The organism is Faecalitalea cylindroides ATCC 27803, from assembly GCF_000469305.1.
GTDB classification, from domain to species: domain Bacteria; phylum Bacillota_I; class Bacilli_A; order Erysipelotrichales; family Erysipelotrichaceae; genus Faecalitalea; species Faecalitalea cylindroides.
This window is the reverse complement of sequence record NZ_KI270992.1, coordinates 57,672-112,904: the sequence shown is the minus strand read 5'-3', so window position 1 is coordinate 112,904 and position 55,233 is coordinate 57,672. Positions and strand designations below refer to the sequence as shown.

Annotated in this window: 58 protein-coding genes and 1 tRNA gene (1 of these 59 cut by a window edge); 13 read left to right on the top strand and 46 right to left on the bottom strand. The window is 35.1% G+C overall.

Annotated features, from left to right (window positions below; translation table 11 throughout):
* The 10 genes from HMPREF0367_RS04885 to HMPREF0367_RS04840 form a co-directional block, all read right to left on the bottom strand.
* The coding region (locus HMPREF0367_RS04885; RefSeq protein WP_035401685.1) for a dihydroorotase at positions 1-1,226 on the bottom strand (1,226 nt) is incomplete at its 3' end.
* 8 nt (positions 1,227-1,234) lie between these two features.
* Positions 1,235-2,125 (bottom strand): aspartate carbamoyltransferase catalytic subunit, encoded by an 891-nt coding sequence (locus HMPREF0367_RS04880; RefSeq protein ID WP_035401683.1) that lies wholly within the window; start codon positions 2,123-2,125, stop codon positions 1,235-1,237.
* 377 nt (positions 2,126-2,502) lie between these two features.
* Positions 2,503-2,982 carry a threonine/serine exporter family protein gene (locus HMPREF0367_RS04875; protein WP_015535170.1) on the bottom strand — a complete coding sequence of 160 codons (480 nt, stop codon included), beginning with the start codon at positions 2,980-2,982 and terminating at the stop codon, positions 2,503-2,505.
* Between the two features lie 10 nt (positions 2,983-2,992).
* Positions 2,993-3,742, bottom strand: coding sequence for a threonine/serine exporter family protein (locus HMPREF0367_RS04870; RefSeq protein WP_035401681.1), 750 nt, complete (start codon positions 3,740-3,742; stop codon positions 2,993-2,995).
* A gap of 76 nt (positions 3,743-3,818) precedes the next feature.
* Complete coding sequence (locus HMPREF0367_RS04865; protein ID WP_035401679.1) at positions 3,819-4,571, bottom strand: copper homeostasis protein CutC; 753 nt, start codon at positions 4,569-4,571, stop codon at positions 3,819-3,821.
* Position 4,572: 1 nt separating this feature from the next.
* Entirely contained in the window at positions 4,573-5,685 is a 1,113-nt protein-coding gene (locus tag HMPREF0367_RS04860) for a Sapep family Mn(2+)-dependent dipeptidase (RefSeq protein WP_015535167.1), read from the bottom strand.
* An 11-nt stretch (positions 5,686-5,696) separates the two neighbouring features.
* Positions 5,697-6,659, bottom strand: a complete 963-nt coding sequence (locus HMPREF0367_RS04855; protein ID WP_015535166.1) for a glycosylasparaginase — start codon at positions 6,657-6,659, stop codon at positions 5,697-5,699.
* Positions 6,660-6,731: 72 nt separating this feature from the next.
* Positions 6,732-7,055, bottom strand: coding sequence for a PTS sugar transporter subunit IIB (locus HMPREF0367_RS04850; protein ID WP_015535165.1), 324 nt, complete (start codon positions 7,053-7,055; stop codon positions 6,732-6,734).
* Between the two features lie 15 nt (positions 7,056-7,070).
* Positions 7,071-7,391, bottom strand: coding sequence for a PTS sugar transporter subunit IIA (locus HMPREF0367_RS04845; protein WP_015535164.1), 321 nt, complete (start codon positions 7,389-7,391; stop codon positions 7,071-7,073).
* Positions 7,392-7,464: 73 nt separating this feature from the next.
* Entirely contained in the window at positions 7,465-8,937 is a 1,473-nt protein-coding gene (locus HMPREF0367_RS04840) for a M81 family metallopeptidase (RefSeq protein ID WP_035401677.1), read from the bottom strand.
* A gap of 148 nt (positions 8,938-9,085) precedes the next feature.
* On the opposite strand from HMPREF0367_RS04840, the gene HMPREF0367_RS04835 reads away from it, so the two are divergent.
* Together HMPREF0367_RS04835 and HMPREF0367_RS04830 are read left to right on the top strand one after the other, a co-directional pair.
* Positions 9,086-10,849, top strand: a complete 1,764-nt coding sequence (locus HMPREF0367_RS04835; RefSeq protein WP_035401674.1) for a M3 family oligoendopeptidase — start codon at positions 9,086-9,088, stop codon at positions 10,847-10,849.
* A 2-nt stretch (positions 10,850-10,851) separates the two neighbouring features.
* Positions 10,852-11,754: a dipeptidase gene (locus tag HMPREF0367_RS04830; RefSeq protein WP_035401672.1), complete on the top strand. Its 903-nt coding sequence runs from the start codon at positions 10,852-10,854 to the stop codon at positions 11,752-11,754.
* Positions 11,755-11,782: 28 nt separating this feature from the next.
* Here HMPREF0367_RS04830 and HMPREF0367_RS04825 read toward each other — a convergent pair whose 3' ends face one another.
* The 9 genes from HMPREF0367_RS04825 to HMPREF0367_RS04785 form a co-directional block, all read right to left on the bottom strand.
* Positions 11,783-12,622 carry an NAD(P)-dependent oxidoreductase gene (locus tag HMPREF0367_RS04825; protein WP_035401670.1) on the bottom strand — a complete coding sequence of 280 codons (840 nt, stop codon included), beginning with the start codon at positions 12,620-12,622 and terminating at the stop codon, positions 11,783-11,785.
* Positions 12,623-12,637: 15 nt separating this feature from the next.
* Positions 12,638-13,804 carry an Mbeg1-like protein gene (locus HMPREF0367_RS04820; protein WP_035401669.1) on the bottom strand — a complete coding sequence of 389 codons (1,167 nt, stop codon included), beginning with the start codon at positions 13,802-13,804 and terminating at the stop codon, positions 12,638-12,640.
* A gap of 54 nt (positions 13,805-13,858) precedes the next feature.
* The gene (locus tag HMPREF0367_RS10820) at positions 13,859-14,827 is read right to left on the bottom strand and encodes a GNAT family N-acetyltransferase (RefSeq protein WP_022356643.1); all 969 of its coding nucleotides are present in this window, start codon (positions 14,825-14,827) and stop codon (positions 13,859-13,861) included.
* Positions 14,827-15,828 (bottom strand): tRNA (adenosine(37)-N6)-threonylcarbamoyltransferase complex transferase subunit TsaD, encoded by a 1,002-nt coding sequence (gene tsaD, locus HMPREF0367_RS04810; RefSeq protein ID WP_035401667.1) that lies wholly within the window; start codon positions 15,826-15,828, stop codon positions 14,827-14,829. The genes HMPREF0367_RS10820 and tsaD overlap by 1 nt, the downstream gene beginning before the upstream one ends.
* An 11-nt stretch (positions 15,829-15,839) precedes the next feature.
* On the bottom strand, positions 15,840-16,271 hold the full coding sequence (rimI, locus tag HMPREF0367_RS04805) for a ribosomal protein S18-alanine N-acetyltransferase (RefSeq protein ID WP_035401665.1): 432 nt from the start codon (positions 16,269-16,271) through the stop codon (positions 15,840-15,842).
* Positions 16,268-16,867 (bottom strand): tRNA (adenosine(37)-N6)-threonylcarbamoyltransferase complex dimerization subunit type 1 TsaB, encoded by a 600-nt coding sequence (gene tsaB / locus HMPREF0367_RS04800; protein ID WP_015535141.1) that lies wholly within the window; start codon positions 16,865-16,867, stop codon positions 16,268-16,270. The genes rimI and tsaB overlap by 4 nt, the downstream gene beginning before the upstream one ends.
* The gene (gene tsaE, locus HMPREF0367_RS04795; RefSeq protein WP_015535140.1) at positions 16,860-17,312 is read right to left on the bottom strand and encodes a tRNA (adenosine(37)-N6)-threonylcarbamoyltransferase complex ATPase subunit type 1 TsaE; all 453 of its coding nucleotides are present in this window, start codon (positions 17,310-17,312) and stop codon (positions 16,860-16,862) included. The genes tsaB and tsaE overlap by 8 nt, the downstream gene beginning before the upstream one ends.
* A complete protein-coding gene (locus HMPREF0367_RS04790) occupies positions 17,309-18,646 on the bottom strand; it encodes a replication-associated recombination protein A (protein WP_035401663.1) in 1,338 nt (445 codons plus the stop codon). Before HMPREF0367_RS04790 ends, tsaE begins: the two co-directional genes overlap by 4 nt.
* An 85-nt stretch (positions 18,647-18,731) precedes the next feature.
* On the bottom strand, positions 18,732-19,829 hold the full coding sequence (locus HMPREF0367_RS04785) for a glycerol dehydrogenase (protein WP_035401661.1): 1,098 nt from the start codon (positions 19,827-19,829) through the stop codon (positions 18,732-18,734).
* A gap of 116 nt (positions 19,830-19,945) precedes the next feature.
* Between HMPREF0367_RS04785 and HMPREF0367_RS04780 the strand changes: the two genes are divergently transcribed.
* Positions 19,946-20,719, top strand: coding sequence for a DeoR/GlpR family DNA-binding transcription regulator (locus HMPREF0367_RS04780; protein WP_035401659.1), 774 nt, complete (start codon positions 19,946-19,948; stop codon positions 20,717-20,719).
* 53 nt (positions 20,720-20,772) lie between these two features.
* Here HMPREF0367_RS04780 and HMPREF0367_RS04775 read toward each other — a convergent pair whose 3' ends face one another.
* The 5 genes from HMPREF0367_RS04775 to HMPREF0367_RS04755 form a co-directional block, all read right to left on the bottom strand.
* Complete coding sequence (locus tag HMPREF0367_RS04775) at positions 20,773-21,276, bottom strand: GNAT family N-acetyltransferase (RefSeq protein ID WP_035401656.1); 504 nt, start codon at positions 21,274-21,276, stop codon at positions 20,773-20,775.
* Entirely contained in the window at positions 21,269-21,763 is a 495-nt protein-coding gene (locus tag HMPREF0367_RS04770) for a nitroreductase family protein (protein ID WP_022356637.1), read from the bottom strand. Before HMPREF0367_RS04770 ends, HMPREF0367_RS04775 begins: the two co-directional genes overlap by 8 nt.
* Positions 21,764-21,833: 70 nt before the next feature.
* The gene (gene trxA, locus HMPREF0367_RS04765; RefSeq protein ID WP_015535134.1) at positions 21,834-22,142 is read right to left on the bottom strand and encodes a thioredoxin; all 309 of its coding nucleotides are present in this window, start codon (positions 22,140-22,142) and stop codon (positions 21,834-21,836) included.
* A 56-nt stretch (positions 22,143-22,198) separates the two neighbouring features.
* Complete coding sequence (locus HMPREF0367_RS04760) at positions 22,199-23,050, bottom strand: Cof-type HAD-IIB family hydrolase (protein WP_015535133.1); 852 nt, start codon at positions 23,048-23,050, stop codon at positions 22,199-22,201.
* A gap of 51 nt (positions 23,051-23,101) precedes the next feature.
* Complete coding sequence (locus HMPREF0367_RS04755) at positions 23,102-24,262, bottom strand: AI-2E family transporter (RefSeq protein WP_022356635.1); 1,161 nt, start codon at positions 24,260-24,262, stop codon at positions 23,102-23,104.
* Between the two features lie 112 nt (positions 24,263-24,374).
* On the opposite strand from HMPREF0367_RS04755, the gene HMPREF0367_RS04750 reads away from it, so the two are divergent.
* Entirely contained in the window at positions 24,375-25,004 is a 630-nt protein-coding gene (locus HMPREF0367_RS04750) for a pentapeptide repeat-containing protein (protein ID WP_035401653.1), read from the top strand.
* Between the two features lie 76 nt (positions 25,005-25,080).
* Here the strand turns inward: HMPREF0367_RS04750 and HMPREF0367_RS04745 are convergent.
* The 12 genes from HMPREF0367_RS04745 to HMPREF0367_RS04690 form a co-directional block, all read right to left on the bottom strand.
* Positions 25,081-25,166: transfer RNA gene (locus HMPREF0367_RS04745), tRNA-Leu, on the bottom strand.
* 45 nt (positions 25,167-25,211) lie between these two features.
* On the bottom strand, positions 25,212-26,882 hold the full coding sequence (locus tag HMPREF0367_RS04740; RefSeq protein ID WP_015535131.1) for a formate--tetrahydrofolate ligase: 1,671 nt from the start codon (positions 26,880-26,882) through the stop codon (positions 25,212-25,214).
* Positions 26,883-26,884: 2 nt separating this feature from the next.
* The gene (gene purD, locus HMPREF0367_RS04735) at positions 26,885-28,120 is read right to left on the bottom strand and encodes a phosphoribosylamine--glycine ligase (protein WP_035401649.1); all 1,236 of its coding nucleotides are present in this window, start codon (positions 28,118-28,120) and stop codon (positions 26,885-26,887) included.
* Positions 28,121-28,213: 93 nt separating this feature from the next.
* Complete coding sequence (gene dusB / locus HMPREF0367_RS04730; RefSeq protein WP_035401646.1) at positions 28,214-29,194, bottom strand: tRNA dihydrouridine synthase DusB; 981 nt, start codon at positions 29,192-29,194, stop codon at positions 28,214-28,216.
* On the bottom strand, positions 29,187-30,071 hold the full coding sequence (gene hslO / locus HMPREF0367_RS04725; RefSeq protein WP_035401644.1) for an Hsp33 family molecular chaperone HslO: 885 nt from the start codon (positions 30,069-30,071) through the stop codon (positions 29,187-29,189). The genes dusB and hslO overlap by 8 nt, the downstream gene beginning before the upstream one ends.
* A 33-nt stretch (positions 30,072-30,104) precedes the next feature.
* Positions 30,105-32,072 carry an ATP-dependent zinc metalloprotease FtsH gene (gene ftsH / locus HMPREF0367_RS04720; RefSeq protein ID WP_035401642.1) on the bottom strand — a complete coding sequence of 656 codons (1,968 nt, stop codon included), beginning with the start codon at positions 32,070-32,072 and terminating at the stop codon, positions 30,105-30,107.
* Between the two features lie 11 nt (positions 32,073-32,083).
* Entirely contained in the window at positions 32,084-32,626 is a 543-nt protein-coding gene (gene hpt, locus HMPREF0367_RS04715) for a hypoxanthine phosphoribosyltransferase (RefSeq protein ID WP_015535126.1), read from the bottom strand.
* A 16-nt stretch (positions 32,627-32,642) separates the two neighbouring features.
* Positions 32,643-33,830, bottom strand: a complete 1,188-nt coding sequence (tilS, locus tag HMPREF0367_RS04710) for a tRNA lysidine(34) synthetase TilS (protein WP_035401640.1) — start codon at positions 33,828-33,830, stop codon at positions 32,643-32,645.
* A gap of 67 nt (positions 33,831-33,897) precedes the next feature.
* On the bottom strand, positions 33,898-34,437 hold the full coding sequence (gene rbr, locus HMPREF0367_RS04705; protein ID WP_015535124.1) for a rubrerythrin: 540 nt from the start codon (positions 34,435-34,437) through the stop codon (positions 33,898-33,900).
* Between the two features lie 2 nt (positions 34,438-34,439).
* Positions 34,440-34,835: a Fur family transcriptional regulator gene (locus tag HMPREF0367_RS04700; protein ID WP_022356630.1), complete on the bottom strand. Its 396-nt coding sequence runs from the start codon at positions 34,833-34,835 to the stop codon at positions 34,440-34,442.
* Between the two features lie 65 nt (positions 34,836-34,900).
* Complete coding sequence (locus HMPREF0367_RS04695; protein WP_015535122.1) at positions 34,901-35,224, bottom strand: cyclic-di-AMP receptor; 324 nt, start codon at positions 35,222-35,224, stop codon at positions 34,901-34,903.
* A gap of 129 nt (positions 35,225-35,353) precedes the next feature.
* Positions 35,354-37,861 (bottom strand): translation factor GTPase family protein, encoded by a 2,508-nt coding sequence (locus tag HMPREF0367_RS04690; RefSeq protein ID WP_035401638.1) that lies wholly within the window; start codon positions 37,859-37,861, stop codon positions 35,354-35,356.
* 111 nt (positions 37,862-37,972) lie between these two features.
* Here HMPREF0367_RS04690 and ispD point away from each other — a divergent pair, with 111 nt between their 5' ends.
* Genes ispD through HMPREF0367_RS04675 form a run of 3 tightly spaced genes read left to right on the top strand, consistent with a single transcriptional unit; the run spans position 37,973 to position 41,430 of the window.
* Positions 37,973-38,620, top strand: coding sequence for a 2-C-methyl-D-erythritol 4-phosphate cytidylyltransferase (ispD, locus tag HMPREF0367_RS04685; protein WP_022356628.1), 648 nt, complete (start codon positions 37,973-37,975; stop codon positions 38,618-38,620).
* 14 nt (positions 38,621-38,634) lie between these two features.
* Entirely contained in the window at positions 38,635-39,108 is a 474-nt protein-coding gene (locus HMPREF0367_RS04680; RefSeq protein WP_022356627.1) for a hypothetical protein, read from the top strand.
* Between the two features lie 6 nt (positions 39,109-39,114).
* On the top strand, positions 39,115-41,430 hold the full coding sequence (locus tag HMPREF0367_RS04675) for an HAD-IC family P-type ATPase (protein ID WP_035401636.1): 2,316 nt from the start codon (positions 39,115-39,117) through the stop codon (positions 41,428-41,430).
* A gap of 194 nt (positions 41,431-41,624) precedes the next feature.
* On the opposite strand, the gene HMPREF0367_RS04670 is transcribed toward HMPREF0367_RS04675, so the two are convergent.
* Positions 41,625-42,107, bottom strand: coding sequence for a peptidylprolyl isomerase (locus HMPREF0367_RS04670; protein WP_035401633.1), 483 nt, complete (start codon positions 42,105-42,107; stop codon positions 41,625-41,627).
* A gap of 77 nt (positions 42,108-42,184) precedes the next feature.
* On the opposite strand from HMPREF0367_RS04670, the gene HMPREF0367_RS04665 reads away from it, so the two are divergent.
* From HMPREF0367_RS04665 to HMPREF0367_RS04645, 5 genes are read left to right on the top strand one after another with little or no spacing between them, the layout of a single operon-like run.
* Positions 42,185-42,952, top strand: coding sequence for an LD-carboxypeptidase (locus HMPREF0367_RS04665; protein ID WP_035401630.1), 768 nt, complete (start codon positions 42,185-42,187; stop codon positions 42,950-42,952).
* 2 nt (positions 42,953-42,954) lie between these two features.
* On the top strand, positions 42,955-44,943 hold the full coding sequence (gene recG, locus HMPREF0367_RS04660) for an ATP-dependent DNA helicase RecG (protein WP_035401628.1): 1,989 nt from the start codon (positions 42,955-42,957) through the stop codon (positions 44,941-44,943).
* A gap of 23 nt (positions 44,944-44,966) precedes the next feature.
* The gene (locus tag HMPREF0367_RS04655) at positions 44,967-45,791 is read left to right on the top strand and encodes a hypothetical protein (protein WP_035401626.1); all 825 of its coding nucleotides are present in this window, start codon (positions 44,967-44,969) and stop codon (positions 45,789-45,791) included.
* Positions 45,792-45,814: 23 nt separating this feature from the next.
* The gene (locus HMPREF0367_RS04650; protein WP_051335178.1) at positions 45,815-46,738 is read left to right on the top strand and encodes a calcium/sodium antiporter; all 924 of its coding nucleotides are present in this window, start codon (positions 45,815-45,817) and stop codon (positions 46,736-46,738) included.
* A gap of 12 nt (positions 46,739-46,750) precedes the next feature.
* Positions 46,751-47,662 carry an alpha/beta fold hydrolase gene (locus tag HMPREF0367_RS04645; RefSeq protein ID WP_035401624.1) on the top strand — a complete coding sequence of 304 codons (912 nt, stop codon included), beginning with the start codon at positions 46,751-46,753 and terminating at the stop codon, positions 47,660-47,662.
* A gap of 40 nt (positions 47,663-47,702) precedes the next feature.
* Here HMPREF0367_RS04645 and HMPREF0367_RS10020 read toward each other — a convergent pair whose 3' ends face one another.
* From HMPREF0367_RS10020 to HMPREF0367_RS04620, 6 genes are all read right to left on the bottom strand, one after another.
* Positions 47,703-48,230 carry a DnaJ domain-containing protein gene (locus HMPREF0367_RS10020; protein ID WP_051335177.1) on the bottom strand — a complete coding sequence of 176 codons (528 nt, stop codon included), beginning with the start codon at positions 48,228-48,230 and terminating at the stop codon, positions 47,703-47,705.
* A gap of 105 nt (positions 48,231-48,335) precedes the next feature.
* The gene (locus HMPREF0367_RS04635; protein WP_035401622.1) at positions 48,336-49,175 is read right to left on the bottom strand and encodes a radical SAM/SPASM domain-containing protein; all 840 of its coding nucleotides are present in this window, start codon (positions 49,173-49,175) and stop codon (positions 48,336-48,338) included.
* Between the two features lie 76 nt (positions 49,176-49,251).
* Positions 49,252-50,658 carry an amidophosphoribosyltransferase gene (locus HMPREF0367_RS04630; RefSeq protein WP_015535119.1) on the bottom strand — a complete coding sequence of 469 codons (1,407 nt, stop codon included), beginning with the start codon at positions 50,656-50,658 and terminating at the stop codon, positions 49,252-49,254.
* A gap of 78 nt (positions 50,659-50,736) precedes the next feature.
* The gene (locus HMPREF0367_RS10815) at positions 50,737-50,868 is read right to left on the bottom strand and encodes a hypothetical protein (protein ID WP_022356616.1); all 132 of its coding nucleotides are present in this window, start codon (positions 50,866-50,868) and stop codon (positions 50,737-50,739) included.
* Between the two features lie 118 nt (positions 50,869-50,986).
* Positions 50,987-51,892 carry an SPFH domain-containing protein gene (locus HMPREF0367_RS04625; RefSeq protein WP_022356615.1) on the bottom strand — a complete coding sequence of 302 codons (906 nt, stop codon included), beginning with the start codon at positions 51,890-51,892 and terminating at the stop codon, positions 50,987-50,989.
* A gap of 14 nt (positions 51,893-51,906) precedes the next feature.
* A complete protein-coding gene (locus tag HMPREF0367_RS04620; protein WP_035401620.1) occupies positions 51,907-52,143 on the bottom strand; it encodes a hypothetical protein in 237 nt (78 codons plus the stop codon).
* A 120-nt stretch (positions 52,144-52,263) separates the two neighbouring features.
* Between HMPREF0367_RS04620 and HMPREF0367_RS04615 the strand changes: the two genes are divergently transcribed.
* Positions 52,264-52,995 carry a class I SAM-dependent methyltransferase gene (locus HMPREF0367_RS04615; protein ID WP_035401618.1) on the top strand — a complete coding sequence of 244 codons (732 nt, stop codon included), beginning with the start codon at positions 52,264-52,266 and terminating at the stop codon, positions 52,993-52,995.
* Between the two features lie 35 nt (positions 52,996-53,030).
* Here HMPREF0367_RS04615 and HMPREF0367_RS10015 read toward each other — a convergent pair whose 3' ends face one another.
* The 3 genes from HMPREF0367_RS10015 to HMPREF0367_RS04600 form a co-directional block, all read right to left on the bottom strand.
* A complete protein-coding gene (locus HMPREF0367_RS10015) occupies positions 53,031-53,378 on the bottom strand; it encodes a DUF1622 domain-containing protein (RefSeq protein WP_051335176.1) in 348 nt (115 codons plus the stop codon).
* Between the two features lie 183 nt (positions 53,379-53,561).
* Positions 53,562-54,659 (bottom strand): CDP-glycerol glycerophosphotransferase family protein, encoded by a 1,098-nt coding sequence (locus HMPREF0367_RS04605; protein ID WP_035401615.1) that lies wholly within the window; start codon positions 54,657-54,659, stop codon positions 53,562-53,564.
* Between the two features lies 1 nt (position 54,660).
* On the bottom strand, positions 54,661-55,233 hold the final stretch of the coding sequence (locus HMPREF0367_RS04600) for a CDP-glycerol glycerophosphotransferase family protein (protein ID WP_035401612.1). Its footprint extends 627 nt past the window's final position; the window shows 573 of its 1,200 coding nt (coding positions 628-1,200); its start codon lies beyond the right edge, outside the window; the stop codon is at positions 54,661-54,663.

The following is a 55,233-nucleotide window of genomic DNA, read 5'->3' as shown; positions in this document are numbered from 1 at the left end:
AATAAATTAGAGGAATATTTCCAAACATCAAATGGTGTGTTTTTCCCCATAGATTCAAATTTAGAAGCATCAATTGTATATTCATGATTCATATCAACCAAGATGATATCGGCATCATTGCCTTCTTTGATTTCTCCAATGTCATCCAGTTTAAAACGTTTAGCTGGTGCTTTTGACATCCAGTTAACTAACTGTTGTAAGCTCCATCGTTTTTGATTTACTACAAATTCTGTATATAGAAGTGCAAAGCTTGTTTCCAATGAGACGATACCAAAAGGTGCCTTATCCATTGGCTGATTCTTTTCCTGAGCAGTATGAGGAGCATGATCATTGGCAATGATATCAAGACTTCCATTTTCCAATCCCTCAATCAAAGACATTCTATCTTCATGACTACGTAGAGGTGGATTCATCTTCCAATTAGGTCCTTGAACATCTTTATCTTCCAACAATAAATGATGTGCTGTAACTTCACCGCTGACATTTAATCCATCATTTTTAGCTTTCTTCAACGCCTCTACACTTTCCTTTGCGGAAATATGGCAGGCATGATAAGCATTTTTGCATTCTTTAACAATTTCAAGATCACGAATCAATTGAGCACTTTCGCAGGCACTTGGAATTCCCAACCAGCCTTTTGCCTTAGTGATTTCACTTTCATGAACACAGGCACCCGGTTTGCGATAGCTCATATCTTCTGTATGAGCGACGATCATAACATCTTCCTGATTTGCCTTTGTCATGGCTTCTTTCATGATTTCATCATTGGCTACACCTACGCCATCATCGCTAAACCAGTGAATCCCAAGCGCTTTTAAAGCATGCATATCCACTACTTCTTTACCCGCTTCTTTTTTAGTGATGCAGGCATAAGGATATGTATTTACAACAGATTGATCATGGATCAATTCTAAATAATTTTTTACATCTTCAACATTGTCTGGAAAAGGAATTACATTTGGCATACATAAAACCGTTGTAAATCCCCCGGCTGCAGCAGCCTTGGTTCCTGTTTTAATTGTTTCCTTTTGCGCATGACCAGGTTCTCTTAGATGCACATGTACATCCACTAAACCAGGAAGAACTGTAAGACCTGAAGCATCGATCGTTTCATGGTCTCCTTCAATATTCTCTGCAATCTTGACGATTTTTCCTTCATCAATCAAGATATCAACTTTTTTTAATGTATCTTCTACCAATACATTTCCATTCTTAATTACTAACATGTCTCCTCCTAAAATGGTTCATATCCAAAAGCACGTTTGATAACAGCTTTTCGAACCAATACACCATTAGACATTTGTTCAAAAATTCGACTTTTCTTAGCCTCAACAAGATGATCGGCAATCTCAACACCGCGATTTACTGGTGCTGGATGCATGATGATCGCATTTTCTTTCATCATCTGATAACGTCTGTCATTTAATCCGTATTTTTCTAGATATTCTTCATCACTCATATTTGCCAAAGAAGCTCCGCGCTCTCTTTGAATTCTTAACATCATAACAACATCCGCCCATTTACAAGCTTCATCAAAATCCATAGTAGGATATCCTTCTCTTTGCCACTCTTTAGGACCTGCAAAGAAAACATTTGCGCCTAATTTTTCTAAAGCCTGTTTATTTGATGCGGCAACTCTTGAATGCTGAATATCTCCTGCGATCACTACATTTAATCCTTTGAAATCTTTAAATTCATTATACATTGTCAACAAATCTAACAAGCACTGTGTTGGATGGTTTCCAGCTCCATCTCCAGCATTTAAAATTGGAATATTAATGTTTTCCAGTTCTTTAAAATATTCATCTTTTGGATGACGAATCACGACTGCATCATATCCAATTGCCTCAAAAGTTTTTACCGTATCATATAGAGATTCTCCCTTTGTTACACTTGAAGTTGATGCATTAAAATCCGCAACTTTACAGCCTAACTGATACTCTGCACTCTCAAATGAGAAGTGAGTTCTTGTCGATGCCTCAAAAAAAAGATTAGCAACTAAAGCATTATGCTTTGGCAATTGCCAATCTTTATGAGAACTATTAAAACTTTTAGCATCACCAAGAATACTAAGAATCTGTTCAGCTGATAAATCTTGCATGGATAATAACGAATTTTTATTCATAAAATATCCTCCTGCCTAAAAAAAAATGAATCTAAAATTCATTTTTTCTCGTTTTTCTTATCGCAAATATTGTAACATATATCATCCATTTTTCAACTGTTTTATTAGGAGCAAAGTGCTCATATAACGCATTAATAATTTTGACATTTTTACATAATAATTCCCTTTTTCACATGAATTCACACACTTCATACATCATCTTTTTATTTTTTATTTGTACTATATAGTCGAGCCAAGGATAGAGGCTCACTTCATAATCAAATTCCCTTTCTTAAAACTTTCTAGCAAGGCCCTTTAGGTAATTTCCCTTACTTAAAGGGCTTTTGCCTGTTCTAGGCTCTTATTAAAAAAGATCTCTGCCATTACCGCAGAGATCTTTATAAGTTATAAAAGTTATCGTCAAAGCGATAGGTTTCCATCGCTCTTTTTGTTCTTAAATAAAACTGTGTTCCCGTAGAAACAACCAAGATACCAAGAGCCAATACTCCTGCAATGCTTAATGTTTCCAAGCCCTTTACCAAAGCTTCCTGAACATTTCCTTGAATCACTTCTAACATCGTATAATACATTCCACCTCCAGGAACCAAAGGTATCAAAGCACATACAATAAAAGTTGTGACAGGCGTCTTACATAAGCGGGCAAAAATTTCACCAAATATCGCAAGTCCTAAAGCTCCCAGAAAGTTTGCGACTAATTCACTCATACCTAGATACAGTGAATATTTATATAAAATGCCTCCAATGGCGCCTGTTAATCCCGCAAGAATCAACTTCTTGCCTCTAATATTGAATAGAATTCCAAAACCGATGCTGGCTAAAAAAGCAGAGATACCAGCTTTAATAATCACTTCAATCATATTTCAGCTCCTACAACAATATACTCAACATAAAACCAGCACCAATCGCAATAGCTAATGCCGTTAAGAAAGCTTCTGTTCCTCTAGAAAGTCCAGATAAATAATCTCCGGCAACCGTATCTCGAATCGCATTGGTAATAGCTAATCCTGGTACCAATAACATGATACTGGAAATGATTACGATATTATAATCAATGCCTTGGTATAAATATGCGCTTGCGATCGAGCAGCAAACCGCTATCGCTGAGGCAATTGCATTTGTAAAGAAATTATTAACACGAAACTTTTCAAACAACGTAGTCACACAACGAATCAAGATTCCTATTAAGAAAGCAGCAATGCTATCGGCAATATTACCATCAAAGAAGATCGCAAATCCGGCTGCACCTACTCCGGCAAACAACAAGGTGATCCAAAAAGAATATCTTTCTTTTCTTTCGATTCGATCAATTTCTTTTTCTAATTCATCCACCGAAATCGGATCCTGGCTTACTCTACGTGACAATGAATTGATCATATCAATAAGATTTAAATCTACACTTTTAGAACGTACACGCCCAATACGTGTGCTTGTTTTGCCATCAACCGTTATGGATAACATGATTCCTGTTCCAGTCACGAAACTATCCGCAATTTGTACATCTGGATAGGATTGACACAAACGAATCATCGTTTCTTCGACACGATAAATTTCAGCTCCGCTCTCGATCAACATTTTGCCGGCTCTTACGACAACATTTAACAACTTTTCAACATTCATACTATTTAGTATATGCATAACACTCCATAAATCAAAACAAAAATAAAAAATTGTTCATGAAAAGAAAACAGAGAACTTATGCTCCCTGTTTTACTACTTCTACAAGCTTTGTAACTAGATCTTCATTGACTATATCATAGTCCATTTCATGCTCATCTGTTAAATATGCATAGCTAACACCATTATTTGCGGTAGTTGGATCACTTAAATATGACTTGCATGAAGAATGTACTTGATTAATCCCAGTATATTCCATCAATTCGATTGCATTTGTCGCATTTACTCCACTACCTGGCAACAATTCGATTTTGTCACCATATTTTTCTTGAAGATCTTTCAATAAATCTTTTCCTTCAAAAGCCTTTGCCTTTTGTCCACTTGTCAAGATACGATCTGCCCCAAGACGAATCAAAGTTTCAATAGCTTCGTATGCATCAGGACAAACATCAAATGCTCTGTGGAAAACTGCTTCTTTATGATAAGAATGGACAAGCTCGATCATCTGTGCTGCCTTATCTTCTTTGATCGTACCATCTTCATTCAAAAAGCCAAATGAAATTCCATCAGCTCCATTGTCCAACAAAAGTTGTGCATCTTCCATTATGATCATTTCGTCATTCTCATCATAACAAAAACCTGCCGCCCTAGGACGAACCATACAAATCACTTTCAGATTCGTCTCTTCTTTTACTTTTCTTAAAGAAGAAACACTTGGTGTTAAACCACCTACACTTAAGGCACTGTTCAATTCAACACGATCTGCTTTTCCTTTATATGCCGCAATGCAATCTTGATAGCTGCCCGCACAAACTTCTACAATTCTTTTCATATTATTCACCTGATCCTAAATACAATAAGCTTAATGCATAAATCTTAGCGTTTGTCATAAGATCTTTTCGATCCATCCATTCATCTGGATTATGCCCAATTCCTTTTTGCCCCGGAAAACTTGGTCCAAAAGGTACGATATTTGGCATTAATTTCGCATATGTTCCTCCCGTAGTTGTAACCGGAGTTCCATCAAAACCTGTGATTTTTTCATATGCTTTTTGTAATGAGCTGCATAAGAAACCTGTCTTTTCAAAACGTACTGGATCATAATTCTTAGCACATTCTGCTTTCAAGTTCTCAGAGAGTTTTGATTTTACTTTATCCATGATTTCTTCAATAGTTATAGAAGCTGGATAACTCAATACAAATTCAAAGCCTAGATCTTCATCACAATCAATCAAACTTTTCCCTCTAAGCTGCATCGCACCAAATTCTTCATCTACGATATTTAGACCAAGTTTATTAGCATGATCATCACTTGTCAATAAATACTCGTTGACAAAATGATTAAATTCCTTTTGATGTTTGATATCGGCATAAACACGTATTGCCGCACGACCTCTTTCGGCATAGACAACAGGATATTTACAATCCGGTGTCCATCCCATGATTGGAGGTTTTTTCTTTGTAAGATAATACTCAAGATCTTCAAAGCCTGATTCTTCATCTGTTCCAAATAAGATCCATACAGGATGTTTTAATTTGATATTTAATTCCTTAAGAACATATAAGGCAAATAGGCAAGATAAAACTGGTCCCTTATTGTCAAGAATACCGCGCCCAAAGATCCTTCCATTTACTTCTTCAGCGCCAAATGGTTCATGTTTCCAACCATCCCCAACAGGAACTACATCAAGATGTCCGATAATCCCAATATAGTCTTCACCTTGACCATATTTGGCAATACCCATTCTTCCATCTACATTCTCTGTTTCAAAGCCAAGTTCCTCGCATAGTTTTAAAGTCGCTTCCAAGGCATCATTTACCCCTTTACCAAAAGGCATTCCAGGTTGTGCTTCACTCTTCACGGAATCTATGCGAACAATTGACTTGATTGCATCGATCATTTGCTCTTCAATTTCATCAATTTTCTTTAAAATTTCTGTTTCCATAATCATTGCCTTTATTTACGAACCAGCGGAGCTGTTCGCGTTGCCATATAATTATCCATCCATTCTTTAGAAGCGACTTCAAAATACTGTTTATGATTTTCATCAAATTTTACAAGATATACAGTTGGTTCTTCATTTTCAGTCGCAACCGCAAAAGAGAATCCTTCAATATTTGTTGTTACGCCCCATTCTCCTTTATTGTTCATGGCAATTAACGACATATCTCCAGCTTTTCCTCTTCTTTTTTTAAGTTCTTTATCAAATGTATTGACCGCAATATCACATGCTTCCTGAGGTGTCTTTCCTTCTTTCATCAAACGAACGATTTCATATGAAACGCACCCTTTCATGACATCTTCTCCTAGTCCAGTAGCACTTGCTCCACCTACTTCGCTATCTACATAGAACCCAGAACCAGAAACAGGAGAATCACCAACTCGACCTGCATGTTTCATAAATAGTCCACTTGTACTTGTGGCAGCCGTCATATGACCTTTATCATCAAGACACACCATTCCAACTGTATCATGACCAGAATATGGTTTTAATTCTGTATTTTCAGTTGTTTCTTTAACACGGTTATGATAATGGATCTTAGCGCGTTCTGTTAACATGTTCTTTCTTTCAAAACCATGACGATGAGCATATTTTTCAGCTCCAGCCCCAACTAAGAAGTTGTTAACTGGTTCCTTAGATAACATACGTGCAATGCTGACAGGATTGGCATAGTCTTTAATAGCACCTACACAACCTACATCCAATGTATCTCCATCCATGAAAGCCGCATCCAATTCAACTTCCATTTCTTCATTAGGCAATCCCCCATACCCAACGCTTTTATAAAACTCAAAATCTTCGACAGCACGAATTGCTGTTTCGATAGAATCACCAGCATCAGCTGATTTTTTCAACATATCTGCCGCTTCACTGATTCCTTCTAAAGCCATTCTCCATGTTGCGATAATTCCGTACATATTATATATTCTCCTTTATTGACCTTTCTTTACTCTCTTTTAAAAAATCGCTGACTAATCAGCGACTCATGATTAATTATTTTTGAATTTCTTCATTGCGACGATTGCTTTTTTAAGCACTTTTTCTGCATCCATCATTCCATAGTCTGCAGCATCGATGACCATAACTGGAGTCTTGTCGCCATAACGTCTGTTGATATCATCATACAAGAACTTTGTCTGTGGACCGATCAAAATGCAGTCTAATTTGTTTTCTTCGATGATAGAAGAGATTTTTTTGTATGAGAAAGCTTTACATTCAAAAGGTAAATTATGTTTGTCTGCTACCTCTTGCATACGCTGTGCCATCATACTTGTTGACATACCATTGTCACAAAATAAATAAATACGTTTCATATCCGGGCCTCCTAACTATTTTTCTAAAGATTGAAACTTTTTAAAAATTATGATTTGTTGTTCTGCCATTTGTTTACACGTTTCACAAGCCATCAACTGGTCTTCTGCATGCATCAATAGCATTGTTGGATTTACTGGTTCGCCTCCAGCTTCTTTTTGAATCAAAGAAGCATGGGCTTCATGACCTTTTAGGAACATTTCTTCCGCATCTTCTATTAGTTTTTCAGCTTTTTCAAAATCGAATTCCTGAGCTGCTTTCATAGCTTCCATATACATGGATTTAGCAGCACCTACGCTAGCAATTATCTGAAAGCTTACTAGCTCCATCCCTTCCATAGTTGCTCCTCCTTCTCTTATCCTCGTTAATATTATAGTATAAAACTATCAAGTGTTTTATCAACCGTTTTTCCTAGTCATTAGGAAAAATTTCATCCAGTTCAAGATCATCATAAGGGAAGCATGGGCGCATGATTTGTCTAAAAATAAGACCTTCACTTTTTTGATATGTTGGCCCTTGTGTCAAGGACATAACACAATAATCACCATATTTATTATAGTCATCAGAGATATATCCTTCTTTGACCACAATCACATCATAATCTTTAACATCCAACCCTGAACATTCAAACTGATCTAGATCAACATATTGGATCGCGTCATATTCAACAACAACACATACAGGTGTATCATTAAATTTTACCGTAATAGCTGTTCCGATATCTTCTCGTTTGGCATAAGCTTTGTCTGCCAATCCTTTGGCAATGATCTTGCCCTTAACATGTACCTTTTTACACATTTCATCAAGATCAGCCCCTAAATCAAATTCTACTTCATCATTAACTTGTTTATTATAAAGATATTTATAGGCTGCTTTATCCACGATACCTGCCACTAAATAAGACTTATTATTAAAATCATCCAACGCTAGAATTTGTCTTAAAACATATGTATTAAACCCATCAGCACCTGAACCAACATTATCCCCAGAATCGGTTAAAAAACATGTTCCAGCAGGATATTTCACAACAGCTTTGATCGCATCTTCAGGTTCTTTTACATTGCCATGATAATGAAATTCATGACGTCTTTCATACGCAAAAGCACGAATCTTCTTAGCCCATACACGAGCAAACTTTTGATCTTTGGCTGTTTGAGGCACCACAACAACAGAACATCCAAGCTTATCACCATCATGACGAAGATATCCAATATGGAAAGAAGCACTGCGAATGCGTCCAGTCTTTTCAGCTTCATCACATAACGCATTGATTGACAACATTGGCTCATCTAAAGAAACGCTTTTCTCTCCGCCGATAATAATAGGAACCTTGCAGTATTCTGGATGAATATTCTGACGATTCTTTAATAAATCAATAAAACTTTTCGCAACAAAACGATAGGTTTCAGCCATATCCGTATGTGGAGAATGGCGATAACAACGCAAGATATTTACATTATCCACTAACTCTTGTGACAGATTTCCATGTGGGTCCATGACCAAAGCAATTGGCATATATGGACCTACGATCTTACGAATATCTCGAATAAACGCATGTTCGGCGCTGCCGCCTTCAAGTCCAATTACTTTACTGGCTCCATGAAGGAAAAGAAAAATCCCATCAATCGTACCTAAATTTTCTTTTACCGCCTGCATCAAGCGATCATGAATAAACTGATATGCATCATATGTTACCAATCCATGAGGATGTCCTCTAGCACTAATACTGGGAACCAATTCGATGCCCTCATCTTCAAAAATATCTCGGCAATAAATAGAGTCGAGCATTTCTTCTCCAAAACGGAAAAGAAATTTTTCGAACGTCATCAATGAACGAGAATGTTCATTCGATTCAGAACTAAATTGTCCAACTAAAACTCGCATATATATTCCTCTTTCTTTCTAGTTAAAAAGTACCACTGAAGACACCCCATATTCAACGATTTAGATTTTCCTATCTTTAGGAAATAGATTGGTACTTGAGAGAAAATTAATATGTCTATAATAAAATCAAAGAAAGAGGATGCAGATTATGAAAGATTATTTATGGAACTTAGATGCACTTTACACAGGATATGATGATCCTAACTTTATCAAAGATTTCGATTTGATGAAAAATTTATATGAAGAAATACCAACTCTATTACAAAACATGAAATCATTTGATAATAAAGATGTTATCATTGAAGGATTAAAAACACTGGAAATAATAAAAGATTATACATATCGTTTAAAGATGTATGCCCAGCTTCGTCTTGCAGTTGATTCCAATGAGGCAGATAATACCAAATGGGCCAATACTACATTAAATCTTGCCAGTTCACTAAAAACATACGAAAATGCTCTTTTAGATAAAATTCTTGAAGCACCTTGTCTAAAAGAAATGATCGAAACTGATGCATTTGTTCATCAGTATAAATTCATACTTTTAGAACAACTAAATAAAAAAGACCATAAACTCGATTCTAAACAAGAAGAAATCTTGTCTATGGTCTATCCTACCAGCCTAAAAGCCTTCTCCGATATGTACTATGCTTTAACAGGAAATGCAACAGCACTATATGATGGAAAAGAACTTCCATTAACACAAGTCAAAAACATGTGCCATGATAATTCTAGTGAAGTAAGAAAAAAAGCTTTCCTTGCCGAACAGGAAGCCTATAAATCTATTGCGACACCACTATCATTTGCTATTTCATCTATTAAACAACAACAGTTAAAAGAAGCTAGACTTCGCGGTTATAAAGACCCCCTGGAAAAAATGCTGATTGAATCACGCATGGATAAAGAAACTTTAGATGCCATGATGTCAAGCATTCAATCCTATCTGCCTAAATTTAGAAATTATTTACGCACTAAGGCAAATCTTTTAGGATATAAAAATGGACTTCCTTGGTATGAAATTTACGCTACACTTGGTGAATGTGATTTTAACTTTTCTATCGAAGAATGCGAAGAACTGATTTTAAAACACTTCAAAGATGTAAGTGGCAATCTTTACAACATGACCAAACAAGCCTTTGATGAAAAATGGATCGACTATCCAACACGCCCAGGAAAACAACCTGGTGCTTTCTGTGAAAATCTTGGTTGGATCAAACAAAGCCGTTTGATTACAAACTATAACAATACCTTAAGTGATATCATTACAGTTGCCCATGAATTAGGACACGCTTTCCATGGCATGATGATTGAAAATCAACCTGTCTTAAATCGCGATTATTGTATGCCACTAGCTGAAACCGCTAGTACATTTAATGAAAATATTATGTACAATGCTTTACAGAAAGACATGAATGACCACGATAAATTATTAGTTATTGATTCTCAACTATCCGCACTATGCCAGAATATCCTTGATATTTATGCGCGTTTCCAATTTGAAACGCTGGTATTTGAACATGTAGAAGAAGGTTTCTTGACAGCTGATCAACTATGCGAATTAATGAAAGAAGCACTATTAAGATCTTTTGGTGATGGTCTTGATCCTGAGTGGCTTCATCCATACCGCTGGATCACCAAAGTACATTACTATATTCCAGATATCGCCTATTACAATTTTCCTTATACATTCGGTGCTCTTTTCTCACGTGGACTTTATGCCCTTTACACAAAACAAGGAAAAGATTTTATTCCTAAATATGAGAAATTACTTGCCGCTACAACAACAAACACTTGTGAAGATGTAGCTAAAATTGCCGACATTGATTTAAGACAAGAAACATTCTGGAAAGAAAGTCTTCAATCAATTGTCGATCAAATGGACGAGTTTTTACAACTAGCTAAAGGAGAATAAACATGCGATTTGCGAATTTACATGATGATATAGGAAATGATATCTATGATCATAAAGATCAAAAAGATCGTCTAGATACTTTCCACTATCCTCGTTTCAAACAAGGAAACATGTGTTTTAGCGCTATCGTCTGCTGTTTTGATGGATGCCAGGACTGGAACACGATGTGTGATACGATTCGATATGTAGAAAACGCTATTCTTCACAGCAAACACTTTTCTTTTGATTACACTAAAGATATTCAAGTTTTTATAGCTGTTGAAGGCATGTGTGGCATCGATAAAGATCCTGAAGAAAGAATTGACTGGTTATATATGCATCATGTTCGTCTGGCAAGCCTATGTTGGAATGATGATAATGCGCTTGCCTGTGGAGCAAAAAAAGGAAACAAGCCTTTAACCGATTTAGGAAAAAGAGTCATCAAGGAAATGAATCAAGTCAATATGGCGATTGATACAAGTCATTGTTGCGAATGGAATTTTTATGATATTGCCCGTATCAGCACCAAACCAATCATTGCTTCTCATTCCAATGTAAAAGGATTATACAATCATTACCGCAATTTAAGCGATCCTCAACTTCAAGTCATTCAATCAAAAAATGGTTTGATCGGAGGAATTCCTGTTCGATGGTTTGTAGACAAAAAAGAAAACAATGCCACTTTAGAAGACTTCATTCAAGTTTTGATCTACATCAAAGAAAAAATCGGAACAAATCATATAGCTCTTGGCTTTGATTTTATGGATTATATTCCTGGCATGGAAGATAGCAATGTCATCGGAATGAAAGATATCACCCAAATCCAAAACATTGCCACAGCTCTACAAGAGCATGGTTTTGCTCAACAGGAAATTGAAGATATTTGTTTCAATAATGCATATAACTTTATGAAAAGCTACATTTAAAATAAAAGTCCACTTAAATGAGTGGGCTTTATTTAAAATATTCGATCAAACACTGCGTTCCTTTTTCACTATATCCTCTATCGACAAGATCTAGGTATTCATTGATAACAGTCTTTACACCCGTTAAAGGAACCTTTGATTCACTTGTCGCAATTTTTAGATCTTTAATAAAATGTTTTACATAAAATCCTGGAGCATAATCTCCATCAAACATCTTTTGACCATTTAGATCCAATTGTCTGCTTCCGGCAGCTCCATTTTTTAAACAGGAAATGATCATATTTTCATCAACAGACATATCTGAAAGATATTGATATGCTTCACAGATTCCTTGTAAGTTATTGGCAATCATGATTTGATTGGCAATCTTGACATATTGTCCATTTCCAGTTTTTCCACAATAGTAAATATCTTTTCCAAACGATTCAAAAATTGGTTTCATTTCTTCATAAACTTCTTCTTTTCCACCAACCAATACAGTAAGAGTTCCCTTTTTAGCACCTACATCACCACCAGTAACCGGTGCATCTAAAATATCTACCCGTTTCTGGATTCCTAGAGCATTCAATTCTTCAGCCAATTTAGGAGATGAAGTTGTAAAATCGATACACACTTTCCCTGCATCGACCCATTTAAATATTTCCTCATACACTTCTTTTACATCTGATGGAAATCCAACCATGGTACAGATTACATCACATTTCTGTACTAGATTTTTTATTTCTTTTTCTAAAATGGCACCTTTATCCAATACCGGTTTGATTTTTTCTGCATGCCTTGCATAAACATGCACTTCATATTGACGATCAATCAAATGCATTATCATTGGACTACCCATGATTCCCGCACCAATCCATCCTATTTTCATATTCTATCTTCTCCTTTATTTCTTTGCCTGTTTTAATAATGATGACGTTTGAGATCGTAAAAATGAAATCACTTCAAATAAGAATTTAATTTCTTCTCCAGATAATTGCCTTAATTCCAGAATTCTCGAAATGCCTTTCCGAATCCCAATGTCATTAAAATCAGACAATTGTTTTACATCAAATTTATCAATCACTGAAAAAATTAAATCTATATACGTTTTCTTATCTACATCTTCTTTGCTCATTAAGATCTTGTCTATGTAAGCTAGAGCTTCTTCACTTTGTTTAGTTAATGATTGAACATAATTAAAGTCCTTTGGACCAATGCTCCAACTAAACGCATCATGCTGTGTCAAACCAAAGTCTGTAGCATCAACGATCTTTGCGGTTTCCTGATGTTCCAGTAAACATCCTATGATTGAATCTTTTGGTTTATAATTCGTGACCTTCTCTAAAATTGATCGATCTTTAATAGAATTCCAAACATCTAGTCTAAATCCTGGAGCATCAAAGGCAAAAACAGAAGTAATATGTTCTTGAATACCATTGCCAAACAAAGCTGCATACATCGCAAGATTACCGCCCTTGGAATGTCCTGCCAAATAAATCTTTGGATATACTTTTTTATGCACAAACCCAAACCAGAAACTTTTTTCTTCAATACCATCAATAATTTCTTCAGCATACTCAGCAGCCATTTTCTGGCATGGTAAATGACTCATATAAGTCATCTGCATATTTTCTTTCCAACCTGTAATACTTCCATCTGTTCCACGATAAGAAATAAATAAAGTTTCATCTGGCAATACAAATGTAACAACAGAAAACTGAATGTTCTTTTCTTCATCAAAAACCTCCCTATATTTCATCAAGGAGATGTCTTTAAAACGATTTGAACGAGAAACTTCTTTAGCCAAGTTAGGAACATTATTTGAAAATACATATTTTCGCTGCATTTCTTCTGGAGTATGCATCTTAAAATATTGCCTACATGCTCGTTGAAGATCAACTTTTTCATCTTTTACGATATTATTCCAATCTACATAAGCTAGATCACTTAATATCAAAGCATCTATCACATTAAAAGGACTCATCTGAAAAGAAATATCCTGACGCAAACGAACATAGTTTAAAATATTTTCCATTTTATCACCTTCGCTTCCTTTGATAATTGTTCTCATTATACCCTTTTATTTTAATAGAATAAACTAAAAAGATCCTCACTTGAGAACCTTCTATACTTTATTTAATGATTGTTTCGCTAGTTCTATATAATGATCAGCATTTTCTTTGATCATCTGAATTTGATCCGAATTTGTTTGTTTTATGACTTTTGCAGGCATGCCTACTACAACACTACCCTCTGGAACAATCATGTTTTCTTTAACAAGAGCTCCAGCTCCAACTATGCTTCCTTTTTTAATCACAGCCCCATTCATGACCAAGGCTGACATGCCAATCAATACATCATCCTCAATTGTAGCTCCATGGACAATTGCCTTATGCCCTATCGTAACTCGTTTGCCAATTTTTACTGGATGATCTTTATCAACATGAATCAAAGCCATATCTTGAACATTGGTGCCTTCATCAATTTCAACAGAAGCAGAATCAGCTCGAATCACCGCTCCATGCCAAACACTTACATCTTTAGCTATTTTGACATCTCCATCAACGATCGCACTACTGGCTTTATAATACGATTCAATATTCATAGACATCAAATCTTTACATAACCAGTTCACACCATGCCATTGATTCCATTTATAACCACAATTTTGTAAACTTCCTGTTTTCACATAACCATGTTTTAAATGAAAATTAATACTTGTAGTATTGGTATCTGTGATACAGGCAATGATCCATTTATATCCTTTTTGAATACAAGCCTCTTCAACTTTCTTTACTAATGCGTCGGCCATGCCATAATGATTACCTTTTTTAAAATAAATAGAAAGTTCTACACAGAATCGATATGCTTCTTTTGCAAATGCCTTATGGACATAGGCATATCCTATTAATTCACCATCGTGTTCAGCCACATAAAAAGGATATTCTTCAGATGTATCCAACATCTTATTTTTAAATACTTCTTTATCCATGGGTGCTAGATCAAAAATAGCAGTGCTATTCTTCACATAATATGCATATATATCATAAATAGATTCAACATCCATAGAATCAAATAGACGAATTCGATTCATTACTGAATCTCCCATCCTGCATCTGCCGTAAGATCTGCACCGGCACGTCTTCCAGATTCATAGGCTATTGTTCCTGCCACTGCAATCATGCTGGCATTATCTGTGCAACAATACATTGGTGGAACCGTAAAAGTGATATTTGGATATTGTTCTTTTAACTCTTCAATTCTTTCTCTTAAACGAGAGTTTGCAGACACACCACCACCAACTACAAAATGACGAATATCTGGATGATCATCTAAGCATACTTTGATACGACTAAATATTTCATCTAATGCGCATTCCTGGAAAGAACAAGCTAAATCTGCCATATCAAATGTCTGATTGGTTCTTTCCATACGCTTAACAAACTGCAATACACTACTCTTTAAACCAGAAAAGCTAAAATCGTATTTACCTTGTGTCTTAGGTTTTGCCAATGTATATACATTTTTTCCTTCTCTTGCTAGTTTATCGATCTTTGGCCCGCCAGGATAACCCAATCCTAATACACGAGCTACTTTATCATAGGCTTCACCAATCGCATCGTCCTGCGTCTGTCCTAAGATTTCAAAGCTTGTTTCATTTTTCATATACACTAACTCTGTATTACCTCCAGAAACGACTAAAGCCAATACAGGATATTTCATATCTACCACCAATTCATTGGCATAAATATGAGCTGCTAGATGATGAACAGGTACCAAAGGTTTATGATAGGCAAACGCTAAAGTCTTTGCAGCCTGCACTCCTACATGAAGGCAACCGATCAATCCTGGCCCTTTCGTTACTGCTATGGCATCCACCATATCCATAGTCACATTGGCCTGCGCTAAAGTCTGCTCAATACAATAAGAAATATTTTCCACATGAATACGGCTGGCCACTTCTGGGACAACTCCACCAAATTCTTTATGCACATCAATCTGTGAAGCAACGATCGATGATAATACTTCTTTTTTATCTTTTACTATCGCAACTGCCGTTTCATCGCAACTGCTCTCTATTCCTAATATGATCATAAGACATCCTCCTATAATGCTCTTGTCATGACAATGGCATTTTCATTATCTGAATAATAGCCTTTTGAAACATTTACTGTTACAAAGCCTAATTTTTCATACAATTTTATAGCAGCTGTGTTTGACTCTCTTACTTCAAGACTCATATACTCACATCCACCTGATCTTGCCTTTTCAAATAATTCTTCCATCATTTTTTGTCCATAGTGTTTTTTTCTTTGATCTGGATCTACACCAATCCTGGCAATCTGTGCCATTTCAAATGTTTCCCACATAAATGCGTATGCAACGACTTTGTCATTTTCTTTGAGCATATAGCCATTGCTGAAAGGATTTACTTCCAGTTCATTTTCAATCTGTTCTAAATTCCATGCGTCATTAAAACACTTTTTTTCTAAGTCCACAATTTGTGCAAGATCTTCTTTTCGCATGATTTCGATCATACTTTATATGCATCACTTTCTTTTAGATATTGTGGAACCAAGGCATGTATATTATCAACTTTGCGATACATATCCTCCAATTCAATAAAATTCTTTAGATAATCGGGTTGTTTTGTTTCTTTTCCAATTAAATATCCGTCTCCAAATAAAGTTCCTGGACAACTGTTTAAAAAATCATCTAATTCTTCCACATTTAATATTGTTGTTTGTCCAATGATCTTTCCATTTTCACAATGAGCAACATAAGCTCGTTTACTACGAGCATCTAAGATCACATTGGCCATCGGCTCTTTTCCAGCGTATAGCTGCATCGTTGAAATACAATACAGCTCTTTATGCATCGTTGTACACAATACTTTGGCAATGGTCATCGCAATACGAATTCCAGTATAAGATCCTGGACCATCTGTGATCACAACACGGTCAATATCGGCATAATCCAGTTTAGCTTCTTCTAAAATTCGATTTAACTCAACAAAAATTGTTTCACTTTGTTTTTTAAACGCTTCAATAGATACGCCTGCCAACAATTCTTTATCTTTATACACACCCAGGATCAAATTCTTATAGGCGCTGTCCATACATAAACTAATCATGATATCCCTCCAATATAGATGATGATAATGGTCCTGTAGAAACCATTGTGATCATTCTTTCTTCATCAATTCCTTCTTCAATTGAAATAGAAATATGATCTTTTGGAAGTTGTTCCTTGATGAAATCTGCCCATTCTACTACGCTGATTCCTTCATCAAAACATTCTTCAAAGCCTAAATCCTGGCTCACACCCTCTAAACGATATGCATCAATATGATGCAAAGGTTTTCCATTTTCCATCGTATACGATTTAAGGATCGTAAACGTTGGAGAATTTATTACATCTTTAACACCTAAAGCCTTCCCAAAACTTTTTGTCCAGGTAGTCTTTCCTGCACCAAGATCTCCATCTAAAGTGATAACGATTTGTTTATCTTTACAAAGGTTTGCCATTTTTTGGGCAAATTCCTGCGTATCTTTTAATGAATGTATCGCAATTTTCATTTCTTTCTCCTGCTCTTTCTAAGTTGCGCCTTGATCGCATTGATATAGTCCATACGATTTTTTACTTTTACTTCAGAACCTTGATCGCTTGGTTTATAGTATTGACGATCGATCAATCCATCCGGCATACAAACCATATCTGTCATATGATGTTTATAATCATGAGAATACTCATAATCTTTTCCATAATTTAATTCTTTCATTAATTTTGTAGGTGCATTTCGTATTTGTAAAGGAACGGGTTCCTGCAAAGTTTTGATCGCATCTTCTTTTGCGCTTAAGTAGGCAACCTCCAAGGAATTTGATTTAGGTGCCAGTGCGCAATATGTAACGGCATGCGTCAAATGCACATTACATTCTGGCATCCCTAAATAATGACAGGCTTGATAAGCAGCCACGCATATTTCAAGAGCTCTTGAATCAGCCATGCCAATGTCTTCACTGGCAAATCGCACAATTCTTCTGGCAACATATAAAGGATCTTCCCCAGCTTCCAACATTCTTGCCAGCCAGTAAATTGAAGCCTGCACATCTGAATTGCGCATGCTCTTATGAAGAGCCGAAATAATATTGTAATGCTCTTCCCCTTTTTTATCGTATAATAGAGACCTTTTTTGAAGGCATTGTTTCAAGATCTCTTTGGATACATGGATCCCATTTACATCGGATGGAGAATTATAGACCACCATTTCCAATGTATTTAAACAAAAGCGGGCATCTCCGCCTGAAAAAGCTGCGATTGCCTCAATATCTTCCTGTGAAATATCGATCCTTAGATTCCCTAGACCTTTTGAACTAGATATAGCACGAACAATTAGATCCTCTAAATCTTTTTGTTCTAAAGCGTTTAACACAAATACACGACATCTAGATAAAAGGGCACTATTGATTTCAAAACTTGGATTTTCTGTTGTTGCGCCAATCAAGATAATGCTGCCTTTTTCGACATAAGGCAAAAATGCATCTTGCTGAGCCTTATTAAAGCGATGAATTTCATCGACAAACAAAATTGTCTTTTGTCCCAGAACTTTTCTTTGATCGGCTTGTTTCATGACTTCTTTGATTTCCTTGATTCCACTGGTGACAGCGGAAAAATCAACAAAATAACTTTCTGTCTGATGTGCGATAATTCTTGCCAAAGTTGTTTTACCCACTCCTGGAGGGCCCCAGAAAATCATAGAAGTAACTTGATCATTTTCGATCATCTGCCATAACAACTTACCTTTTTCAACCAGTTGATGTTGACCTACATATTCTTCCAGTGTTTCAGGACGCATACGATCAGCCAAGGGACGAATATCTTCTTTAATTTGAAATAATGAATCTTGTTCCATGATCTATGCCTCCTTTGACTGTACTATTATAGCACACAGACTGATTTTATACTTTTTAGAAGAAAAAAAGTTGCACTATGTGCAACTATTCACCTAGATAATAACGACCATAGGCATCGGCTGCCATAATAGCCGCATATGTGGATTCTGGTGTTACTTCAAAAGGCATATTATGAAGTGTATCCGAAGGATCGCAGGCAGCCTTTGCCACCGCCATGATCTTTTCTTTTGTCACTTCTTCGATTCCCAGCTGCTTTAAGGTAACTGGCAATCCAACCTCAATACAGAATTCTATGATTTCCTCAAGTTCTTCAGCCGGTACATTTTCTAAAACCAACTGTACGATCGTGCCGAAAGCAACTTTTTCTCCATGGTACATAGAATGACATTCTTCCAATACGGTAAATCCATTATGAATAGCATGTGCTCCAGCTAAACCACAGCTTTCAAATCCTATTCCAGATAATAAGGTATTTGCTTCAATGATTTTTTCGACCGCCGGGGTTAAAGCTTTTGCCTCTAGAGCAACCTTAGCTTTTACGCCTTCTTCCATCAAAGTTTCAAAACATAATTTAGCTAATGCATACGCTGCATTGGTTGCAGTCCCACCTGCACAAGTTGTAGCCTGGCTTTGCACGCAGGCACGTGCTTCAAAATAGGTAGCTAAAGCATCTCCAATTCCTGCAACAGTTAATCGAACCGGTGAATCGGCAATGACTTGCGTATCTACTAACACAACATCGGGATTTTTTGGTAAGAAAAAGTATTCTTCAAATACTCCTTCATCTGAATAAATAACAGATAATGCTGAGCATGGTGCATCTGTACTGGCAATCGTTGGACAAATGATTACAGGACTTTTTACATAATGAGCCACTGCCTTGGCAGTATCAAAGATCTTTCCACCGCCAATTCCAATGACCATATCACAATTATTATCATTAGCCAATTGAACTAGACGGTTGATTTCATTCTTTGAACACTCTCCATTAAAATAATCAAAGAGTATTTCGCAACTAGTTTCCTTAAAGCTATCTTCTACTATCTTTCCGATTCGTTTATAGCCTCCCTGACTAATCAGGATCAAAGCCTTCTTTCCCATTGCGCCTACATGTTCTCCAAGTTTCTTTAATTCTCCGGGTCCTTGGATGTACTTAGCCGGACTGATTAATTTTTTTGTCATGATATATCTCCTTTTTGTTACTTTCATTTTATCAAAATTCATAAAAAAAGCTCGGGTTATTTTGTAATTTATCATATTGTTAGGCTATACTAGTATTATACATTAGGAGAGGAATCATGATTACAGATGAGAGATATGCCAAGATCGTAGAAATCACTAACTCAAGAGGCTTCATTTCTACTAGAGAACTGGCACAGAAATTAAATGTTACCGAAACAACAATTCGCCGTGATTGTGATGAATTAAGCAAGAAAAACCTAATCATTCGTGTTCACGGAGGAGCCAAAAGCATTCAATACAGAAATATTCTTTCAGATCGTAATGAAAAAACCATGAAGGATCATATGCTGTTTAGTTCCAAAGAAAAAAATGCAGTAGCCAGAAGAGCCGCCTCTATTGTTGAAGATGGAAGCTGCATCTTTTTAGATGGAGGCACAAGCATTGTAGCAATGTTAAAATACCTGGAAGGCAAAAAAATCAAGATCGTCACCCATAGCAAGTTGATAGTTTCAAACTTTCAAGATTACAATGCCGAACTTTTCTGCATAGGAGGAAAACTCATCCCTGAATTTGCCATGTGTACTGGTCCTTTGACCCTAAGCGGACTTGAGCGTTTCAACTTTGATTATGCCTTTATAGGTTGTGCCGGAATCGATCTAAAAAGAAAACTTGTTTACACAGTTGAAATGGATACGATGGCCATTAAACAAAAAGCTATGTCTCTTGCCAAGAAAAGTTACTTATTGGCTGACTCATCTAAATTTAATGTAACTGGATTCTGCAGCTTCATTTCTACAGATGATTTTGAAGCCATATTCAGCGACAACCAGATCAACGCCGATGCCAAGGATATTCCTGATAATTTTATCTTGATCGACACCAACATTTAAAGCCATCTTTTGATGGCTTTTCTTTTATTAAAAAGGCCGCCTAAATTAGCAGCCTATAATGTGTATTCGTAGATGTAATCGTCCATAACATATCCATTTCCTATATCCGTTACATCTTCATCGATCTTTTTAAATCCTTTTTTTTCATATACCGCAAGACTATTGGCATTATGTTTATTGCATGTCAAATATACACTTTGATAACATTGTCTTTTGGCAATTTCAAAAATATATTCCAACATATCTGAAGCATAGTGTTTTCCTCTAGCTTCTTTTTTTAAATACAGTTTTGACAAAAACAAACGATCCGGTTCAAATTTTAGACCTATATATCCAATCATTTCACCATCTTTATGAACTTGATAGTATTTATAATGATCGTGTCGAGTCTGTTCGTCCATTGCCTTAAAGCTCTGAAATTTATCGACCATATAATCTATCTGATCTTTACTCAAAAGAAAAGGAAAATATTCATGCCATATTTCATTGGCACAATTCGCCACTTCCTTTAACATCTCTTGATTTTGACAAACGATGATTTCAAGTTGACTATTCATATCGTATCTTACTCTCCTTAAATTTATCTTTTGGTTCTTGTTTCTGGTCTGGATAACCAAACGCAACCATCCATAATGGTACAATATTTTGAGGTAATTTAAAATACATTTTTAGTGTCTGAACACGATCTTCATTGGGATATCCACCTAACCAACAAGATCCAATATTTAATTCTTTGGCTTCTATTAACATATTTTGAGTAGCTGCTGCACAGTCCTGCTGACAATAATCTAAACTTGGATTACAATCTGTATCAGCACAGACAACGATACCCAAAGCAGCATCTGCCAATAATTTTGCATAAGGAGAAAACTCACTCAATTCTTTAAGTTTTTCTTTATCTTCTGTCACTATAAAAAACCATGGCTGAGCATTTTTAGCACTTGGTGCACAAAAAGCTGCTCTCAAGATTTTATCGATTTCCGATTTTTTCAGAGATTCCTGTTTAAATTTTCTAATACTGCAACGATCATAAATACTATTCATGAAAACCCCTCCTCAATTTCTCATCAAAAAACAGCTCAGTGCAGTAAAACTACATCGAGCTGTTAATTTTTTATAAATTTCTTTCGATATTAGCCATTAAATTTGCTTCTGGCATGTATCCAGAGAAAGCATCTACCTGACGACCATTTTTAAACATAATCATTGTTGGTACACTCATGACACCAAATTTTGCAGCCAAATCTGGACTTCTGTCTACATCGACCTTAACGATCGTTACCTTGTCTTTCATTTTTTCGGCAACACCTTCTAATACTGGACTTAACATTTTACATGGTCCACACCAAGTGGCAAAGAAATCTACCAATACTGCTTTTTCGTTCATTAATTCATTAAATTCTTGAGTATTTACAATTTTCATAATTAGTTCCTCCATTTGTTAATCTAATCATAGAACATTATTCAGTATACGTCTATTTATTTGCCCAGTACCATTTTATCAATGATCTTACCGATCCCATTATTTAAATTTGTATCTGTAATGATATCAGCTATTTCTTTTACTTCATCCATGGCATTCCCCATAGCTACACCGACTCCGGCTCTTTTTAACATTTGAATATCGTTTTCCGCATCTCCAAATGCCATGACTTCATTCATCGTATATCCATTTTTAGCGGCAATTTTTTCTAAAGCACTTGCCTTAGATACACCCTTTGGCATGATTTCCATCCAAGCTGGACCGACCATCAAAACATCATAATCACTTAAAGCTTCTTTTAGTGCATCTAAATTTTGTTTAAAGAATTTTTCTGAATGAACCATGATAACTTTGTTGATATCCTGCGTCAAACGAACTTCTTCATAAGGAAGATTTATAAAGTTTCGATATTTTCCACCTGACTTCAATCCATAGTCCATTGGTTTTCCCGCAACAACTTCTTTTATTTTCTTTTTCAAACGATTCATTGTAGAAAGATAACTGTAGAAATCATAGCCGCAACAGAAGATACCCTCTACATCAAATTTCTTACAGATTTGTTGGATCTTGATTCCATCTTCTGGCATCAAAACATCATCTAAATCATATTCTTTATTTTTAAAATCATAAATGATCTGTCCGTTTACCAATGCCAAATAGTTGTTACCTTCTTCCAGTCCTAGAGGCTCATACACAAAACGACATCCATTTTTATCACGACCACTGGCAATAACGATCTGTATACCTTTAGCCATTGCCTGTTTGATGGATTCCACTGTTCTTGGATCCATCGTTTTATCATCCATTAATAAAGTTCCATCTAAATCAAACGCCAAACATTTAATCATATTCGTCTCCTCTTATACGGAAACATTATATCATTTACTATGATACACTGACTAATTTTTAACAGAAGTTTTACTTTCTAATTTCTTAGTTTCAAGTTCTTTTTCTTTATTCTGAATATGGATCTTAGCCAGCTTATAGATACTGGCAACTGTAGGAATTCCTAAGAACATTCCAGGTATACCTGCCAAAGAACCGAAAACAACCACTGTCATCATTACGTAAATCCCTGGTAAACCTACACTGCTGCCTACAACTCTAGGATATATTACGTTACTTTCAAACTGTTGAAGAATACATAAATATACAAGGAATCCTAAAGACATCATTGGATCTACAGTAAAAACCATAAACATACCAATTGCTCCACCAATATAGGCTCCAATCATCGGAATGATATTAATCAAGCCAACTAGCACACCAATCATCAATGGATATGGCATGTTCAATAAATACATTCCTGTTGCACATAGAGTTCCTAAGATCGTTGCTTCTATACATTGTCCACCAATAAATGATCCAAATGACTGATTTATAATTTTTAATGCAGAAGTCAACTTATCTTTTCTGTCTTTTCCCAAATATAAATCACCTAATCGATGATAAAGCCTTATAAAACGTTCTTTATCTAGTAAAACGTAAATCGCAAAAATGATTGAAAGAATTGTATTGAAAACCGAGTTAACTACAATATTGACCATATTGAATGTAGATCCTAATACATTTCCTAATCCATTCCCTAAAAAAGATAAAGTTTGATCAATCATTTCTTTCCAATTGATTTCTAATCCATTTATCATTTCTACAATATGTGGATTATTTTCAAAAAGATTCGACAAAAATTTAATAGTATCATTAAAATATTGAGGCAATACATCGATAAGTACCTGGCCAGCTTGTCCTAGAGTTGGTATCACAATAGCCAAGACAAAATAAATAATCAAAGCTACACAACATAGGGAAGCTAATAAACTAATTACTCTTTTTATTTTAAGAACAAACTTATTTTTAGATTTTTCTAAAAGTTTTTCTATTCGATTCATCACCAGATTCAAAACATACGCTATCATACCGCCAAATACAAGTACCTTGACAGCGTTCCAAATAACACCAATTGTTTGTCCTACTTTATCAAGATTTAATATACATACAACAAGAATGGCGATCCCTATGATGTAAGTCCATATCTTCTTATCAATATCAAAAAATTTCATAATTTCCTCCAAGTAATATCTTATTTGATTATAGCTTACTTCTATCATTTTGTCTTATTATTTATCGACCATGATCTTTCTTTATGATTTAATAATACCGGAGATGAATAAAATGAAGATTCAATTACCTAAAATATCAAATATTTTGGATCCTTATCAAAATGATCCTACTATTTTTTACGACCACTATATTCAAGATATCAAATTTGAACAAACCGTCATACAAAATATTGAAAATCAAAATATAACGATTGATGCCTGTCGATTTGATCATGTTTCATTTCAAAATATTCAGTTTGAACAGGCTGAATTGTTGGATATCGTATTTGATCACTGCGAATTTGAAAATACTCACTTTTTAAAATGCAGTCTATATCGTGTTCAATTCATCAACTGTCGTTGTATGGGAATTGAGATCAGCGATTCTTTGTTAGATAACACTCTATTTGATTCCTGTAATAACGCTTATTCAAACTATGGCATGTCCACTTTTAAAAAAGTTCGCTACGAAAATACAAACCTTGAAAATTCCGGCTTTATTCAATGCACTTTCAAAGATATTGAATTCAAAAATGTTCAACTCGATGATAGTGACTTCTTTAACACAAACTTAAATAAAGTCGATTTTTCAACATGCCAAATCAATAATATCGGTGTCAGTGAAAATATGTTAAAAGGTATCATTATCAACACCCAGCAAGCCATGACATTCTTAAAACTATTAGGAATCGTAGTTAAATGATTTATCTAACACTAAAACTTACACTTAATTAAGACATAAGAAAAAAACTCCTTTATATAAAGGAGTTTTGGGCATTTGGTGCAGGAGAAGGGATTTGAACCCTCACGCGATTGCTCGCACTGCCGCCTGAAGACAGCGTGTCTGCCGTTCCACCACTCCTGCAAAAAAAGGCTTTTTTCAAGCCTTTTAATTATATCATTTTTGAGTTTAAAATAAACCTTTAATTTTACCGTCTTGGTCAATATCCATATCCAATGCAGACGGATGTTTTGGAAGACCAGGCATTGTTAATACCTTACCCGTTAAGGCAACGATAAATCCTGCTCCTAAGCTAGGGCGAAGTTCACGAACGGTAATTCTAAAACCTGTAGGTCTACCCATTAATTTTCCATCATCTGATAAAGACATCTGTGTCTTTGCCATACAGATAGGAAGTTTATCCCAACCTAACTCATTAAATTTCTTGATTTGTTCTTTTGCTTCATCTGTGAAATCTACACCATCTGCTCCATAAACTTTCTTGGCAATTGTTTCAATTTTTTCTTCAATAGAGTCTTCTAATGGATATAATGGCGCAAAATTATTCTCTTGATCACATAATGAAACAACTTTCTGAGCTAAATCGATAGCTCCTTCACCACCTTTTGCCCATACTTGCGACAAAGACATTGGGTGTCCGTTTTCTTTACACCAGTTTTCTAATGCTTCAATTTCACTTGGTGTATCGGTTGCGAATTCATTGATCGCAACAATATAAGGAAGACCAAATTGTTTGATCGTATCAATATGTTTTGCCAAGTTTTCGCATCCTGCCAACATAGCTTCAACATTTTCTTCTTTTAGATTTTCAAGTTCAATTCCACCATGTTGCTTCAATGCACGAATTGTCGCAACGATTACAACAGCACTTGGATTCAATTTAGCTAAACGGCATTTGATATCAAGGAACTTTTCAGCACCAAGATCTGCACCAAATCCAGCTTCCGTTACTGTGTAATCAGCTAAACGTAGACAAGCCTTCGTTGCGATAACAGAGTTACATCCATGAGCAATATTTGCAAAAGGGCCGCCATGGATCAACACAGGATTATGCTCTAAGGTCTGTACAACATTTGGCAAAATAGCATCTTTCATGACCATTGCCAAAGCACCTTCAATACCTAGATCATGCACATACACAGGTTTATCATCATATGTATAAGCAACTAACATCTGGCCAAAACGTTTTTTTAGATCCATTAGATCATCTGCCAGACACAAAGCTGCCATAATTTCACTTGCTACAGTAATATTGAAACCATCGTTTCTTTCTACACCATTGGCTTTAGGACCCTGTCCAATATTGATGTTACGCAATGTACGATCATTCATATCCAAACAACGCTTGAAAGTAATTTTTTCCGGATCGATATTTAATTCATTTCCTTGATGTAAATGATTATCTAGAATTGCACTTACTAAATTGTTTGCGGTAGTAATCGCATGCATATCACCTGTAAAATGAAGGTTGATATCTTCCATTGGAACAACCTGTGCATAACCGCCGCCCGTAGCTCCACCTTTCAAACCAAAAACTGGACCTAGACTTGGTTCACGTAAGGCCATCATCGTTTTTTTGCCAAGGCGATTTAAGGCATCTCCTAATCCAACTGTTGTTGTACTCTTTCCTTCTCCGGCTTTTGTAGGATTGATTGCGGTTACCAGAATTAACTTACCTGGCTCATTGTTTTCAATCTGACGTAAGAAATCAAAAGATAATTTAGCTTTATACTTTCCGTAGTTTTCCAGCATATCTGGCTGGATCCCTACTTTTTTGGCAACCTCTTCAATAGGCTCCATCACACATTCTTGAGCGATTTCTAAATCTGTTTTAGCCATAATTAATCCATATCCTTTCTACCAATATCTGTTCTAAAGAATAATTTATCACAATGAATTTTCTTGATTTCGTTATATGTATGTTCAAATGCTTCTTCTAGAGTTGGTTCAAGTGTTACGACCATCAAAACACGGCCTCCAGCAGTTACCAAATTTCCGTCAACTTCCTTTGTTCCCATATGGTATACAAAACCATCCACATCATCTACTCCCTCAATAATAGCTCCTGATGTAGATCCTGCAGGATAGCCTTCACTTGCTAGAACAACACCATGACTTACTTTGTCGCTCCATTTTAATTTTACTAGTTTATTATCCATAACATCCAAAATAGCCTGTACAAAATCACTTTCAAGTCGTGGCAGGATAACTTCAGCTTCTGGATCACCAAAACGAGCATTGAATTCTATCGTTTTGATTCCATCCTTTGTCATCATCAAACCACCATACAAGAATCCTGTAAATGGAACATTTTCTTTGACCATAGCTTTAGCCATAGGACAAAGAATTGTATCTAAAGCTTCCTGAATGATTTCTGGAGTAATCTTTTTTACCGGGCTATAAGATCCCATACCACCTGTGTTTGGTCCTTTATCTCCGTCAAAAACACATTTGTGATCTTGTGCCACTTCCAATGGAATTACCAACTCATTGTGTACAAGACAAATCAATGAGAACTCAAATCCTTCCAAATACTCTTCAATCACAACTTGATTGTTTTCAATATCAAAGGCAATCTTTAACGCTTCATTAGCCTGGTCAAGATCCATCGCAACAGTAACACCTTTACCAGCTTTTAAACCATCTTCTTTAATTACGATTGGAGCCCCCTTAGATTCAACATATTTCCAAGCTTCTTCATAATTATCAAAAGTTTGATATGCTGCTGTAGGAATATCGTATTTTGCCATGATCTGCTTCGCAAAATCTTTACTTGATTCCACTTGAGTTGCAGCTTTTGTAGGACCAAAAATCTTCAATCCTTCTTTTTCAAATGCATCAACAATTCCTAAAGAAAGCGTAGCTTCTGGACCAACGATCGTTAGATCAATTTCATTTTCTTTAGCCGCTTTGACCAAACCTTCAATATCTGAATCACTTACATTTAAACAAGTCGCGATCTTTGCCATCCCTGGATTACCAGGTGCACAATATAATTGATCACATAATTTAGATGCATGAGCTGCTTTAGCCAAAGCGTGCTCACGACCACCTTTACCAACTACAAGAATTTTCATTTGAATATCTCCTTTTTCTTATCAGGAATATTTTAACACATCTTTGATAATTAGATTTCCTTTAATTCATTAAAATATATAAAAAGGCAGATTTTACTCTGCCATTCGTTTCATATATTCTGTTTTATACTCGTTCAAAACATTTTTAAGATCATCCAATGTATTAATCTTAGAACATTCATTTTTAAAATAATGTGACCCCGGTAATCCTTTTAAATACCAGGAAGCCAATCCTCGCATTTCTTTGATGGCGATGACCTCACCTTTGTTTTTGATCAATCCATTGGCATGTTTCAAACATATTTCAATTCGATCATTAAAATCATATGTATGATGTTCATTATAAAGAGCATCTTTGCATTCCTGAATCAAAAAAGGATTTCCAATAATGCCTCTTCCAATCATTACTGCATCGCAGCCTGTTTCTTTCTGCATGCGAAAGAAATCATCTACACTACGCACATCACCATTCCCAATAACTGGAATAGAAACTGCTTCTTTGACTTGTTTGATATATGTCCAATCCGCTTTGCCTTCGTACATCTGACTTCTTGTTCGTCCATGTACCGCAACCGCTTTAACGCCCACACCTTCCATGGCCTTAGCCATTTCAACACAGTTAATATGATCTTTATCAAACCCGATACGCATCTTTACAGTAACTGGCTTATTTACATTTTCTACGATATGACTTACCAGTTCTTTGGCATAATCTATATCTTTCATTAAATAACTTCCAGCTTTAGCTTTGATAACTTTGTTGACTGGACAACCCATATTAAAATCAATAATATCGCAGTTTGTCTGGGTATCAAGATACTTTGCGGCATATACGACCGTATCTATATCATGCCCAAATAACTGAAAGCTTACAGGATGTTCATTGGGATCAACATCACACATTGAAAATGTCTTTTTTGAATCATAGTATAAAGCTTTGTCGCTTACCATTTCATTGCAGACAAGACCTGCTCCAAACTCTTTGGCAATTACGCGAAAGGCAATATTGCTGATACCAGCTAAAGGCGCTATTACGATGGGATTATCGATTGTCACATCGCCAATTTTAAACATTTCTTGACTCCAGTATTTTTCTTAGGTCCTCTTCGCTAAAATCATATCGCTCATTACAGAAATTACAAGTAATGTGACAACCATGATCCTTATCGATCATATCTTGAATTTCTTCATCCTTTAATGTAGAGATGGCATTGGCCATTCTTTCCTTAGAACATGGACATGAATAGCGCACATCACTTGTATCCAGGATCTTAGCATCTTCAAACATGTCATTCACAAGATCTTTCAATTCCATATCATCATAATCCAACATCAAAGTAGACATTGGTTTTAAACCTTGCAATAGATGTTCACAAATTAAGATATCTTCTTCGGTTGCATCTGGTAACATCTGTATGATCATGGCACCAGCACTTTGCACATTGCCATCTTTACCAATCAAAACACCAACACTAACAGCGGTTGGAATTTGTTCAGATAAAGTAAAATAATACGCAAAATCTTCTCCAATTTCTCCAGATACAAGTTCTACAGTTCCTGAAAAGTTTTCTTCCATGTTTAGATCTTTTGTCACGGTCAATGTACCATCTTTACCAACAACGGCACCCACATTTAATTTACCTTTATCTAAGAACACATCTTCTACATGCGGATTGGAACAAAAACCGCGAACCGTTCCATCATGATAAGCATCCACAATAATTGATCCAATAGGTCCATGCCCATTGATCGTAATAGTCAACATTTCTTCATCTGATTTCAACATGCTTCCCATGATACTTCCTACAGACAGCGTTCTTCCTAAAGCAGCACAGGCACAAGGATGCAAATCAAAACGATCTCTTGCTTCCTGTACCATATCTGTCGTTCTAACAATATATAAACGGACTCTATCCTGGCAAACCAGGGCTCTACATAATTGATCTTTCATTTGTCTCCTCCAAAAGAAAAGACGCCTAGCGTCTTAATCTTTCTTTTTTGTTAATTCATTTAAAGCATCATCTAAATCTTGTTTTTCAACGCCAACTGGAGGTTTAGGTGGAACTTCTGTTTCTACAGGTTCTTTCACTTCAGTCTCTTTTGGCTCTTGAACTTCAACAGGTTCATTTGGATTTGTAATCTGACCATAGTTCATCAAATTTGTGATTTCTTCATTTGTTAAAGTTTCTCGTTCAACTAATGATTTTGCAATCAAATCCAATAAATCTCTGTTTTCTTCCAAGATTTTACGGCAGTTTTCATGACATTCATCAATGATCTTACGAACTTCTTTATCGATTTCAGCTGCAACACCATTTGAATAATTACCACCTTGTGTATAATCACGTCCAAGGAATACATTTCCCTGAGGATCTGCATACTGAATTGGACCTAAACTTGACATACCATAAACACGAACCATGTTTTTAGCAATCTTTGTCAATTGTTCAATATCATTGACCGCGCCGGCACTGATTTCTCCAAATACCAGTTCTTCAGAAGTACGTCCTCCCAGTAATCCAGTGATTTTCGCAAGGAATTCACTCTTACGATGGAAGTATTTTTCTTCTCTAGGAGTCATCAAGTTATAACCACCAGCTTCTCCACGAGGAATGATCGTTACTTTCTGTACCATGTCTGCATCTTCCAGTTTTAAACCAATTACCGCATGACCTGCTTCATGATATGCAACCAGCAATTTATCTTTTTCTGTGTATTTCTTAGATTTTTTAGCTGGCCCCATCATAACTCTATCGATGGCCTCATCTAAGTCATTCATAGTAATCTGCGTTTCTTTATTACGTACCGCCAAAATAGCACCTTCGTTTAATACATTTGCTAAATCAGCCCCTGAGAATCCAGGTGTACGTCTTGCCAGATTTTCTAAAGATACATCGCTTGCAAGCTTTTTGTTGCGTGCATGAACCTGAAGAATTTCTTCACGTCCCTTAATATCCGGTAAGTTAACCGTTACGCGACGATCAAAACGTCCACTACGCAATAATGCAGGGTCTAGAACATCTGGTCTATTAGTTGCGGCAATAATAACGATACCATTGTTATCCGTCATACCATCCATTTCAACCAGCAACTGGTTCAATGTCTGCTCACGTTCATCGTTTCCGCCACCCATTCCGGCTCCACGCTGTCTACCAACTGCATCAATTTCATCAATAAAAACAATACAAGGAGCGCTCTTTTGTGCGTTTTTGAACATATCACGAACTCGGCTGGCACCTGTTCCGACAAACATTTCTACGAAATCACTACCTGAAATTGAGAAGAATGGAACATTAGCTTCTCCGGCCACAGCTTTCGCCAACAATGTTTTACCTGTTCCTGGTGGACCTACCATCAACACACCTTTAGGAATATGGGCACCCATATCCGTAAATTTCTTTGGTGAACGCAGATAGTCAATGATTTCTTTAACTTCTTCTTTTTCTTCTTCACAACCGGCAACATCTTTAAATCGAACTTTAACATTTGATTCAACACGTGCTTTTGATTTGGCAAACTCAAACGCTTTATTGCTGCCAGAACCACCCATCTTAGAGAACATCAGATAGAAGAATACGCCAATGATCAAGAATGGAATCAAATTCACAAGCAAATTGATCCATACACTATTTTGATTTGGATCGGCGATTGTTAAACGTCCGCCATCTTCTGTCAACGTTGTTTCTAACCACTCAAGGTTCGCCTCTGTATTTGGTACAATGACCCTAAATCCAGAAATAGCATCTTTGCCTTCTTTTTTATAACTTCCTTCGACCTGAATAATAGTGGTTGAGATCGTTAAGGTACTATCTTCAAATTCCGCATGTTCCGCTACGTCTTTGAATCTTGAATAGTTCATTTGTTCAGTTGTCCCTTGAGAACTATAGAAAATCAAAGACATCACAATTGTGATGATGAAGATGGTTGGTAAATAATTTAACCATTTCTTCATTAATATTCCTCCTACTCGTAGATTTCTGGTTTTAATATCCCAATAAAAGGTAAATTGCGATATTTCTGGTTATAATCCAAACCATAACCAACAACAAATTCATTTGGTACAGTATAACCAACATAATCGGCTTTAATATCAACAACTCTTCGCTCTGGTTTATCCAGCAAAGAAACGATTTTGACATCAGTTGCCCCTTTATTCATGAACATCTGTTTAACTTCACGTAAAGTACGTCCTGTATCCACGATATCCTCTACAACTAGAATATGTCTTCCTTTACAAGAAATATCCATATCTTTTTCAATACGAACATCTCCAATTGATTCCGTTCCATCATATGAACTAACAGACATAAAATCAATCTCACAATCAAATGTAAAACGTTTGATTAATTCAGCCATAAAAGGAACGCTTCCTTTTAACAATCCTACAACAATAGGAACTGCATGTAGTTTTTCATAATCCGATTCAATTTGTTCTGCTAATTCTACACATCTTTTTTCAATTTGTTCTTCATTCAATAATACTTTAAGTATATCGTCACTAATCATTTGATTTCTCCTTAAATCACGTCAAATATTGTACCATAAACAAATTAGGTTTGATACTAAAATGTTCGACATCACAACCAATCCCCGGCACAAATATCACTTTTTTTTCCGAATTTTCCATCACAAGCCATTCTTTACGATAAATTTTAGGAATCTTTCTATCAATTAGAAACCTTGAAACCTTTTTGGTTCCATATCTAAGTTTGATTTGATCTCCTGGTTTTACGCTTCGAATCACAAGAGGAAAATCCTTTTCAGATACATAGATCGATTCAATCACTTTCCCTGTTTTTAATAGGCTAAAGCTATCATCTGTGATGTATTCAAGATAAGAAACAGTATAGCTCTTATTCTCTTTTATTTTTTTAAAATACAGCATTCCTTCATAAGATTCAAGATAATATCCATCGATTTCTAATAAGCAATTGGATTGAAGCTGTTCAATTAGAGATTTCATATGTTTTTTAGAATAATGATTCCCAATCTCTAAATGCAGATAATACTCTAATATAAACCAGGCATCTTCCTGTTTTAACAATGTATCTATCGAACGATCCCATCCTTTTAAAAAGGAAGCAGCTTTTTCTCTTTTGTCTTTTAACTTAATATTTTCTTTTTGTATTTCTTCATTTAATCGCAATTTTTCCAATAAACTCATCTTTTCAATCCGAGAATGACGAATCTTGTTTCGCGTATAATCATTTCCTAAATTAGACTCATCAATTCCGTATTCTATATTATTTTGATCACAATACTCCATTAACTGCGTTTTTGTTTCATGCAGTAAAGGTCGTATGATCTTCATACCTTTCATGATATTTTCTGACTTGAGCCCATAATGGTCACAAAGCATATTTCTACTTTTTTGAAAAAGATACGTTTCTAAATGATCGTCGAGATGATGGGCAACATATATTTGATCTGTATCATTCTTTGTGGCAAGTTCAAAGAAAAAGTCGTAACGCACCTTTCTTGCCCAACTTTGAAAATTAGACTTGTTATCAAAAGTGGGTTCCTGTACTTCCACCTCAATTGATCTTTCTTGGCAATAATCCCTTACAATTTTTTCATCTCGATTTGCAGTATCTCGTTTATGATAATTGACATGGGCCACAATGATCGTATGCCCTTGTTTATATAATTTGTCTAGAAGCGCCATGCTGTCAGGACCGCCTGAACAAGCCACGATTATCTTTTTTTGCATATGTCTATTCTAACACAAGGTCAAAAAAAAGACCATAATATGCACGATATCATGGTCAAAAAACATCTTAGTAGTTTTTAGCTTCTTTTCTGAATACAGCCTGAGGATATCCACAAACCGGGCAAGCTTTAGGAGCATTTACACCAGTGTATTTGAATCCACAGATTCCGCAGATCCAAGTATCTGATTCTTCACCAGAGAATACTTTTTCATTTTCTACATTGCTCAAAAGTTTCAAATAACGTTCTTCATGTTCTTTTTCGATCTGAGCAACTTTTTCCATCTGGAATGCGATAGCTGTAAATCCTTCTTCACGAGCTACTTCTGCAAATTCTTTGTACATGCTAGTCCATTCATAGTTTTCACCTTCAGCAGCCGCTTTTAAGTTTTCAGCAGTTGTTCCAATTTTTCCACCATTTAAATGCTGGAACCATAAACGAGCATGTTCCTGTTCGTTACGAGCAGTTTCTTCAAAGATTTCTGCAATCTGGTTCATACCTTCCTGACGAGCTTTGTTAGCAAAGTAAGTGTACTTATTTCTTGCCTGACTTTCACCTGCAAAAGCTGTCTGCAAATTCTGTTCTGTTCTAGATCCTTTTAATTCCATTTTTATTTACCTCTTCTTTCTTGATGGCAATCATGACAAATACCGTATAAAGTCAATGCATGAGATTCAATTGAAATATCAAGCTGTTTGGCAAATTTAGCTTCGATAGAACGATCATAAGGCAAATCTATATCATACATTCTGTGACACTTAGTACAAACAAAATGATCATGAGGTTTACATGTTTTATCATAGACCTGCTTTTTTGAATCAGTCATGACAGAGGCAATTTTATATTCATCAACTAAGATCGATAAATTACGATAAACTGTAGCTAATGAAATATTCTTTCCCTCTTTTAGAAGACCTTCATAGATCTCGTCGGCACTTAAATGCGCATCCTGGCGCTGAATGTAATCATAGATCCACTCTCGTTGCACTGAGTTTCTGGTACCCATCTAGCCACCTTCCTAACTAAGAACTATTATTAGTTTAATCCTATAAATAAAGTTTTTCAAGTATTTTACAACTTAACAAATTGTTCTACATTCAATACGAAAATAGTGGCTCCACCAACTTGAACTTCTACTGGGAAACTTGCATAACGACCAATATCATAGCTTGCGGTACTAGGAACGATTTCTGTACGTTTACTTGAATACTCACCTATGATGTTGATCGCATCCTGTACTTTTTCATCCTCACAACCGACAATCAAAGTAGTATTTCCTGCTCTTAAAAAACCACCTGTTGTCGCCAGTTTCGTGACCTGAAATCCATTCTTGTTTAATGCATTGCTAGCGGCTGGACTATCATCATTTGAAAGAATTGCCAATATGAGTTTCATGACATAAGCCCTCCTTATCTTTATTTGTATTATACCACTCAAGCTATGCTCTGGAAAAGTTAAGTTTCCTTAAAAGAACTTTTTTGATTACTATACTGAAATCAACGAACAAATGCATTTCTTTGAGATTTATTTATCTAGATATTTTTCTTTCAGCACTTGCATCGCTTTTTTATTCACATTGTTTACCTGTAACTCCAATTCCCTGGAAGATATTCGTTTTGCGCCTTGAGCGAAGATAGCATTTTGAATCAAACCATCACTTGAAGCCACACTTAAAACATATTTTCCTTTTAGATCATGTACGGCTTTTTCAATATAAGCATCAGCTGTCTGCGATGTTTTTGTGTATACGATATCTACATTGGCTCTATGTTCTGTATGTGTTGCATTGTCTTTGATCCTATAGGCATCAAAGACAAGGATCAAACGAATTCCACGATATCCCTGATAGTTAACTAAAAGATCAATAAGTCTTTCTCGAGCCATCCCGATATTCTCTTTGGCAAGTTGTTTTAATTCCTCCCAGGCAAAGATCATATTGTAACCATCTACGATCAAACAAGATTCTTTATTAGATTGAATTGTTGTTTTTTTCATATCCAGATCTTTCTTTGGCTTTCGCATTTGCTTCTTTTCTTTTTTATTTCTTCCTCCAGCTGCCTCAAAGACTCTTTTGATTTCTTCTTCATTCACTTTATATCTCGTACTTTGATATGTTGAAGATCCGGATTCTTTTGGCTGAATATGCATCATTTCATCCGCTTCATCCCAAGGTACATAGTATCCTGCTCCATGTGCACAGAAAACCGAGCCACTAGGATTCGCTAGATCTTTTTGATCATCATAGCCAATTTTTGCCACGATAGTTTCTTGATCCTGACATGGATAATACCCGTCCAGTTCACAAGAAAATCTTCCCATGCCTTTTGTATAAGCTGCTACATCAATCTGATAGTTTCTTAAATTTGCCACAGGCCCAATTCCTTTGATCGTCATCGTCTGATCAAGATTATCTTTGATTTCTACCTGAGCTTTTTTTGTTTCTAAATCATATAAAGCCCTTGATAACACTTCACCTGGCACGATCAGTTCAAAGCGATAATATGGCTCCAACAAAATATTTTCTGCTTTTTTTAATGCCTGCCTTACTGCTCTTTTAGAGGCTTGGTAAAAATCCTGTCCTTCTGTATGTTTTAAATGTCCTTTGCCTGCCGTTAATATGATTTTTACTCCCGTTAACATAGATCCAGTCAAGACGCCTTTATGATGAATCTTATGTAAAGAACTTAAGATTTGTTTTTGCCAGGCAGCACTTAATTCATCCTGTGAAACTTCACTTGCGATTTCGATGCGCTCTTTATCTTTAAGCGGTTCTAAGCGAACATGAACTTCTGCATAATGTCGTAATGGTTCAAAATGTCCAGCGCCATTGACCGATTCTTTGATCGTTTCTTTGTAGACAATACTTCCATTAGAAAATCCTACACTTACTCCTGTTCTATCTTTGATCAGTTTCTGTAAAACTTCAATTTGTACAGCGCCCATTACGCTCAAAGATATTTTCTTTCTATCCTCATCATAATAGATTTCAAGACTTGGATCCTGGCTGGAAAGTATATTTAAATAACGCATCATCTGTAATGCATCGACTCCCTCTGGAAGCAATAGTTCATAATTCATATATGCATTCAAAAGTGGTTTTGACATATCCTTTTCAAATCCCAGACCTTGACCCGCTTCAAATCCATTTAACCCTTTTAAAGCACAGACCATACCGGCTTCTGCCGTATCGACCATGGTAAATTGTCTACCACTGTATATACGTATTTGATCTATCTTTTCTTCTTCACTTAATTTTTGTTTAGCGCTAAGCGTACCTCCTGTGATTTTCACATGAACTAATCGATTATTTTTTTCATCACTGCTGATCTTAAAAATTCGTGCTCCAAATTCATCTGGATATACTTTAGGCAGACTTAATTCACAAAGCGCATCCATTAATTCAATGATTCCTTCATTCTTTAAAGCCGAGCCAAAAAAACAAGGAAAACACTCTCTCTTGTAAATAGATGACTGAATGGATTCTAGTGATATTTTTCCTTCTTCCAAGTATTCGTTCAACATATTTTCATTCACCAAAGCTAGTTTTTCATCTTTTTGTGAATCTAAATAATCAATACAGTTTGAATGAATCTTTGTTATCAAATCTTCCATAAGTTCTTCTCTAGCTTGATAACTAATATCCATTTTATTGATAAATATCAAAGTTGGAACTTTATAATGTTCTAAACACTTCCAAATCGTTTGTGTATGGCTTTGTACACCATCCTGTCCGTTGATCAATACAATTGCCAAATCCAGAACACTTAAAACTCGTTCCATTTCACTTGAAAAATCTACATGTCCCGGTGTATCCAAAATATATATTTCGCTATCATTCCATTTATAATTAGCCTCTTTGGAGTAAATCGTTATGCCTCGATCTCGTTCCTGTTGATCATAATCCAAGAACGTATCCTGATGATCGACCCTACCCATTTTTCTTATATTTCCTGCATTATATAACATGCTTTCGACACAGGTCGTCTTCCCTGCATCTACATGGGCTAATATACCAACACATATTCTCTTCATCGAAAGTCCCCTTTTTATTTCGAATATAGTATAACAGAAGTTGTTCTCTCATTCTAAAAAAGCTCAGTTGGTTGGTGCATGTATCATAAAATCTGTTATAATATATGCACTATGAATTACAGTGTTTGCATACTCGCTGCCGGTAAAGGCAGCCGAACTCGATTAGACTTTAATAAAGTTTTTTTTAAATTCAGTGATGGCACCAGTGTCTTAGATCGAAGCGTTAATTTATTTAACGAAGATCCAGACTGTAAAGAAATCATTCTTGTCGTGGCCAAACATGAACAAGAATATGTCGAAAAACTTTATCAAAATCTAGATAAAGTAAAGATCACGATAGGAGGAAAAACTCGTCAGGAAAGTGTTTCTCATGGGTTAAGATTGGTTTGCAGCGAACATGTATTTATTCATGATGGTGCCAGGCCCTATCTAAACATGGAAGAAGTCAACAAACTAAAACAAACACTTTCAGACTACGATGCCTGTTTATTAATGGTTCCAAGTGTAGATACTGTAAAAATTGTAGAAAATGGATTTGTCAAAGAAAGCCTGGATCGTTCTTTGTTATATAACGCCCAGACTCCACAGTGTTTTAAGACATCCTTGTTAAAAGAATGCCATCAAAAAGCTTTGGAGGATCAAAGAGAAGCCACTGATGATGCACAACTTGTCGAATGGTATTCAAACACTTTGATCAAAGTTGTTACAGGAAACGCATCTAATATCAAGATTACCAATCCTGGTGATTTACCGAAATAGAAAGAGGAATTTGTATGGAATACACAGCACTTATTTTTGATGACTGTCAAGATGAAACAGATTCATATGAGAATCTCGTTGATACGATCAACGTCTATAAAAACGATCCAATGTGCAAACAAATCGTTGTCAGCTGTACAGCAGAATGGCTTTTAAGATTAGCTCATTCTCCAATTTCAAAAGTTCTTTTAGTACAGATGGCAAATACACCTTACGTTGCCTTATTAAATGGATTAAAAGCTGTATCTATGGAAAACGTCCTGGTTAATGGACTTTCTAATGTTCCAACAAATGAAGATATCCAAAAAATCTTGAGCAGCCTGTCTCAATACCCTGCAATCTATATGAATAAAGATTTACAGGCATTTGATACCCGCTTGCTTATGTTTTCTTTACAGGTGGCTATCGAACAAAATCTTGCGATCGACACATATGCACAAGCTGTAGAAGCTTTAGGAGAGACGCCCCTGCAACACATTAAAGGATGATGTCTAATGAAAGTGGAAGTTAAAAGCTATACAGATAAAGAAACAGGTCTAACTTCTAATCAAGCTTTATCTCATAAAAAGAACACCTTGGAAGCTTCTGTTTCCAAAACATATACAAAAATATTAAAAGAGCATGTTTTTACCTTTTTCAATATGATCAATGTCGTTTTAGCTGTCTTAGTCATCTTTACGGGTTCCTATCGAAACATGCTTTTTATGCTTGTCGTTATCTTCAACATGATCATTGGTTTGATCCAGGAAATTCGTTCAAAGCGTAAATTAGATAAGCTCGCCTTGGTTCACCAACAAAAAATACATGTTCTAAGAGATGGACACATATCTCGTATTTCTATTGATCAAATTGTTGAAGACGATATCTTGATCATCAAATCTGGTGACCAGGTTCCTTGCGATGGCGTATTGAGAGAAGGCAGCATTGAATGCGATGAATCTATGCTAACAGGAGAGAGCGATGCTATTGAAAAATTTGAAAATGACAGCATCTTCTCTGGAAGTATCATTGTATCTGGACAAGCTAAGATGCAGGTTGTTACAGTTGGAGAAGATACATATGCTCATTCTATATTAAAACATGCCAAACGTGAAAAACGCTATCCAAGCCAGTTACGTGACAGTATTCAATCGATCATTCGTTTCAGCACAATCGTTTTGCTCCCTGCAGGAGTGTTGCTGTTTTTAAAACAATTCTTATCAGATCCTACCGATTTAAACGATGCTATTCTTTCAACAGTCGCTGCTGTTGTTGGTATGATCCCAGAAGGCCTTGTGCTTTTAACTAGTATTGCTTTAAGTGTCGGGGTTATGAAGCTGACACAAAAAAACGTTCTTGTCCAAGAACTATACTGCATTGAAACACTTGCCAGAGTAGATACATTGTGTCTGGATAAAACAGGTACGATCACACAAGGAGAAATGAAAGTAATTCATATTGACACAGCTCATGATTTATCTATGATCAAGCAAACTCTTGCCAATATGTTTTCTTCTTTACAAGATGATAATACAACAGCTAAAGCTATACGTGAGTATGTATCAAACATTGAGCCAACTCAGATAACAAAAGATATAATTCCTTTTTCGAGCTCAAGAAAAGCATGTGGAGCGGTTTTTCAAGATGCAAAATATATTCTGGGGGCCTATTCATTTATCATTCAAAAACAAGATCCTGAAATTATAAAAAAACTAAATGAATATGGAGATAAAGGGTATCGAACTTTGATCCTGGCACGTTCAAACTCAAAAGATCATCAACTATACGGTGACTTTGAAATTCTTGCCTTTATTTTAATTCAAGATGCTTTAAGAAAGGATGCATCTACGATTCTTTCCTACTTTAAAAAACAAAACGTCGATTTAAAGATTATTTCCGGCGATGATGAAAAAACTGTATCTGCTTTGGCAAAAGAAGCAGGAGTAACTGGAAAATCAATTGATATGACAGGCATTCAAGATGTACGACAAGTAATCGAAGATCATGCCATTTTTGGAAGAGTTACGCCTGAACAGAAAAAAGAAATGATCATTGCCTTAAAAGAAAAAGGTCACACAGTTGCTATGACCGGAGATGGCGTCAATGATGTCATGGCATTAAAAGAAGCGGATTGCTCAATCGCTATGGGCTCTGGCAGTGAAGCAGCCAAGAAAATCGCATCTATAGTTTTATTAAATGATCAATTTAAGTCACTTCCTTCCATATTACATGAAGGACGATGCATCATAAACAACATCCAAAGAACTGCCTCACTGTTTTTAGTTAAAACATTATTTTCTTTTGGTTTAAGCTTATTAACACTAGTATGGCTTACCGAATACCCTTTCCAGCCAATTCAATTAACACTTATTTCAACACTGGCAACAGGATTACCTAGCTTTATTTTAACATTAGAACCAAACGCCACAAGAGTAGAAGGAAACTTTCTTGTCAATGTCTTCTCACGTGCTTTACCCGGAGCTATTTGTGTTGTCGTATCCGTTATCTTAGCTTCTATATTAACACCAGTTTTAAGTACCAACAGCGAACAGTTCTCAACCATTTGTACTTTAATTGCCGGTTTTAATGCCTTATGTGTTCTTACTGGAGCATGTATCCCATTTACCCGTTTAAGACATCTTCTTGTTATTTGTATGATTGCATTCTTTGCGATATCCATCATATTCTTCCATAATTTCTTTTATATCGTTCCTTTGAATATTACACAAATTATCTTTGTATTGATTGTTTGTGTGATGATTCCATTTATACAAAGATTCTTAAATCTTTGGTTTAAAAAACAACTTCGACTTCATTATAAAAAGGCCTAATAGCCCTTTTTTTCTTTTAACAAAGATTTTCTTTTATTTGTTTCAACAATTGCTTTGTCACACTTTTAAAACCTAAGATCGTTTCATTTGTATATCCTGCTAATTATCTATCACACCTCAGATAGGAAAAAGGACAAAAAAACAGTAGAAAATGCTAAATTTCTACTGTTTTTTAATATTTAAGAAAATAATGATCAAATTCGGCGAATCGTTTTGATCCTTTGATCTTTTAATGGTTTATCCTGCCAATTCGTTTTTGTAGATGCAATCTTATCTACAGCTTCCATACCTTCAACTACTTTTCCAAAAGCTGCGTATTGTCCATCTAGATGAGGAGCATCTTGATGCATGATAAAGAACTGTGAACTCGCTGAATTAGGCATATTTGTTCTAGCCATAGATAAAACACCACGAGTATGTGCTAAATCATTTTGGAATCCATTAGCTCTGAATTCTCCAACGATCGTATCTTTACTGCCACCCATACCGGTTCCAGTTGGATCACCACCTTGAATCATGAATCCTTTGATAACGCGGTGAAAGATTAATCCATCATAAAATTTTTCATCCACTAATTTCAAAAAGTTTTCTACTGTTTTAGGTGCTGCTTCAGGATATAGCTCTGCCTTGATTTCATCACCGTTTTCCATTGTAATCAAAATTAATTCTGTTTTCATAATAATCCTTTCCATTTACTCATAGATAATACAACAAACAAGCCATTTTCATCAAGATATTGTATAATACTGTTATTATGAAAAGAATAGGCCTGATTGGTTTATCTGATCCAGTGGATAAATCAAAAGTAAACGAAATAATTACAAGACTCGAAAAAAGTGGATATCAGATTATTGTAGGTGACAGTTTGTTTAAATCTGCTTCAGCAAAGGAAAAAGCAGATGATTTTAACATGTTCTGTAAATTAGATCTTGAAGGAATTTTTGATCTTTCCGGAGGTGATCTGGCAAACACATGTATTCCTTTCATCGATTTTAAAGCTTATCAAAATGGTTCTGCCTGCTTTTATGGTTATAGCGACCTTAGTGTTGTATTAAATACACTCTATTCAAAAACAAAAAAGAAAACCTGTCTTTTTCAACTTCGAAACAACCTCAATATTGAAGATACACAAAACGCTTTTAAATTCACATGGCTTAAAAAGAAAAATATGAAGGGTATCGTAATCGGAGGAAATATTCGTTGTTTTTTAAAGCTGGCAGGCACTTCTTATTTTCCTGAAACAGAGGATAAGATCTTATTTTTAGAAAGCCATTCAGGAAACATCAACAAAATCATAACTTATTTAACACAATTAGAAATGATGGGTGTATTCAATAAAATAAACGGTCTGATCTTAGGACAATTTACAGAATTAGATAAAACACGCACAGATCATCTATTAGAATCTTATGTTTCAAAATATCCAATTGGAATCATACGTACGCATGAAGTTGGCCATTCTTTAAATTCTAAAGCTGTATGGATTGGAAAAGAATACTGTTTTAAATCAAAAGGAGCGTAAACATGGATCTAAAATTATTGAAATTAACACCTAGAAGAAAACGGCTTTTAGAAAAAATGTCTATTTTTTCTGTTGAAGACCTTTTGAAGACATACCCAATGCGATATGAAACCATTGAAACCATCCCCTATAAAGATTGGCAGCCATCTATGCATGTTTGTTTTGAAGGTTTGATTTCTTCTGTTTGCCGCGTTATTCGACTTCAAAAAAATCGTTCAATGACCAAGTTTTCTGTCATTTCATGGGATGAAGAATTAGAAATAACGATTTTTAATCGTCCGTGGACAAATCAATTTACATTTGGCAAAAAAATATCCCTTTTTGGCGTTTATCAGGGAAATAATAAAGTTGTTGTCAGCACATATAATTTCAAATCTTTAAAAGAACAAATTGGACTTAAGCCAGTATATTCTTTGATTGAAGGTCTCAAACAAAACGATATGATTACTATGGTTTCCAATGCGTTAGAATTTGTAGATCAAATGGAATCGCTCGTTCCATTAAGACTTCAAGAAAAATATCGTCTTTTAAATTACCCTCAGGCGCTTCGCTGGATCCATCAGCCAAAAACGCAAAACGAACTGAATCAAGCGGTTAGAACTTTAAAATATCAGGAATTTTTATGTTTTCAATGCGTTATGCAAGCCTCGCAGGCAAACACAAAAGAACATGTTCATAAACAAGAAAAGGTATTTGATGGCAACATGATTCAAACATGGATCCAACAATTCCCATATACTCTTACTTCAGATCAACAGACCAGCATCGAAGCTGTCTTAAATGATATGAAATCCAGTAAAATCATGTTTCGCCTTGTACAAGGCGATGTTGGATGTGGAAAAACCATTGTAGCCATGACAGCTATATATGCCTGTTATTTAAGCAATCATCAGGCAGCTTTTCTTGTACCTACAGAAATTTTAGCTCGTCAGCATTATGAAAACATGCAAAAACTCGGTCTTGAAACATGTCTATATGTATCCAGCCTTCCCACAAAAGAAAAACAACAAATCTTAACGGATCTTAGCAATGGAAAAATCAAGATCGTAGTGGGCACCCATGCCTTGTTCCAAGAACAAGTTGAGTTTAAAGATCTGGGTCTTGTCGTGACAGATGAACAACAACGTTTCGGCGTCAAACAAAGGCGTTCATTACTAGAAAAAGGGAAAAGTGTTGATTTTTTAATGATGTCAGCCACCCCAATTCCAAGAACATATGCCCATTTCATCTATGGTGATCTTGATATCAGCAATATTCACACTATGCCTGCAGGACGCAAGCCCGTCATCACAAAATACATCCCTTCCAAAAGCATGGCAAGCATTTTAAAAGATATCCTGGATGGTATTCAAATTGAAAAAAGACAATGTTATGTTGTGTGTCCTTCCATTGAAGACAATGAAGATACGAATCTGCGCAGTGTTACTTCCATCTATCAAGGTATGAAAAGCACCTTAAAAAACAGTGTGGCCATATCTTTGTTGCATGGAAAAATGAGTTCGGAAGAAAAAGAAGAAATCATGAATGATTTTGCCAACCATAAAATAGATATTCTTGTCAGTACGACTGTCATTGAAGTTGGTATTGATGTCAAGAACGCAACATTGATGGTAATTTATGATGCCCATCGTTTCGGTTTGAGTACGCTGCATCAATTAAGAGGGCGTGTAGCACGTGGTGAAAAGCAGGGATATTGTTATCTTTTAAGCAACACCAAAGACTCTAATGCAATACAAAGATTAAAAAAGATGGAAGAACTCAGCGATGGATTTCAAGTCTCTGAGTATGACTTTCATATGCGCGGTCCTGGAGATATGTTAGGAGTTCGACAAAGCGGTTTGCCGGGATTTGTCTTTGGTGATCTTCAAAAAGATAAGGCGATGATGGAAGCCTGCATCAAAGATGCCAAAGAAATCTTAAACCGTAATGATGACAAGCCGCTTCTAGAATTTGTAGATAAGGCGCTGGAAAACGCACAATATTTTGATTAGAATGATTATAGGTGATCATTGACATGAATTCAGAAAAAACAAAGAACAAACTAATATATTTTTTAGCCCTTGGCTCAATGTGTCTAGCTTTGGTACTTATTATGTATAACTTCTTTTATAAAACTGTAGAAGTGGATGTCATGAAAAATATCGAACTTGTTTATACAGGTGAAAATGGAAGTGCCAGTGTAACTGTTGAAAACAATACTGAAGATCTTAATCAAAGGATCCAGGAGTTTATGGAAACCGTGGAATATGAAGTGAGTCCAAATTCCAACTTATCAAACGGAGATACGATTCACATCATTGCGACATATGATGATGAACTTTCCATGACTTATCATTATCAACCAATCAATACGGAAAAAGAATTTATCGTACAAGGATTAAATAACCGTTTTGAATCAAAAGATGATATTCCAGAAAACTATTTAAATAAAATCTTAACTGAATCAGAAAACTACATAACAGAACACGCTGATGAGATTTTTCATCTAGATCCTAAAACTGCTTCTCAAGAGGATGTCAGTCTAAACAATATAAGCCAATTATATTGTGCATTTTTAAAATCTACTCAAACCAGTGATCGAATCATATCCGTATATCAGTTAGATTACGCTAGCAAAGAACAAGCAGTAACTATTTATTATCTGGTCTGTGTTCCAAACATTAATGATGGAAATCGGGTCATCCGTCAAGATATATATGGAGAGACCGCTTATTTATCGAGCGAAGAACTTCAAAACCTAAATATCGAATCTTATATCCACAGAGTTTTTGGCACACAGTATTCAATTGAAAAAATTGAAACTTCTACCAATCAAGATCAAAATACTGAAAAACAATAGTGCATAAGAAAGGATTTATCAGTATGGATTTATTAATTGCGATTATTTTTATCATTGTTGGATTTCTCTTTCTGGTCAAAGGTGCAGATTGTTTTGTAGAAAATGCATCTTCCATTGCCGGGAAAATAGGAGTATCCAGTCTGATCATTGGTCTCACGATCGTAGCATTCGGTACTTCTATGCCTGAATTAGCCGTTAGTGTGACAGCTGCTTTGGAAAATGCCAATGAAATTGCGGTTGGAAATGTTGTTGGATCCAACATCTTTAATCTTTTAGTCGTTGCCGGATTAAGCGCCTGCATTTATCCATTACTTGTAAACAAAACAATCATGAAGCGTGACTGGCCTTTATCAGTTGTGGCGGCAGTTCTGCTCACATTTATGTTGATTGATCGAAACATTTCTCGTTTTGAAGGGATGATTTTATTGATTTGTTTTGGAATCATGTTATATGTTCAAATTAAACAAACCGCCAAATCAGAAGAAGATCAAAAACGAATTGATACCCCTTACTCAAAACTCATCATTTTTTTGATCATTGGCATTGCAGGTATTGTAATCGGAGGTCAATTAGTTGTCGATGGAGCTACAAGCCTTGCTCGAATCATCGGTTTAAGTGAAACTTTAATTGGATTAACGATCGTAGCAATCGGCACTTCATTACCTGAGCTTGTCACTTCTTTGGTTGCAGCTAGAAAGAACGAGAATGAAATTGCCATGGGAAATGTCATTGGTTCAAACTTATTCAATATTTTCTGTATTCTAGGAATTTCTTCTGTGTTAAACCCAATTACTGTTGAACCAACTGCATTTATTGATTCTTTGATTTTAGTCGTTGTTTCGATTGTATTCTTAGTAATTTGTAAATTTAGACCTTTGGATAAAAAAACAGGATTGATCATGGTATTGACTTATATCGTCTATACAGTTTATATCATCCTTCGTTAAAGAGGCGTGCCTATGCAACATGATCAATATAAATACATATCAAGATGTGACGGATTGGAATTAGATGTCCTTGAAATTCAACCTTTATCTCAACCAAAAGGTATCATACAATTTCTTCATGGCATGGCCGAGAATAAAAAACGATACATAGAAACAATGGAGTTCTTTGCTCGAAACGGATATATTACTATTATTCATGATCATAGAGGACATGGTAAAAGCATTCGTGATTTGGCCGATCAAGGATACTTCTATGATGATACAGGAAAATTTATATTATATGATGCACACGATATAACTCGAATGATCAAAGCAAAATACCCTGGTCTAGCGATCTATCTCTTTGGTCATTCTATGGGTGCTTTGATCGGACAAAACTATCTAAAAAATTATGATAACGAAGTTCAAAAATTGATCTTAAGTGGTATGCCAGGAAATAATCCCCTTTGTTCAGCAGCCATAAGCTTAGTCACTATTTTAGAAAAAATCAAAGGCAGTTATCATCGTTCTAAGTTAATTCAAAATCTTTCTGTAGGTACCTATGATAAAAAATTTAAAGGGGAAAACAAGAATTGCTGGTTAAGTGCAAATCCTGAAAATGTAAATCTATATAACGCCGATATTAATTGTGGATTTACTTTTACTTTGAATGGATTTAAAAATCTTTTCTTATTGATGAAAAACGCATACAGTGAAACGGATTGGGTAAAAACAAACTTAAATCTTCCTATATTATATCTTGCCGGTGAAAACGATCCTGTTATCATGACCAAAGAAGATTGGCGACGAGCTCAACTATTCTTAAATAAGATTGGGTATACATATGTCAAAGGAAAAATGTATCACCACATGCGTCATGAAATCCTTCATGAAGTACGTAAAGATGTTGTTATGCAAGATATCTTGAGTTTTATTGAAAAATGAAACAGCGTAAGCTGTTTTTTCTTTTAAAAAAGCGTTTAGCTTAAAGCCAAACGCCGTCTTGTGAACTTGAATAATCCTGATCCGGAATTTCTTCTTGATATTGGTTATCAGAATTATATTGATTTTGATAATCCGATTGATAACTGTTATAAAAGAAACCTCTAAATAATGCGGATATCAAGTTAATGATAAAATAAATGATGAATAAATATACAAAAGGATTACGAATCCTTGTTGTATGGTGTGTTGTATATGTTCTAAAACCAAATGGATTATAGTAAAAACCATTAAAATTTGAATTTTGATTAAAGTTATATCCATAAAAGCCGTTTTGAGCATACCCATTATTCGTCTGATTTTGTTGATTGGTGTACCCATAATTTTGATACTTTTCAGGATTTTGTATCTGCTCATATGCTGCATTAATCTCTCGCATCATTTTTGCCGCATTTTCATCACCTGGATTCAAATCCGGATGATATTTTTTTGCCAGTCTACGATACGCTTTTTTTATCTCATCTTCTGATGCATTTCTTGAAACACCCAAGACTTCATATGGATCCCTCATTAACAATATGCTCCTTTTTCTTCTTAACTTGAAAAAAATTATAGATTCTGCGTGATTGTTTGTCAATGATTCTAAACCATTTCACATGGTATCACAAATTATTTGTTAGTTGTCAAATCTTGTACGATATTGACATCTTTGACATAAAGGATGTTTTAATTTATTTTCTAAAAAGCCTTTTCGAATCATTAATGTTTTCTCATTTTGAAGAATGTCATCCAAATCCTCTAAAAATATATTTCCTAATTTAGCCTGCGCATAAGCATCTAGACAACAAGGAATCACATCTCCATTGCTTAAGATACCGATCATATCTCTTGTTCCTCTACAAGTTCCCACATTGCTGACAAAACAATGATCAAGAGATGGCCATTCAAATACATCGTCAAAACTAATAAATCGATTCTTTGCTAATGTATGATGATTCTTTAGAACTTCATCAAGATTTGTATGATAATGCTTTAGAAAAACATCTAAAATGTTCTTGGTTTCATTATCTAAACATCCATCTTGCATACACCACAAACGATAAGAAATATACGATTTTTGACTTAATATATCTGCACATTCAATTATGTTCTCTAAATACTCTCTTTGTAAATCTTTATTTTGTTGGCTAAAAGAATGAACTGATAAATTATATTGTCTTACTTTATAATTCATCAAAACAGGCAGCGTCTTTTTCAATAATGTTCCATTTGTTGTGATTTGGACATTGAATCCATATACTTGACATAAGCTTAAAATTTCTTCCAGTTTAGGATGAGATAAAGGTTCCCCCAAAACATGTAAGTAGATATAAGAAGTAAAAGGCTTAATTTGTTTTAAAATATATTCAAACTCTAAAATCGATATATCTCTTCTCTTCTCATGTTTTTGAACACAAAAAGAACATGATAGATTACATCCATTTGTAATTTCTATATAAACTCTTTTTAATTTCATTCCTTGATTCTACCATAAAAATAATAAACTAAAAATCTTTTCGTCTCCATATAACAAAAAGGTGCCTAAGCACCTTTTATTCTTCACCGTCAAAACAATATGTACAAAGTTTACATTTTTCCAACCCGATTGATTTGACCATATCATCCAGACGATGATAACGCAATGAAGTAAATCCTGAACGTTTACGAATTTCTTCCAGCATATTTTGATATTTTTCACTGTCTGGATTAGCGTATTCTTTTAATGTTTCTTCTGATACATTATCTCCTTCTAATTTATGGATCACACGACGTGTGATTAAATCCATTTCAGAACTGGAACGAGAGAAATTTAGATATTTACAACCAAACATAATTGGTGGACAAGCCGGGCGAACATGGACCTCTTTTGCTCCACTGTCATATAAGAAATCTGTTGTTTCCCCTAATTGAGTTCCGCGAACAATAGAATCATCTATCAATAACAAACTTTTGTCTTTGATCAATTCTTTTACTGGAATCAATTTCATCTTGGCAATCATATTACGTTGAGATTGATTAGTTGGCATGAAAGATCGAGGCCAGGTAGGTGTATATTTAATAAACGGACGAGTAAATGGAATTCCTTTAGCATTCGCATATCCTACGGCATGAGCAGTACCAGAATCAGGTACTCCTGCAACGCTGTCTACATCTACATCATCTCGTTGTGACAAGATCTCTCCACAACGATTACGCATGCATTCAACATTAACTCCCTCATACGTAGAAGTAGGATATCCATAATATACCCATAAGAAAGAACATATCTTCATTTCCTCTTGTGGTTTCTTCTTCACTTCAATATGTGTAGGTGTTAAGAATACGATTTCTCCTGGACCTAAATCACGATAATGATGATATCCTAGATTCAAGAACGCACTACTTTCAAAAGTAGCACAATATCCAGTAGATTTCTCTCCAATTATGATTGGTGTACGTCCTACTTTATCACGAGACGCATAGATTCCCTGTGGCGTCATTAATAGAATAGACATACTTCCTTCTATCATATCCTGTACGTAACTTAAACCTTCTTCTATGCTGTCTTTTTGATTGATTAATGCCGCAACAAGTTCAGTTGGGTTGATATCTCCAGTACTCATTTCTAAGAAATGAGACATACCTTTTGAAAAACATAGCTCCTTTAATTCTTGAAGATTATTGATGCGACCAACAGTAGTAATCGCAAAAGATCCTAGATGCGATTGCATCAATAAAGGTTGTGCTTCAAAATCTGAAATACAGCCAATCCCTAGATTTCCATTGAATTTATCAAGATCCGCATCAAATTTTGTACGGAATGGTGTGTTTTCTATATTGTGTATCGCGCGTTCAAATCCATGTTCTCCATGTACAGCCATACCACCACGACGAGTTCCTAAATGCGAATGATAGTCAACTCCAAAAAACAAATCTAATACACAACTCTCTTTTGATGCTACTCCAAAAAAACCACTCATTTACTTTTCCCTCTTTCCATCTATTTGATGTAGAAAGTATACCATACAAAACAAAGTGTTTGAAAAATTTTTCGATATTTATCGACGAGATAATACCTTTTTACAAACGAAAACACTTACAGAAATAAAACCTAAATATGAAATAAACTGTCCAATTGCCAAGATCGCAAAAAACGGATCGATTGCCATACACATAATTATTGTCTTCATGATCAATACCTCCTAGCTTCATTTATAGTATACGTTTTAATTAGACATTATTTATGTCATATTTATTTATTTAGCTCAAATTAAAAAGTACATGTCATCAAAACATGTACTTCAAAACCTATTTTACATCTTCTTCAATTGGCGTTTTTAACATCTCTGCAAATATGGATTGTTTTGTGGTACTTTCTGCTACAGAAGTAGGAACTATGATCTTGGTTGCCTTACCATCTGCAAGCTTCTGTAATGCTTCAAATGATTTTAATTGCACAACTGTAGAATTTGCCTGAGCATCCTTTAACTTTTCCAGTCCTTTTGCTTCGGCTTCATACGTCATTTCAATTGCTTTAGCTTTACCTTGTGCAATTGCGATATCTGCATCACGCTTTGCCTCTGCACGTTTAACCATAGCTTTGGCTTCTCCATCAGCTTTTTTAATTTCTGATTCCTGGAAAGCTTCTGCCTGTAATATCTTTTCACGTTTTTCTCGTTCTGCCTTCATCTGCTTTTCCATAGCGTTCTTGATCTCAGCTGGTGGATCAATATTTTTCAATTCCACACGACTGACATTGATTCCCCAAGGATCTGTTGCTTCATCCAAAATTTCTTTTAACTTTATATTAATCGTATCACGAGATGTCAAAGCTTCATCCAATGTCATATCACCAATCAAATTACGCAAAGTTGTGGCAGCTAAATTTTCTAAGGCAAACAATGGATTTGCTGCACCATATGCGAATAATTTTGAATCGAAGATCTTAAAATAAACGACCGTATCTACATAAATTGATACATTATCTTTGGTAATAACAGATTGAGGTTCAAAATCTGCACATTGTTCTTTGCTGGTAGCCTTGCACACGACGCGTTCAAAGAATGGTATCAAGAAATGAATTCCTGCACTCCATGTTGTTTTATATTTTCCTAAAAATTCAATTACATACTCTTCTGTCTGTGGCACAATTCGTATCGTATAAAATAATATAAACCCAATAACTACAATAATCGCAATGATAAGTATAAACATAAAAAAACTCCTTTCTATAAAAATGATAAAACAAATAAGATGATAAACATGATGATTACTGCTCGTATCATGATATTAGAAATTTGAGCTTTAGATAATTTTCCCGGATTATTTCTCCATTGTTTTGTCAACTTATTATGGATTTGAATATGGCGAAAATAATTCTTTTTCTTCGCCTGATCATAACCATATAAAGGTTTTCCATTTAATATAGTTTTTTTATTTTTGCTTGACTCTCCATTTAAATTCATAAAGCCACTTCCTAATTATATTTTATCACAACAAAATTTTTATAATGTTAAAATTGTATAAATTATGATGATCACTCTTGTCCAGATATAATGATATAATCTATACGAGGAGATTTTTTCATGAAAGAAAACAAATATGATGATGATACATTTTTTAATAAATATCGCCAGATGTTTCGCTCACAAAAAGGATTGGATGGAGCCGGAGAATGGTATGAGCTCAAAAAGATATTACCTGATTTTAAAGAAAAACATGTACTAGATTTAGGATGTGGATATGGCTGGCACTGTAAATATGCTGCTGAGCATAAAGCTAAATCCGTTGTAGGTGTTGATATTTCAGAGAAAATGTTAAAAGTTGCTCAAGAAAAGAACCAGGATGATAAAATCACTTATATTCATTCAGCTATAGAAGATTTTGATACCGACCCTGAATCTTATGATGCCATTATTAGTTCTCTTGCCTTCCACTATATTAAAGATTATGATCGTTTGATAAATAATATCTATAAATGGTTAAAGCCAAATGGTGAATTTGTCTTTTCAGTCGAACACCCTATTTTTACATCCTATGGCAATCAAGACTGGTATTATGACAAAAAAGGAGAAATCCTTCATTTTCCTGTTGATAACTATTATTATGAAGGGCAGCGACAAGCAATATTTTTAGGTGAAGAAGTCATTAAATATCATAGGACATTAACTACATATTTAAACACTCTCTTAGAAAAAGGATTTGAACTCCAGCATGTGATTGAGCCAAAGCCACCAAAAGATATGATGGATCTACCTGGAATGAAAGACGAAATGAGACGCCCTATGATGTTATTAATAAGCGCAAGAAAAAGATAAACTAAAAACGAAGTAATAGATTACTTCGTTTTGTTTTAATCAATATCATCAAGATCTGTCATTACATCCTTACTTTTCCATTCCCAATGAATCAAAGCTGTTATGGCAGCCTTTACCATTATCAAAGCTCCAATTTGAATGATTTCATCTAAACTTCGAACCGTGATTGTTCTAGCAATCTCGGCAGCTAGTTTAAATGTTAACGCAACGCTTAATCCTTTTAATAAAGGTTTCTTAGTGTTTTTATCTTTGTTGAAGGCAACGACCATACTTTGAATTGCACTGCATACAATACAAAAAAGGGATAATGCTTCTAAAAAATAAACCGCCAAATATGCAAATAGATTTAAATATTCGTGTACAACTTCTATAAAATCGCTCATCTAATCCCCTTTCTTCTACATGCTATTATTTTGTTCTTGATATTTCGATATATACTAAACTTTATCGATCGTTTTTTTCATTATACCAAAAAATTATACCAAAAAAGTTTTTTTATTGTTCATTTCTATTAAAATCAAAATAAAGAGTGTATCTCAAAATACCAGATACACTCACTCTAATTATCATTTATCATTCATCAGTTTATCAATTAATTTAATAACACGTGTGGTATTCTTTCCATCTGTATAATACATATACTTTTTCTGAAAAGATTTAATACGCTGATCTTTGTTTTCTGATTTTATGACATTGGCCAACTCTTCTTCATCTTTGCAGATTGGCCCACAGAAATCTTTTCTTAAATCAACATTTAAACCAATCGTTTTATCATATTCATCAATATCATCTATATATGCAATCATCTTTTTATTCAATAACGAATAATCAAAAAGAATTGATGAATAATCACTGATCAAACAATCACTTACCGTAAATAAAGTATATAAATCTTCTTCATTCACATTAATTGCTTTAGAAGAATTTACTTTTACATCCCCCAACAATGGATGAAATTTATATAAGAAAAGATATTCATCGCTCAACATAGATTCAACTCTTTCAAAATCAAAAGATTTGATCTTAAAGCCATCTATAATATTGCCACGAAATGTAGGAGCATACAGACAAAGTTTTTTCCCAACACACATAGGATATTTTTTATAAAATTCTTCTTTATTTTTTTTCTGTAAAGAATCGTCCAACAACAAATCAATTCTTGGCATTCCTGTAACATGAACTTGTTCTTCACAAACCCCAAACGATTTGGCATATACAGGTTTCCATGCCTTGGCATTGCAGATGATCGCATCATAATTTCGAATTGGATATTGCCTTTTAATTTCATTTCCGAATTTTTTTATAGCACCACAGGCATGCCAAACCTGAAGAACTTTTGTCCCTTGAGGTTTACAATGACTAATCACATAATTATTATCATTGATAATGATCAAAGCTGACTTTTTATACTCTACCAGTTGTTTTAAACAATTCAGAAAGTATTTAAAATCACCTAAGAGATTTTTTTCAAATTCGATCAAATTATAATGAATATGATATTTGTTTTCTTTTTTCAGTAAATCATCAATTAATTTAAAATCACTGGCTAAATGAGATTGTGTCAAAGAAACAAAAGTGATGCGTTTCTTATCTTTCTTGACCCAAAACGTAAGGATGTCAACTATTTTTAAAGCTATATTTAAGATAAGTTTATTCAAAGACATATTAATGACCTGCCTTATAGATGATATCCACAACACGTTTTGATGCCTTGCCATCATCAAGGTTATTAAAACGCTGATTAAATACTTCCATTCTTGAATCATCATAGATTTGATTTTTGATATCCATCAACATCTCATTTTCCTCTTTGTATATCTTCCCTGGTAATTCTTTGTGAATATCCATGTAGAAACCTCTTAGATCCGTGGCATATTCTTCAATATCATACATATAGAAATAAATAGGTCGTTTTAATATTGCATAGTCAAAGAAAACACTCGAATAATCGGTAATCAAAACATCACTGATCACATACAAATCTTTGATATCATTATTCGCTGGAATTGAATATAAAAATCCATCCAGAGATCTATCATTTTCATATTTATTGATGATCAAATAATGCGGTTTAAACAAAACAACATATTCTTCCTGTAAGATTTCCTTCCATTTATGAAAATCTGCTTTTAACTCAAATGTATACCCCGCCGCAACATATGAATTATCACGCCATGTTGGAGCATAAAGTATGACTTTTTTATCCATAGGAATATTTAATTTCTTTTTAATTCTAAA

Coding starts and splice junctions, on each gene's coding strand:
- HMPREF0367_RS04850 (WP_015535165.1), bottom strand. CDS start 7,055: ATGAAACGTATTTATTTATTTTGTGACAATGGTATGTCAACAAGTATG.
- HMPREF0367_RS10020 (WP_051335177.1), bottom strand. CDS start 48,230: ATGAGGGATCCATATGAAGTCTTGGGTGTTTCAAGAAATGCATCAGAA.
- HMPREF0367_RS04665 (WP_035401630.1), top strand. CDS start 42,185: ATGAAAAGAATAGGCCTGATTGGTTTATCTGATCCAGTGGATAAATCA.
- HMPREF0367_RS04690 (WP_035401638.1), bottom strand. CDS start 37,861: ATGAAGAGAATATGTGTTGGTATATTAGCCCATGTAGATGCAGGGAAG.
- HMPREF0367_RS04790 (WP_035401663.1), bottom strand. CDS start 18,646: ATGGAACAAGATTCATTATTTCAAATTAAAGAAGATATTCGTCCCTTG.
- HMPREF0367_RS04880 (WP_035401683.1), bottom strand. CDS start 2,125: ATGAATAAAAATTCGTTATTATCCATGCAAGATTTATCAGCTGAACAG.
- rbr (WP_015535124.1), bottom strand. CDS start 34,437: ATGGAATTAAAAGGATCTAGAACAGAACAGAATTTGCAGACAGCTTTT.
- tsaD (WP_035401667.1), bottom strand. CDS start 15,828: ATGATCATATTAGGAATAGAGAGCAGTTGCGATGAAACGGCAGTTGCG.
- HMPREF0367_RS04830 (WP_035401672.1), top strand. CDS start 10,852: ATGCGATTTGCGAATTTACATGATGATATAGGAAATGATATCTATGAT.
- HMPREF0367_RS10820 (WP_022356643.1), bottom strand. CDS start 14,827: ATGAATCGAATTCGTCTATTTGATTCTATGGATGTTGAATCTATTTAT.
- HMPREF0367_RS04645 (WP_035401624.1), top strand. CDS start 46,751: ATGCAACATGATCAATATAAATACATATCAAGATGTGACGGATTGGAA.
- HMPREF0367_RS10015 (WP_051335176.1), bottom strand. CDS start 53,378: ATGAGCGATTTTATAGAAGTTGTACACGAATATTTAAATCTATTTGCA.
- HMPREF0367_RS04845 (WP_015535164.1), bottom strand. CDS start 7,391: ATGGAAGGGATGGAGCTAGTAAGCTTTCAGATAATTGCTAGCGTAGGT.
- HMPREF0367_RS04860 (WP_015535167.1), bottom strand. CDS start 5,685: ATGGAAACAGAAATTTTAAAGAAAATTGATGAAATTGAAGAGCAAATG.
- HMPREF0367_RS04615 (WP_035401618.1), top strand. CDS start 52,264: ATGAAAGAAAACAAATATGATGATGATACATTTTTTAATAAATATCGC.
- HMPREF0367_RS04760 (WP_015535133.1), bottom strand. CDS start 23,050: ATGATTAAATGTTTGGCGTTTGATTTAGATGGAACTTTATTAATGGAT.
- HMPREF0367_RS04740 (WP_015535131.1), bottom strand. CDS start 26,882: ATGGCTAAAACAGATTTAGAAATCGCTCAAGAATGTGTGATGGAGCCT.
- HMPREF0367_RS04875 (WP_015535170.1), bottom strand. CDS start 2,982: ATGATTGAAGTGATTATTAAAGCTGGTATCTCTGCTTTTTTAGCCAGC.
- recG (WP_035401628.1), top strand. CDS start 42,955: ATGGATCTAAAATTATTGAAATTAACACCTAGAAGAAAACGGCTTTTA.
- HMPREF0367_RS04825 (WP_035401670.1), bottom strand. CDS start 12,622: ATGAAAATAGGATGGATTGGTGCGGGAATCATGGGTAGTCCAATGATA.
- hpt (WP_015535126.1), bottom strand. CDS start 32,626: ATGATTAGTGACGATATACTTAAAGTATTATTGAATGAAGAACAAATT.
- HMPREF0367_RS04695 (WP_015535122.1), bottom strand. CDS start 35,224: ATGAAACTCATATTGGCAATTCTTTCAAATGATGATAGTCCAGCCGCT.
- ispD (WP_022356628.1), top strand. CDS start 37,973: ATGAATTACAGTGTTTGCATACTCGCTGCCGGTAAAGGCAGCCGAACT.
- HMPREF0367_RS04835 (WP_035401674.1), top strand. CDS start 9,086: ATGAAAGATTATTTATGGAACTTAGATGCACTTTACACAGGATATGAT.
- HMPREF0367_RS04605 (WP_035401615.1), bottom strand. CDS start 54,659: ATGTCTTTGAATAAACTTATCTTAAATATAGCTTTAAAAATAGTTGAC.
- HMPREF0367_RS04750 (WP_035401653.1), top strand. CDS start 24,375: ATGAAGATTCAATTACCTAAAATATCAAATATTTTGGATCCTTATCAA.
- trxA (WP_015535134.1), bottom strand. CDS start 22,142: ATGAAAATTGTAAATACTCAAGAATTTAATGAATTAATGAACGAAAAA.
- hslO (WP_035401644.1), bottom strand. CDS start 30,071: ATGAAAGATCAATTATGTAGAGCCCTGGTTTGCCAGGATAGAGTCCGT.
- HMPREF0367_RS04775 (WP_035401656.1), bottom strand. CDS start 21,276: ATGAATAGTCAACTTGAAATCATCGTTTGTCAAAATCAAGAGATGTTA.
- HMPREF0367_RS04865 (WP_035401679.1), bottom strand. CDS start 4,571: ATGAAAAGAATTGTAGAAGTTTGTGCGGGCAGCTATCAAGATTGCATT.
- HMPREF0367_RS04635 (WP_035401622.1), bottom strand. CDS start 49,175: ATGAAATTAAAAAGAGTTTATATAGAAATTACAAATGGATGTAATCTA.
- rimI (WP_035401665.1), bottom strand. CDS start 16,271: ATGATCGAAATCATGCGAAAAGAAGATCTTGCACAAATTGTGGACTTA.
- HMPREF0367_RS10815 (WP_022356616.1), bottom strand. CDS start 50,868: ATGAAGACAATAATTATGTGTATGGCAATCGATCCGTTTTTTGCGATC.
- HMPREF0367_RS04780 (WP_035401659.1), top strand. CDS start 19,946: ATGATTACAGATGAGAGATATGCCAAGATCGTAGAAATCACTAACTCA.
- HMPREF0367_RS04855 (WP_015535166.1), bottom strand. CDS start 6,659: ATGTACGGAATTATCGCAACATGGAGAATGGCTTTAGAAGGAATCAGT.
- tilS (WP_035401640.1), bottom strand. CDS start 33,830: ATGCAAAAAAAGATAATCGTGGCTTGTTCAGGCGGTCCTGACAGCATG.
- HMPREF0367_RS04700 (WP_022356630.1), bottom strand. CDS start 34,835: ATGGGTACCAGAAACTCAGTGCAACGAGAGTGGATCTATGATTACATT.
- purD (WP_035401649.1), bottom strand. CDS start 28,120: ATGAAAATTCTTGTAGTTGGTAAAGGTGGTCGTGAGCACGCTTTGGCT.
- HMPREF0367_RS04630 (WP_015535119.1), bottom strand. CDS start 50,658: ATGAGTGGTTTTTTTGGAGTAGCATCAAAAGAGAGTTGTGTATTAGAT.
- HMPREF0367_RS04755 (WP_022356635.1), bottom strand. CDS start 24,262: ATGAAATTTTTTGATATTGATAAGAAGATATGGACTTACATCATAGGG.
- HMPREF0367_RS04870 (WP_035401681.1), bottom strand. CDS start 3,742: ATGAATGTTGAAAAGTTGTTAAATGTTGTCGTAAGAGCCGGCAAAATG.
- HMPREF0367_RS04625 (WP_022356615.1), bottom strand. CDS start 51,892: ATGTTTATACTTATCATTGCGATTATTGTAGTTATTGGGTTTATATTA.
- HMPREF0367_RS04655 (WP_035401626.1), top strand. CDS start 44,967: ATGAATTCAGAAAAAACAAAGAACAAACTAATATATTTTTTAGCCCTT.
- dusB (WP_035401646.1), bottom strand. CDS start 29,194: ATGTTTAAAATTGGCGATGTGACAATCGATAATCCCATCGTAATAGCG.
- HMPREF0367_RS04670 (WP_035401633.1), bottom strand. CDS start 42,107: ATGAAAACAGAATTAATTTTGATTACAATGGAAAACGGTGATGAAATC.
- HMPREF0367_RS04650 (WP_051335178.1), top strand. CDS start 45,815: ATGGATTTATTAATTGCGATTATTTTTATCATTGTTGGATTTCTCTTT.
- HMPREF0367_RS04840 (WP_035401677.1), bottom strand. CDS start 8,937: ATGCGAGTTTTAGTTGGACAATTTAGTTCTGAATCGAATGAACATTCT.
- HMPREF0367_RS04785 (WP_035401661.1), bottom strand. CDS start 19,829: ATGACAAAAAAATTAATCAGTCCGGCTAAGTACATCCAAGGACCCGGA.
- tsaE (WP_015535140.1), bottom strand. CDS start 17,312: ATGAAAATTGCGATACATTCATTAAAAGATACGCAGGAATTTGCCCAA.
- ftsH (WP_035401642.1), bottom strand. CDS start 32,072: ATGAAGAAATGGTTAAATTATTTACCAACCATCTTCATCATCACAATT.
- HMPREF0367_RS04680 (WP_022356627.1), top strand. CDS start 38,635: ATGGAATACACAGCACTTATTTTTGATGACTGTCAAGATGAAACAGAT.
- HMPREF0367_RS04770 (WP_022356637.1), bottom strand. CDS start 21,763: ATGAATAGTATTTATGATCGTTGCAGTATTAGAAAATTTAAACAGGAA.
- HMPREF0367_RS04820 (WP_035401669.1), bottom strand. CDS start 13,804: ATGAGAACAATTATCAAAGGAAGCGAAGGTGATAAAATGGAAAATATT.
- HMPREF0367_RS04620 (WP_035401620.1), bottom strand. CDS start 52,143: ATGAATTTAAATGGAGAGTCAAGCAAAAATAAAAAAACTATATTAAAT.
- HMPREF0367_RS04675 (WP_035401636.1), top strand. CDS start 39,115: ATGAAAGTGGAAGTTAAAAGCTATACAGATAAAGAAACAGGTCTAACT.
- tsaB (WP_015535141.1), bottom strand. CDS start 16,867: ATGATTAGTTTATGTATGGACAGCGCCTATAAGAATTTGATCCTGGGT.